General features: G+C 34.8%; 46 protein-coding genes (1 of these 46 running past the window's edge). 38 read left to right on the top strand and 8 right to left on the bottom strand.

Features of this window, described 5'->3' with window-relative positions:
* The 3 genes from F6K15_RS20785 to F6K15_RS20795 all read right to left on the bottom strand — a co-directional run.
* Window positions 1-1,085 (bottom strand): hypothetical protein (locus tag F6K15_RS20785; protein ID WP_293063805.1); only part of this gene is annotated, 1,085 nt, incomplete at its 3' end.
* Between the two features lie 305 nt (window positions 1,086-1,390).
* Window positions 1,391-1,798 (bottom strand): helix-turn-helix transcriptional regulator, encoded by a 408-nt coding sequence (locus tag F6K15_RS20790; protein ID WP_293063807.1) that lies wholly within the window; start codon window positions 1,796-1,798, stop codon window positions 1,391-1,393.
* A gap of 107 nt (window positions 1,799-1,905) precedes the next feature.
* The gene (locus tag F6K15_RS20795) at window positions 1,906-2,169 is read right to left on the bottom strand and encodes a hypothetical protein (protein ID WP_293063809.1); all 264 of its coding nucleotides are present in this window, start codon (window positions 2,167-2,169) and stop codon (window positions 1,906-1,908) included.
* A gap of 483 nt (window positions 2,170-2,652) precedes the next feature.
* Here F6K15_RS20795 and F6K15_RS20800 point away from each other — a divergent pair, with 483 nt between their 5' ends.
* The 5 genes from F6K15_RS20800 (at window position 2,653) to F6K15_RS20820 (ending at window position 8,663) form a co-directional block, all read left to right on the top strand.
* Window positions 2,653-3,003, top strand: a complete 351-nt coding sequence (locus F6K15_RS20800) for a hypothetical protein (RefSeq protein ID WP_293063811.1) — start codon at window positions 2,653-2,655, stop codon at window positions 3,001-3,003.
* Between the two features lie 65 nt (window positions 3,004-3,068).
* Window positions 3,069-3,422, top strand: coding sequence for a PAS domain-containing protein (locus F6K15_RS20805; protein ID WP_293063813.1), 354 nt, complete (start codon window positions 3,069-3,071; stop codon window positions 3,420-3,422).
* Window positions 3,423-3,690: 268 nt separating this feature from the next.
* The gene (locus F6K15_RS20810) at window positions 3,691-8,259 is read left to right on the top strand and encodes a caspase family protein (RefSeq protein ID WP_293063815.1); all 4,569 of its coding nucleotides are present in this window, start codon (window positions 3,691-3,693) and stop codon (window positions 8,257-8,259) included.
* 86 nt (window positions 8,260-8,345) lie between these two features.
* Complete coding sequence (locus F6K15_RS20815; RefSeq protein WP_293063818.1) at window positions 8,346-8,528, top strand: hypothetical protein; 183 nt, start codon at window positions 8,346-8,348, stop codon at window positions 8,526-8,528.
* Window positions 8,529-8,663 carry a hypothetical protein gene (locus tag F6K15_RS20820; RefSeq protein WP_293063820.1) on the top strand — a complete coding sequence of 45 codons (135 nt, stop codon included), beginning with the start codon at window positions 8,529-8,531 and terminating at the stop codon, window positions 8,661-8,663.
* A 16-nt stretch (window positions 8,664-8,679) separates the two neighbouring features.
* Here the strand turns inward: F6K15_RS20820 and F6K15_RS20825 are convergent, their stop codons facing one another.
* The 3 genes from F6K15_RS20825 to F6K15_RS20835 form a co-directional block, all read right to left on the bottom strand.
* Window positions 8,680-10,359, bottom strand: coding sequence for a hypothetical protein (locus F6K15_RS20825; protein WP_293063823.1), 1,680 nt, complete (start codon window positions 10,357-10,359; stop codon window positions 8,680-8,682).
* Between the two features lie 509 nt (window positions 10,360-10,868).
* Entirely contained in the window at window positions 10,869-13,094 is a 2,226-nt protein-coding gene (locus F6K15_RS20830; protein ID WP_293063826.1) for a CHAT domain-containing protein, read from the bottom strand.
* A gap of 71 nt (window positions 13,095-13,165) precedes the next feature.
* Window positions 13,166-13,375 carry a hypothetical protein gene (locus F6K15_RS20835; protein WP_293063828.1) on the bottom strand — a complete coding sequence of 70 codons (210 nt, stop codon included), beginning with the start codon at window positions 13,373-13,375 and terminating at the stop codon, window positions 13,166-13,168.
* Between the two features lie 261 nt (window positions 13,376-13,636).
* On the opposite strand from F6K15_RS20835, the gene F6K15_RS20840 reads away from it, so the two are divergent.
* From F6K15_RS20840 to F6K15_RS20850, 3 genes are all read left to right on the top strand, one after another.
* Entirely contained in the window at window positions 13,637-13,951 is a 315-nt protein-coding gene (locus F6K15_RS20840) for a hypothetical protein (RefSeq protein WP_293063829.1), read from the top strand.
* 124 nt (window positions 13,952-14,075) lie between these two features.
* The gene (locus F6K15_RS20845) at window positions 14,076-15,362 is read left to right on the top strand and encodes a transposase (protein WP_293063831.1); all 1,287 of its coding nucleotides are present in this window, start codon (window positions 14,076-14,078) and stop codon (window positions 15,360-15,362) included.
* A 95-nt stretch (window positions 15,363-15,457) separates the two neighbouring features.
* Window positions 15,458-15,751 carry a hypothetical protein gene (locus tag F6K15_RS20850; protein ID WP_293063833.1) on the top strand — a complete coding sequence of 98 codons (294 nt, stop codon included), beginning with the start codon at window positions 15,458-15,460 and terminating at the stop codon, window positions 15,749-15,751.
* Window positions 15,752-15,857: 106 nt separating this feature from the next.
* Here F6K15_RS20850 and F6K15_RS20855 read toward each other — a convergent pair whose 3' ends face one another.
* Both F6K15_RS20855 and F6K15_RS20860 read right to left on the bottom strand, forming a co-directional pair.
* The gene (locus F6K15_RS20855; protein ID WP_293063835.1) at window positions 15,858-16,118 is read right to left on the bottom strand and encodes a hypothetical protein; all 261 of its coding nucleotides are present in this window, start codon (window positions 16,116-16,118) and stop codon (window positions 15,858-15,860) included.
* A gap of 224 nt (window positions 16,119-16,342) precedes the next feature.
* Complete coding sequence (locus F6K15_RS20860; RefSeq protein ID WP_293063836.1) at window positions 16,343-16,591, bottom strand: hypothetical protein; 249 nt, start codon at window positions 16,589-16,591, stop codon at window positions 16,343-16,345.
* A 228-nt stretch (window positions 16,592-16,819) separates the two neighbouring features.
* On the opposite strand from F6K15_RS20860, the gene F6K15_RS20865 reads away from it, so the two are divergent.
* The 30 genes from F6K15_RS20865 to F6K15_RS21010 all read left to right on the top strand — a co-directional run.
* Complete coding sequence (locus tag F6K15_RS20865; protein WP_293063837.1) at window positions 16,820-17,182, top strand: hypothetical protein; 363 nt, start codon at window positions 16,820-16,822, stop codon at window positions 17,180-17,182.
* A complete protein-coding gene (locus F6K15_RS20870; RefSeq protein ID WP_293063839.1) occupies window positions 17,172-17,756 on the top strand; it encodes a hypothetical protein in 585 nt (194 codons plus the stop codon). Before F6K15_RS20865 ends, F6K15_RS20870 begins: the two co-directional genes overlap by 11 nt.
* A gap of 227 nt (window positions 17,757-17,983) precedes the next feature.
* The gene (locus F6K15_RS20875; protein WP_293063841.1) at window positions 17,984-19,363 is read left to right on the top strand and encodes an AAA-like domain-containing protein; all 1,380 of its coding nucleotides are present in this window, start codon (window positions 17,984-17,986) and stop codon (window positions 19,361-19,363) included.
* A 354-nt stretch (window positions 19,364-19,717) separates the two neighbouring features.
* Window positions 19,718-20,860, top strand: a complete 1,143-nt coding sequence (locus F6K15_RS20880; RefSeq protein WP_293063842.1) for a hypothetical protein — start codon at window positions 19,718-19,720, stop codon at window positions 20,858-20,860.
* A gap of 190 nt (window positions 20,861-21,050) precedes the next feature.
* Window positions 21,051-26,786, top strand: coding sequence for an AAA family ATPase (locus tag F6K15_RS20885; RefSeq protein ID WP_293063844.1), 5,736 nt, complete (start codon window positions 21,051-21,053; stop codon window positions 26,784-26,786).
* A gap of 317 nt (window positions 26,787-27,103) precedes the next feature.
* Window positions 27,104-27,901 carry a hypothetical protein gene (locus F6K15_RS20890; RefSeq protein ID WP_293063845.1) on the top strand — a complete coding sequence of 266 codons (798 nt, stop codon included), beginning with the start codon at window positions 27,104-27,106 and terminating at the stop codon, window positions 27,899-27,901.
* A 320-nt stretch (window positions 27,902-28,221) separates the two neighbouring features.
* Window positions 28,222-28,980: a hypothetical protein gene (locus F6K15_RS20895; protein ID WP_293063846.1), complete on the top strand. Its 759-nt coding sequence runs from the start codon at window positions 28,222-28,224 to the stop codon at window positions 28,978-28,980.
* A gap of 105 nt (window positions 28,981-29,085) precedes the next feature.
* A complete protein-coding gene (locus F6K15_RS20900) occupies window positions 29,086-29,679 on the top strand; it encodes a Pvc16 family protein (RefSeq protein ID WP_293063848.1) in 594 nt (197 codons plus the stop codon).
* 155 nt (window positions 29,680-29,834) lie between these two features.
* Window positions 29,835-31,148 (top strand): hypothetical protein, encoded by a 1,314-nt coding sequence (locus F6K15_RS20905; protein WP_293063850.1) that lies wholly within the window; start codon window positions 29,835-29,837, stop codon window positions 31,146-31,148.
* 41 nt (window positions 31,149-31,189) lie between these two features.
* On the top strand, window positions 31,190-33,283 hold the full coding sequence (locus F6K15_RS20910) for a phage tail sheath C-terminal domain-containing protein (RefSeq protein ID WP_293063852.1): 2,094 nt from the start codon (window positions 31,190-31,192) through the stop codon (window positions 33,281-33,283).
* A 503-nt stretch (window positions 33,284-33,786) separates the two neighbouring features.
* Window positions 33,787-35,775, top strand: coding sequence for a phage tail sheath C-terminal domain-containing protein (locus F6K15_RS20915; protein WP_293063853.1), 1,989 nt, complete (start codon window positions 33,787-33,789; stop codon window positions 35,773-35,775).
* A 189-nt stretch (window positions 35,776-35,964) separates the two neighbouring features.
* Entirely contained in the window at window positions 35,965-39,543 is a 3,579-nt protein-coding gene (locus tag F6K15_RS20920; protein WP_293063856.1) for a phage tail sheath C-terminal domain-containing protein, read from the top strand.
* 480 nt (window positions 39,544-40,023) lie between these two features.
* Complete coding sequence (locus F6K15_RS20925; protein WP_293063858.1) at window positions 40,024-40,485, top strand: phage tail protein; 462 nt, start codon at window positions 40,024-40,026, stop codon at window positions 40,483-40,485.
* Between the two features lie 301 nt (window positions 40,486-40,786).
* Entirely contained in the window at window positions 40,787-41,272 is a 486-nt protein-coding gene (locus F6K15_RS20930; RefSeq protein WP_293063860.1) for a phage tail protein, read from the top strand.
* Between the two features lie 2 nt (window positions 41,273-41,274).
* Complete coding sequence (locus F6K15_RS20935; RefSeq protein ID WP_293063862.1) at window positions 41,275-41,439, top strand: DUF5908 family protein; 165 nt, start codon at window positions 41,275-41,277, stop codon at window positions 41,437-41,439.
* Window positions 41,440-41,450: 11 nt separating this feature from the next.
* Complete coding sequence (locus tag F6K15_RS20940) at window positions 41,451-42,158, top strand: hypothetical protein (RefSeq protein ID WP_293063865.1); 708 nt, start codon at window positions 41,451-41,453, stop codon at window positions 42,156-42,158.
* On the top strand, window positions 42,158-43,807 hold the full coding sequence (gene vgrG, locus F6K15_RS20945; RefSeq protein WP_293063868.1) for a type VI secretion system tip protein VgrG: 1,650 nt from the start codon (window positions 42,158-42,160) through the stop codon (window positions 43,805-43,807). The genes F6K15_RS20940 and vgrG overlap by 1 nt, the downstream gene beginning before the upstream one ends.
* Before the next feature lie 296 nt (window positions 43,808-44,103).
* Window positions 44,104-44,505, top strand: coding sequence for a GPW/gp25 family protein (locus F6K15_RS20950; RefSeq protein ID WP_293063871.1), 402 nt, complete (start codon window positions 44,104-44,106; stop codon window positions 44,503-44,505).
* Window positions 44,506-44,604: 99 nt separating this feature from the next.
* Window positions 44,605-44,745, top strand: coding sequence for a hypothetical protein (locus tag F6K15_RS20955; protein WP_293063873.1), 141 nt, complete (start codon window positions 44,605-44,607; stop codon window positions 44,743-44,745).
* 8 nt (window positions 44,746-44,753) lie between these two features.
* Entirely contained in the window at window positions 44,754-45,065 is a 312-nt protein-coding gene (locus F6K15_RS20960; RefSeq protein WP_293063874.1) for a DUF433 domain-containing protein, read from the top strand.
* Between the two features lie 122 nt (window positions 45,066-45,187).
* Complete coding sequence (locus F6K15_RS20965) at window positions 45,188-45,313, top strand: hypothetical protein (protein WP_293063876.1); 126 nt, start codon at window positions 45,188-45,190, stop codon at window positions 45,311-45,313.
* Window positions 45,314-45,365: 52 nt separating this feature from the next.
* Complete coding sequence (locus F6K15_RS20970) at window positions 45,366-46,706, top strand: hypothetical protein (protein ID WP_293063877.1); 1,341 nt, start codon at window positions 45,366-45,368, stop codon at window positions 46,704-46,706.
* A gap of 83 nt (window positions 46,707-46,789) precedes the next feature.
* Window positions 46,790-48,088 (top strand): DUF4157 domain-containing protein, encoded by a 1,299-nt coding sequence (locus F6K15_RS20975; RefSeq protein WP_293063879.1) that lies wholly within the window; start codon window positions 46,790-46,792, stop codon window positions 48,086-48,088.
* A gap of 16 nt (window positions 48,089-48,104) precedes the next feature.
* Window positions 48,105-50,009 (top strand): DUF4157 domain-containing protein, encoded by a 1,905-nt coding sequence (locus F6K15_RS20980; protein WP_293063881.1) that lies wholly within the window; start codon window positions 48,105-48,107, stop codon window positions 50,007-50,009.
* 154 nt (window positions 50,010-50,163) lie between these two features.
* Window positions 50,164-50,601: a hypothetical protein gene (locus F6K15_RS20985; RefSeq protein WP_293063883.1), complete on the top strand. Its 438-nt coding sequence runs from the start codon at window positions 50,164-50,166 to the stop codon at window positions 50,599-50,601.
* Window positions 50,586-50,720: a hypothetical protein gene (locus tag F6K15_RS20990; RefSeq protein ID WP_293063886.1), complete on the top strand. Its 135-nt coding sequence runs from the start codon at window positions 50,586-50,588 to the stop codon at window positions 50,718-50,720. The genes F6K15_RS20985 and F6K15_RS20990 overlap by 16 nt, the downstream gene beginning before the upstream one ends.
* Window positions 50,721-50,917: 197 nt before the next feature.
* Complete coding sequence (locus F6K15_RS20995) at window positions 50,918-54,601, top strand: baseplate J/gp47 family protein (RefSeq protein WP_293063888.1); 3,684 nt, start codon at window positions 50,918-50,920, stop codon at window positions 54,599-54,601.
* A gap of 16 nt (window positions 54,602-54,617) precedes the next feature.
* The gene (locus F6K15_RS21000) at window positions 54,618-56,066 is read left to right on the top strand and encodes a hypothetical protein (RefSeq protein ID WP_293063891.1); all 1,449 of its coding nucleotides are present in this window, start codon (window positions 54,618-54,620) and stop codon (window positions 56,064-56,066) included.
* Window positions 56,067-56,120: 54 nt separating this feature from the next.
* A complete protein-coding gene (locus F6K15_RS21005; protein WP_293063893.1) occupies window positions 56,121-56,444 on the top strand; it encodes a hypothetical protein in 324 nt (107 codons plus the stop codon).
* A gap of 16 nt (window positions 56,445-56,460) precedes the next feature.
* Window positions 56,461-57,671, top strand: partial view of a hypothetical protein gene (locus F6K15_RS21010; protein ID WP_293063895.1) — the 5' portion only. Its footprint extends 1,192 nt past the window's final position; only the first 1,211 of its 2,403 coding nucleotides appear in the window; its start codon is at window positions 56,461-56,463; its stop codon lies off the right edge, out of view.

A 57,671-nucleotide genomic window follows, 5' to 3' on the forward strand; every position in this document is an offset into this window, starting at 1 on the left:
CTTATGGTTTTGTGGTATTTTGCTGGTATGTGTTTTCCGTCGTCGGAACAGGGGTCTAGGTCTATTTTTCCTAACACAAGTTCTACTAATTCAACAATCTCTGGTGGTGTGTACCAACAGTCGGAAGGCTTGGAGGAGTTGGGAGCTTTGTTCGCTTCAGCAGTTTCTATTTGGGTGATTGCTGCTGTCTTATGTTGAGGAGTTACGCGATCGCTTGATTTCTGTGACTCTAAAACTATATCTGTCTTTAAGCCTTTCAATATTTCAGTAAACGCATGAATATTTCCAGAACAGTAAACTTTGTTGCGACCAGGACGGATATACCAAAAGTTACCGTCGTTATGACCTACCTCGATATCTTCATTCTCGATCTGAAAAACGCCAAAAGTTTCATTTAGATGGAAAGTGCCGGAAGTACCTAAATTACATAAAGAAGCAGTAAACTTACCTCCTACTTCCTCTGCTGCTTCGTACAATTTCTGTCGAAAATTTTCAGCAGGTTTTCCTAGTTTGAATTCTTTCTCCACCCTATCTATTAAGGGTTGAGTAGTGGGATTGATATCTTTACTCCACCTCTTGGCGGATTCAGATTTTTTGAGACCTACTTGATGTTGATTTTGTTTGTTGTTCCAAAGTACCCGGAAATACCTTCGTTCGTTCCCTACACTTACTTCTCCACTGATGGAGTTGTACCAAGTTACATCAACATCTTTTGATGCGTTCTCTGTTGCAGGCAGTTCTGTCTGATTGTCTAGACTATTATCATCTAGACAATTACTACTTTCGGTATATTTTGAGGGTTTTGTGTCCGAGACTACATTTTTTTGTTCGTCTTTTCGATAATCGCCATCAACTATTTCAATTACTCGCAGTGTTGGTGACGGTAATGTTGGTAAGATTAATCCGAGTTGTTCGGCAACTTCGGATCGATATACGGGATATTTTGCGAGTATTGGAGCCAATTCTCCTGTTAATGCAGAAATTTTCGTATCCGCATTACTCATGTCTTCTAGACGTTCTTGTTCTTGCTGTAGCTGGACTTGAAGAATTCTCACCAGCTCTTGTTGGCTTTGTAGATGTATCATAATGAATTTTATTTATATCGTTTACAGAATTTCCTGGTTGCAGACAGTGGGAATTCCGTGTACATCAGAGAGTGGTGGGTTGCGGGGGTTAATTGAAAATCTTGTATATACGATTCGCGATCGGAAATAACACAACTGCAGCTATATAAAATATATTGAGTTTTTATGCTATCAATCGATCAGTAGTTCAAGATTTTTAACATGAATGCAATATCACTGTGATGCAACGGAGATACGGATGGAGTGATGCTCGGCTCAAGTGTAGTTGGTTGCACTTGGTTACACGGGGGAGCGATCGCTACATCCTATCCGCTTTCTATAACCCACTTTTTGTGCAATTGATGGGCCAATCGGCGTACTTTTCGAGATGGTTTGTTCTGGCCATTAATCCAGTGGCCAATGGCTCGGACTGAAACCCCTAGAGCTTCAGCTAATGTATCTCTGGAAATATTGAAATTTTTGAGCAGTTGTAGCGGGTCCAATTCTGCTGTTTCGATTTTCGGAGGGAACGGCAGTGGCCACTTATTCAAAATCTGTAAAAGTTCCCACGCTAGTCGTTGAATAGTCCGGCTTGGGTTTGTTGAGCCACACATCCATCTCGATACGGCAGATGGATTTACTCCCAGGGCTTTTGCTAGCTGCGTTTGCGATAGCCACTGGAATTGCAAAAGGAGGGAGACTGGATTTGTCTCCTCGAAAAGTGCTATACTCATAATTCAAGAATTTTAATATTTCGTGTGCTATCGGGAAGTTGAGATCTTCCTGGTAGCTTTATTTTTTGGAAAGGCACAAAACTGTGCTGTTAATTTCAATATACTACCTAATCAGTAGTATTCTTGTCAACTTCTTTCTCAGAATATTTTCTCAGAAAAACCGACAACTCGTTGTAGAAATCAGCGTAAAAAAGTAGTTTTTGGACATATAGTGCTTCGGTAGTCAAATCTTTCCAGTTCTTGAGAGTGTTTCGAGCTAAACCTGTCACTTGCTCTAATTCCTCAAGACACTTTGCTTTGTATCCCCACTGTTCGGGGGTTATCCCGTATTTTCTGGGGACCCATTTCGCACAGTAGTCTTTTGGCTGCATTCAATTCCACTAATAAGGTACAGATTTATTATCAGCATTAGAGACAACCACTACTGGATTTACTCGAATCGCTACTATGTACTTGTTCGGTATTGTTTCTGAGGAATTAGTACTAATTAAGTACATAATCTATTCTGGAGGAATCAAGCGATCGCCACAATAGGACTTTTTCAAAGCTCAACTCACTTACTAAAACCGCTTTTGAAAACTATTTTTAGAGCGAATTTGTTGAGCTTTAAGAATTTGCACAGTTGATGCTTGGGTCTTGATGCACTAAAGTGCTAAGGCTCTTTTGCTGATTAATCTAAGATTGTTCTATCAATAGATTTACACTACAATAAGATCCTAGCATCTACTATAATTAATGTCAATCAACTTTAGTCTAGCATACTGAGTTGATTGAATATTCAAATAATCAACTGTAGGGGAATAAAGTTGTAGGGTGGCTATTATGGTTAATGTAAATAGTAGATAATATATTGAATGACGGCAAAAGTTACCCCAACTTTGAGTGACGAGACCATGGCCTTTTATGACGAATGGGCAGAGGAGCAAGGCAGGGGCACCGCTAATATGTGTGGCTTTGTCTTGGAGCTTATTGCCAATTTGATTAGGGATGGCTACGAAATACCTGGACTACCACAGCCCATAAGAGCTAAAAATCCAGAAAATTTGTCTATCAATTTTTTGAATTTACTGAAGGGTGAAGGTCAAAAAATGACCCACGGACAATTTTTAATTTTGGCCAGAAAGCTCAACGTATCTGTAGATTCATTGATAAGAATGGTAAATGACAAACCCTTTGTTGAGAACGGCGATCGCAAAAAAATTTGAATAATGAAATTATTACCCAACCTATAACATCTTTAAATTATGATTTAATCAAAACTCTCAATAGAATGGTCGAATACGAGGTACCTTGCGGTTTAGTGACACCTGATGACAAGCAGATATGGGTCAATCGTCAATCCGAACAACTGTGTCACGCGAGTGGTCAGGAGCTTGTACAGGTAAAAACCTCGGATTTTTTGCATCCAGCGACTCTAGCTGATTTCTATCAAAAAATCCGTCAGACGAGTAAGAATACATCTTTTGAATATACTTACCGCGCCCGTATGGGGTTTAAGAAGAATGAAGATGATTCTGATATTTGGGTGCAGTTAACGAACGTTTATGAAATAATCGATGATTCCGGAAATAGACTTGCTAGAAACCTTGGCTCTAGAGAAATAGCATCACCCGTAGTTCAATAGCATGAGATTTTCCGATAGCAAATGCTATCGGAAAGACACAGTAACATAAAAATGTAACTATGGATTTGATCATTCCTGACACAATTTATTCAGCTAGTAGGGGAGAAAAACGTCTTTTAAACCCGCATTTCGTACTTGAAAATATAGTACAAAAATAGCACGAGAGAGCGACACTATTACTGTGAAAAAGTAGAGTTATAGCCAATTTTAACAAGTCAGGGTGAAGTTATATTATTACTTTAGTCTTTTGTGGGACTTGCACCAGTATATGAATAGAGATGCACTAATTATTGGAATAAATAAATATCCCTTTCTAAAAGTTAATGGAAAGGTTCAAAACCTCACTACTCCAGCTAGTGATGCGGAAAAAATTGCTCATATTTTAGAAACTAAAGGAGAATTTAAAGTAAGAAGATTGCCAGTAAAACTCTGTGAAGGTAATCATCAAATTGACTCAGACAGTACATTAAAAGCAGAAGAATTACAGGATGCTATTGGACAACTGTTTAATCCAGAAGGAGAAAATGTACCCCATACCGCTCTCTTATATTTTATTGGTCATGGACTCCGAAAAGTTAGTTATGGCGTAACGGAAGGATTTTTAGCCACTAGCGATGTTAACCCTAGTCGTAATCAATGGGGATTTTCCTTAAAATGGTTACGGGAATTATTACAAAAAAGCCCTGTTAAAGAACAAATTATCTGGTTAGACTGTTGTTATTCAGGAGAATTATTTAATTTTACTGAAGCAGATTTAGGTACAGGAGATCGGGAACAGACCCGCTTTTTTATCGCTGCATCACGGGAATATGAACTGGCAGAAGCTAATGTATTTTCTCGCACTCTTTGGGAAGGATTAAATCCGAATAATAATCCAGAGGGATTAGTTGATAATGACACTTTAATTTCCTATTTAAAAGAACATCTTTTAAATGCTCCTCAACAACCTATTTTTGCTAATCCGAGTCGGCAAATTCTGTTAACAGGAACTAAAGGAAAAACCATATTTAGCAATATTAATGGGGATTGTCCCTATAAAGGTTTACGTTTCTTTGATGTTGATGATGCTGAATATTTTTATGGTAGAGAAAGATTAACTCAAGAATTAATTGACAAAGTACAGGTAGGAAAAGCTAATTTTTTAGCCGTATTAGGAGTATCAGGCAGTGGTAAATCTTCCTTACTTCGGGCAGGTTTAATCTATCAGTTGCAGCATAAAGATAGATTGCCTCAAACTCAATCTTGGAAGATTAGTATATTTACTCCTGGAGAAAAACCTTTAGAAAGTTTAGCGATCGCTTTTCTGGAGAAAGAATGGACGGATGGACAACGGTATGAGGAATTACAAAGGGTAAAACAGGCAATAGACAAGGGTGCAAATGGTTTTGCTGACTATATTAATGTGTCTCAAGTACCCCGTACTCTATTGATAGTGGATCAGTTTGAGGAAGTGTTTACAGTATGTAAGAGTCCTAAAGATAGAACTAATTTTATTACTACTCTTTTAGGCGCATTGCCACAGACAGGGGATAAACTTTGTCTGATTTTTGCCATGCGGGATGATTTCTTTGGTAAATGTGCAGCATATCAGGAATTAGCAACTTTAATTCAGTCGAATTTATTGATGGTGACACCCATGAATGAGGGGGAATTACGAGATGCTATTGAAAAACCTGCAACAAAATTAGGCCGTAAGGTTGAGCATAATTTAATTGATGTTATACTTAAGGATTTGAGAGTAGAATCTTCGGGGCAGGAAACTCCAGAAGCGGAACCTGGATTATTACCTTTGTTGTCTTATACTTTAGAGCAGTTATGGTATAGGCAGACTTTGAATTGGTTAAGGTTAGAGAGTTATAATCAATTGGGTGGGGTACGCAAGACTCTGGAGAATTTGGCAGAGGAAGCTTATAATAAGCTTTCTGAGACAGAACAACGCATTGCTGACCAGATTTTTATTAAATCAACTAATTTAGGAGAAGGTACACCTGATACTCGTAAGCAGGTTTCTATGGATGTGTTGGTGAGTTCGGGGGAATCGGAGGAAGTAGTAACACGGGTGGTGCAGAAGTTGGCTGATGCTAGGTTAATTGTTACTCATAACCTATCTGTTACAGACTCTTCAAAATCTCAAGAGAAAAAAAATGTAATTGTGATTGATGTGGCGCATGAAGCGTTAATTCGTTATTGGGGGAGGTTGCAGGAGTTATTGGAGAATAATCGAGACGCGATTCGTACTGAAAGAAAAATTCAAACTGCTGCTGAGGAATGGGAAGACAAGGGAAAATCTAAGGATTATTTGTTGACGGGATTGAGGTTAGGGGAAGCTGAAGAGTTTTTACAGGATGGGAGTAAAATTGTACCTGTTTCGGTTTTAGGGAGAGAATTGATTGAGGAAAGTGTTACTCAAAGAAAGAGAAACAAAATATTTCAGTTTGGTAGTTTAGCTATTTTTATTGGAGGACTAACTTTAGCAGCGATTATTTCTTTAATTCAGCGTCAAATAGCTGTCAGACAAACTGAAATTGCTCATGCTCGTCAATTAGCTGCACAAGCTGAAGTAATAAAAGATCAACAGGTTAATCTTCTACCACGAAGTGTTTTGCTATCTCTAGAAGCTATGCGAAGATTTCTGTCCTTAGAAACAGATCAGGCTTTACGTTCTAGTTTAGCTCTCCTTCCTAGGAGTTCTAGAGTTAAGATGCAGCACAAAGGTTCTGTCACCCATGTTGCCTATAGTCCTGATGGCAAATATTTAGCTACAATTGATCAAAATAGAAAAACTGCTAGACTTTGGGATATTGATAGTAACAAAGAACTATTTAGTATTGAACATAAAGATTTTGTATTTGCTGTTATATTTAGCTCTAATGGAAAATATCTAGCTACAGCTAGTGACGATCAAACTGCACGAATTTGGGATGTAGCCAGTGGCAAAGAAGTTTTCCGCTTTGAGCATGAAGATAGGGTGAGAGCTATTGCTTTTCATCCAAGTGAAACATACTTAGCCACCCGAAGTTATGATGGAACTGTACGAAAATGGGATCTAAATAATGGTCAAGAATTTTTCCTTTTTAAATATGAGAGTGGAGTCAACGATATCAGTTTTAGCCCTGATGGAAAATATTTAGCTACAGGCAGTAACGACACTGCACGACTTTTGGATGTAGCTACTAGGCAAGAAATTTTTCGCCTTAAACATGAAGATGGAGTATCAGATATTGTATTTAGTCCAAACGGAAAATATTTGGCTACATCAAGTTGGGATAAAACAATAAAAATCTGGGAAGTTAATAGCGGGAAAGAAATCAAGAAGATCAAATATGCAGCTTGGGTACATGTTGTTGCATTCAGTCCCAATGGTCAATACTTGGTTGCATCTAGTGGAACACCAGGAGGAGCATTACAGACAGATGATTCCGTAACAAATATATTAGAGGTATCTAGTGGTAAAGAAATTGCCCGTCTAGATATAGAATTTGGTGGTGTGAGAAAATTTTCCTTCAGTCCGGATAGTAAATATGTGGCTACTGTTAGCACAGGAGGACAAGTATGGGAATTAGTTAGTGGCAAGGAAGTTATGCGTTTTAAACCGGAAGATATAGTATTAGATATTGCTTTTAGTCCAGATGGAAGGTATTTAGCCACAGGGAGTGGAGATAAAACTGCACGAATTTGGGAATTTACTGGTAGTAATATATTGGATGAAACTTATGGTATTTTGTTTAGCCAAAATGGAAAATATATCGCTAGGCTTGAAAAAGACTATACACTATCAGTTTGGGAAAAATCTAGTAATCAGAAAATATTTACACTAAAAGATATACAGGCAATTCGGATAAGCTCTAATGATGAATACTTAGCTACATTAGAAAAAAATAATACTGTCAAAGTATGGGATATCAGTACTGGCCAGGAAATTTTTCAAATGCAACATGAGGACAATGTTGGGGGCTTTTTATTCAGTCCTAATAATCAATATTTAGCTATTAGAGAATCTAGCATTTTGAAGATATGGGAACTAAAAACTAGGAAAAAACTTTTAGAACAACAAAGTCAAGGCTCATATTTTAATTTTGAATTTAGTCCAGATGGAAATTATTTAGCAACCATAAATTTAGGAACCATAAATAAAGAAATAAAAATATGGGAAATACCTGATGGCAAAGAAACTAGAAGTATAGATTATGATTATGAGTCATCATTTATAGATGGGGGATATAGTTCTACCTTTATCAAGTTTAGTTCAGATGGGGAAAAGTTATTGTCAGGAACTTCTCAAAGTGGAGAAGCAGTTATATGGTCAGTAAAAAATGGTAAAAAAGTTAATAATTTCAAACATAATGATTTAATAATGAGTGCTACTTTCATTCCAAATAGTAACTATGTAGCTACAACAGGAGCTGATAATACTGCAAGAATATGGAATATATCTACTGGGGCAGAAATTTTCCGTTTAAAACATGACCAACCAGAAGTATGGGATGTTAAAGCAAGTCCTGATGGTAAATATATAGCAACAGTAGGTCAAGATTACACAGCACGAGTATGGGAAGTTACTACTGGTAAAGAGATTATTCGTTTACAACACAGTAGTCCAGTAGAGTATGTTGATTTTAGTCCAGATGGTAAATACTTAACAACATTTGCCACAGATAATATAACAAGGGTATGGTTATTAGAGTCAGAAGACTTAATTACAGAAGCTTGTACTCGTTTAACTCGAAACCTATCACTAGAAGAATGGCAACAGTATTTACCTAATGAACCATATAGAAAAACTTGTCCCAATTTACCAATTTATCCTAGTGTTTTAGAAAAAAGTAATAATAATTAGACATCTCCAAAAATAAAAAATAAAATCAATTATCGTACAGAAATTATAAATTATTTTCCCCTAAAAAACAAAATCATACAGAAATTATGAATATTTCTACCAATATCAAAAATATTCTCAAATTGATTGAAACTTTATCACCAGAAGATAAAAATTTGTTAGTTCAACAACTACAAAATAAGAAAGAGAATATTTCATCAGATAATCCTTGGATTAAATATGCAGGAATGTTTAAATATGATTCTCAATTTGATGAAATTTTAGGATAAATGGAATTCTATCGTCAGGAATTAGATTCTGAAATAAAACACAACAATGAAACTTTTTCAAATGACAATAAAAATCGTGATTTTTTCCAAATTCCCAACTTAAATTTAGAAGATTGGACAATTTCGACCGATTGATTTTAGATGATAAATTTTAATTTGTTTCACCCTCCTCTTTTTTACCACCACTCTGCAACTTCCTCAACCCCAGATTAGCAATATCAGCACTCAAACCCCACAAAAATAATCCCAAATAATCATATAATCCATTAACCCCAAAAGTAGCACCTGCATTCACATACAAAGTTTGTAATCCTAACAATACTAAAACAATCAATAAAACCAACCACAAAATAGGACGAATTAACCAATAACGGACTTCAGTATTCAAAGTTTGAACACCTGACAATGCAGCTAAAAACTTAGCTAACCAATTCCAACGACGACTACCCGGAAGTTTAGGTTTTAAAGCTTGAATAGTATCAACTAATTTATCCCTACTTGCACGAAAGCCATCCAATAAAGGCTGAATAATATCATCAGCAATTCCCATTGAACCATCTGTTTGTGCTTCCCTTAAAATTTGTTCAACTTCTTTGCCTAACTGTTGTGCTTGTTCAATATTACCTGCTATTAATGAGTTGATAGCTCCCTTGATTTGAGGATTTAGTCTAGCTTTTAGTGCATCTAACTCTGATTCATTCAATTTGCTTTCTAATACTTCCAAATTAGTTAAAAAACTAACATTAATCTCCAGCCTATTTAACTCTTGTTCTAAAGCTTCTTCTGTTTCTTCTCCCTTATCAATTTTCTCCTTAACCGCTTTAAATTGCTGTTCTAAATAAGCAAAAGCACTCTCATTTTTAATATTTGCTGCATTACCACGCAATTGAACATAACGAGGATAAAGCTTAACCTGCTTTTGTGCTTTAGGATTTTCCATATCCTGTGCTAATCTTCCTACCAGAATCCCCACAAGAATCACAATTAAAGCAAAAATAGGTGCATCTCTTACTACTACAGTCGCATTAATTTTGACAGGTTCATCAGCATTTTCCAATTTAAATCGTAACGTTCCTTGATAACGATCTGGTGATAGTTGATTCCCATTAATTTTTAAATCAATAAATTCAACTTTTTGAGCTTTTAACTCTTGTTTAGGGACAGGAAAAAATATATCATTATTATTAACAGGATTGCCCGTTTTTTCCCCTTGCATTACTACCGTAGCATCAGTTAATTTAACAGGAATTAAAGTTTGATTATCCAGTTGTACCGTCCATTTATCCTGTACCACACCATCCGGTAATAACCAAGTTGCTAACCCACAACTGAGAAAATTTTGACAACGAACCACTTGGAGATTTAAGTTGTCAGAAACAGGAACAACATTAGGTTCAGCATCAATATTTAATTCTAAAGGAATTTCTAAAGGTTTACCTTCCGTTTGTCCTGAAAGCATAAAGTTAAGCTTACCCTTATACTCACCAGGATGAGTAATATTATTCACCTTCACTCTCACATCACGGGGTTGACCGTCACTTAAACTTATTCCAGTAGGAATTCTAATTTCACTACGGTCAATCACAACACTATCATCATCGGTATTATTGAGGTCAGAAGGAAGTAGTTGTAAGTCCTTAATTTCACCCCCTGTCACCGTCAACCGCACATTACCGCTAAAAGAAGTAGTGTCCTTATCCAACGTTCCCTTGATAACTAAAGGAGTATCCCCCTCATCAACAGTAAGACGAGGTAATTCCGCAGCTAAAACAACCCCTGATGAAGTAAATATCAGGAAAATGCAGCTAATAATGACAATGAAACGTAACAAAGACTTTTTCCTCCAATCTTCATCTGCTAATCTTTGAATTAATTTTCTCTAGCTACTCATAAAAACCGGAAAATTTGTGGAGCGAATAGGTATATTTTTCAATCTCTTTTTTGGGTAGATTTTGCCAATTTTTGAACTTTCTCTAGCGGTAAATCTAAATATTCAGCAATAATTTCTAAACTTAAACCTAAACGGATCATATTTTATATAGCTTTTTATTGAATTTTTTGCTCACCAATTTCTTCTCCCTCAGCAAAAGCTTATTGATAAACCTTAGTTTGTTTTAATTCACTTAAATCCAACATCGCTTCAATCTCCTTTCTAGTTTTTTGAGGTAACTTATAGATAATAATTGTTTCAATTCAAACGATTAAATTTTGTTGAATCTTTGGCTCAGTAATTTCCTCTTTAGCTTGAGAAATTAAAGATTTAGCCAAATTAATAGCTTTATTTTCTTCATATTACCAGTTTAACAACTCCTAATTTTGCAATTATAAATTTTCTAAAATTTACTCAATAACTTTTTGAGCTAATTTAACATCAGCAGAAGCAAATAAACTGTAAGTTAATCCTCTAGGATCTAAATGTTCTCGTAATAAACTTTGACGAGACTTAAATAAAGCTTCTCCTGCAGGATTTTGTTGTAAGAAAGATTGGAAAAAATTCAGGATAAAAGCATCAGCTAACTTCTCTTTTACTTCACATTGCGTACCAATTACACCAGCAGCACCTCTGTCACAGAAAAATTGTAGTAAATTCTCAAAATTATCAGGAGTATAATCCGCAGAATCACAAGCATTTAATACTACTAAAGATTGATGCTCCTTAAAGTTAACATTCCAAGCATCCAAATCAATTAATTCAATTTGTTCCCCATCTCCCACTTCTAAATAAGGAGTACCAAAATCATCACTACCTCCGTGAGTATAGAAATATAATATATCTGCTGGATTATTACTATCAGATAAAGCAGGCTGAAGTTTATCTAAACTATCAATCCGTAAGAATTTAAGTAAATCTTCAGATGCTAAAGTGTGTAACTTTTCCCAATGATTATTTAACTGTTTAAAATCATTAAAAACTATCGCTTTAAACTGTAAAGGTAACTGATTCCGAATCAATAAAGGTAAAGAATGTTGAGGTGCAGAAGTATGAGGAGTAATTTTACAAGGTAACTGTTCAATAATATAACGATAACCCCAAAAACTATGAGGACAAACTACCCTTGCTTCCTCCTCTGTGCCATAACTAGGACAATCTTCAGGTTTTGAACCATGTTCCTTCCATGTGGGACAAAGTGTAATTCTTCCCTCACGATACTTTTCAATTTTACGCTCGTAAAGTAACTCCCAAGGAACACCTAATTGACTCGATAAAGGTGCTACTTGAATAATGGTTTCCGGTTCTAAATCAACCTTTAATTTATCACTTCTGTCTACTCGATTTTCCTGTTTAGCTAACCCCGGTAATAAAGCTAAATAAAACTTTCTTCCGATAGCTGCCAATTGACCTAAATGTTTGGTTAAAACACCTTCTGTACTACCAATTGTTCCTGCATAAGCATTCATACTTTTAACTAATTGAGTTCTTAATGCAGCTAACATTTGAGTTAAACTATCATCAGTCAGTCTAGAATGTTGACAACCTAAATCTTTTCCTGTGGTATCGTAGAACCTTAAACCAATACGATTATAGTCAATATCTCTTTCAGTTACTATAGTTAACCTGCGAGGTTTTTCCTTGAAAATTTTCAATTCATCAGGATTGAGAATTGCGCTACGAGTCCAAGTAATATAAGCATCTTGCACCGGAAAAGCTGATTCAGGTGCAACATCTCCCGAATGTTGAACTACATAAACTTCAACTCTTTTTGATTGTAATAAATGTCCATGAAATAATAAGTCAATATCAATAGTTTGTCGTCCAGTACGAGTAAGGAATATTCGGAAATCAACAAAGTCACTATTACCCTTTTTTGGAAGTTGTAATTTCTGTTGAGGGGAATCAACTCTAACATCAAAAGAATTAACAACCACATCCATTTCTAAAGATTCTTCTTTTTCATAAAAAGGTATAAGTAATTGTTCTGGAATGCTTTTTTTCGGTGAACAAATACCCCAAAAATCACCAACATTTACTTTCAAAATATAAGATACAGAAGAGAAATTGTGGGCTCTATTACCTAATGGTCTATGTAAAGCTAAAGGTTGATTTGTTTCAATTAACTCTGTATTATCTAATGTATAGAAACCTGTATTAATATAACGAGGTTTAGTTGCAGAAAATTCATCTAGAGCAAATTGTAATCGTTTAAGAGAACTTAAATTAAGAACTAATTGAGTAGGATCGCCAGATTTTAAAATTGTACTTGCTGCAACTATAGTAGGTGTAATATCAGGATTATCATCAGGCTCTACACCAAAAGTAACAGGTTCAGAATCTCCATAAGTTAATTCTGTTTCTAGTTCTTCCCAAGTTGGTAAAAATTCTGTAGGTATTTCTTCAACTAACTCTAATTCTTTTTTAATTGTTTGAAAATGCCAATTTAATTCCTCATTTTCTTCTACAATTGTCATTAAAGTTTCTTCAATATCTTCCCAATATTCAGGGCTAGTTTCTAGAGCAAAGCCTTCGTTTCGTAAGGTGTCTAATTCATCCTCAGATAGAGGATTTTTCAACCTTCGTAAAGCCAACAAAATGATCATAAGTGTGTTGGTAATGCTTAAATTTGTCATTTGCTCTTGATCTAGCTACAAAGTATTTCAACAATTAACAATTGTAATGATATTATTGCAATTACCAACCACTATGGAGTATCGGATTTTGATGCTATTTCAGCCAGTGCAGCTTCAGTAATAACTTTTCGTATCCATTCACTACGGTTGGGAAGCGATCGCACATAAGCATCAATTTTTAATGGCAATCTAATACCCATACCAGGACCCAATCTTTCTTCATCATTTTCAGTTTCTGATATCCATTGTCCTTTCTCGTTTTGGTAGATTTTTCTGCTCATTTTTTTTCTCAAATAGCTCTAATTAGACCTAACTAGACTATAACCGAAGCGCACGCCTGATTTTAATTAAAGCAGATTATCAATATACACAATAATCATAAATAAATTCAATACTATAACAATGCAACCGAAGCGCACATCGGTTATAATTTAATTATAGAGGAAAAACAAATTCTCTACAAAAACCAAAAGGGACACCACCACGCACCGTCCAAAGCTTGTGTGATGTCCCGCCCCCTAATAAGACATAGGAGAAATCTAATGATAGCACAAATACAGAAAAAAAGGCCAGCCCCACCTCAACTGAAGCTAGTCGCACCACCCGTACAACCACCTCAAAGCAACGATAATTGGCTTTATGACGGGACTGATGATGCTTGGTTGTATACAGACTACTCTCAAGCTCCTTACAACATTTGTACAGAAGCAAGCACTACTGCCTATAAACTCCCACAGTATGAGGAAGACTTGGGATGCTATGACTGGTCAACTCCTGTGAAGACATCAGAACAAATCTGGCAGGAAGTAGACGATTTCATAGCATCAGGTTCTCCAGATGATTTCGACGAATTCTAGAGAGTGATCCATTACAGCCATAGAAGCTACTATTACTGCTTCTATGGTTTCAGTAAAGTTAGTTTAACCAAATAATTAACAATTGTTAATATATTGCTATTATATCTACAGGAGGTGATGATTAATGTACGGATGTCAGCAACACTTAGTAAAAAGTAGTCCAGAAGTAATGGCAACTATTGAGTACCTATGCACAGAAGCTAATAAGCTTACTAACTGCGGGATTTACTATTGTCGTCAAATGCTATTTAAAGCAGGACGCTTTCTGTCTAAAGCTGAACTAGATTTTGAGTTAAAAAGTAATCCGCATTTCAAAGCTATGAGGTCAGCTTGTGCCCAACAAACACTGCACTCTGTAATTGAGTCCTTCAACTCTTATGCTAGATTAGCCAAGATGTTTAAATCAGGTGAACTGACACAGAAACCAAAACCACCAAAATACCGTAAAAAAGATGGTTTAACTGTTGTTAGTTACCCGGCGCGTTGGGTGAAGTTGGTTGATGGTATGCTTAAGTTTCCTCTAGGTAAGCAAGTCAAGATATGGTTTGGTATTGACCATTTCTTATTACCAATGCCTAATAACTTAGATTTTAATCAAATTAAAGAGTATAGGTTCGTCCCTAGAAATAATTGTTTCTATCTAGAGTTTGTTTATGAGCAATCCAAACCAGAAACAGGCAATCCTATAGCAGAAAACGTTTTGGGTATTGACCCTGGCTTGAGCAATTGGTTAACCTGCGTGAGCAATGTAGGTAAGGCTTTTATAGTTGATGGCAAAAAGGTAAAATCTCAAAATCAATGGTACAACAAGCAACTAGCCCAAATCAAATCAGGTAAGTCTGCTGACTACTGGGACGATAACTTAGCAGCTATAACTGAAAAGCGTAACCGTCAGATGCGGGATAATGTGAACAAAGCAGCTAGGTTTGTTATCAACTGGTGCATTGAGCATCAAGTAGGCACAGTAGTTTTTGGGTGGAATCAACGCCAAAAAGATAGTATTAACATTGGCAAGAAAAATAACCAACAGTTTGTTCAAATACCAACAGCCAAGTTAAAAACCAGGATAGCTGAATTATCTGAGCAGTATGGGATTAAGTTTGTTGAAACTGAGGAAAGCTATACGAGTAAAGCTAGTTTTTTAGATGATGATTTTCTACCGACATTTGGTGAAAAACCCGAAAGGTGGAAAGCATCAGGAAAGCGTGTAAATCGTGGCTTGTATCATTCAGCAAAAGGTCAAGTTATCAATGCTGACTGTAATGGTGCAGCCAATATTATCAAAAAAGTAGCAACACAGCTAAGTATGGACTTAGCCAAGGTTGGTAGAGGAGTTTTGATGCTCCCACAACGATATAAGTTAGATTGTCTAACCAAAAAATATCGTAAGCAGTGCGTTGCGTGGCAATAGCGCCCGCAGCCATCACATCCGCTTAGAATCCAGGGTGTTTTAACCCCTGGAGACATCAAGTAGAAGTTGGTGATATAAGACATTTTTTGGAGATTTTGGCTGACGGTAATTCGTTAGCTCTCTACGGGAACCAATTACTTAAGGAAGCACTGTGTCAAAAATTTTTTGATATGACCATCGCAGAAATTATCAATAAATTGAATCCCGAAGCTTTGAGCGGACTTACAGGTATTGAGCTGGAACGCATGGCAGATATAGCGGTAGGCCAGTATCCACCCACCAATACAGAATTAGTTCTGCTTGCCAGGGAGCTAAAAATCATTGGTTTGGATGCTCAGAAGCTTAGACAGATAAGGGATAGAGAATTTCCCAATTATGTTGATGATTAGGCAATCGCAACCAAATTAGCATGAATTACTCTTGAGCTTATACTAATGATTTTTGAATTAGCCACGGAGCAGTTAGTTGTTATTTTTTCTGATTTAATATTACTGATTAAGTAGTACTCTTGTCAACCTTTTTCTCAGAATATTTTTTGAAAAAATCTGATAACTCGTTGTAGAAATCAGCATAGAAGAGTAGTTTTTGGACATATACTGCTTCGGTAGTCAAATCTTTCCAGTTCTTGAGAGTGTTTCGAGCTAAACCTGTTACTTGCTCTAATTCCTCAAGACATTTAGCTTTGTATCCCCACTGTTCGGGGGTTATCCCGTATTTTCTGGGGACCCATTTCGCACAGTAGTCTTTTGGCTGCATTCAATTCCACTAATAAGGTACAGATTCATTATCAGCACTCTTATCAACCACTACTGGATTTACTCGAATCACTATTATGTACTTTTTCAGTATTAAATCCTCGTAAATAATACTAATTAGGTACATATTTTATTCTGGAGGAATCAAGCGATCGCCACAATTAGGACTTTTTCAAAGCTCAACTCACTTGAAAAAAATAGCTTTTGAAAACTAAATTTTACAAGTTATTTTTGAACTTTGAGAGCTTTTAATTCTGCAACTAAACTTTGCAGAACATCTAAATGCTCCACCTTAAAGTTAATTACAAACCCGTTTCCGTCCCGGCTATACCCCGGACAATTTAAGGCTACTCCTTCCTCACCATCTTCACAAGTCGTTTTTGCTGAAAATAGCCAGTCGTCGGGAGTTAAGGCGTAGTGAGTGTCCGTCCACGTTTTATGGTTTGACTCGGAAATTTGAGTAGTTTTGTTCATCAAGTACCTCCGTAGAGGCCCATACGGGCAACTCTTAAATGAGTTTGTCTGTATCTGGTCAAGATACAGTTGTTACGCCGTGGCTTTTGTGAGTCACGGTTTTGTTTTTATTTACTGTACCTACTTTACCCGTGTATACTAAATATGTCAATTAACATATTTGTAAAGATTTAAAAAGTCAAAAGAGTAACTTGGGTCATAATACTTATGTAGGGCATATAGGAGATTATGGCCATAGGAGGAGAAAGAACAAAAGCTTTTAAGGTAGATCCACCTGAAAGTGTACACGCTGATTTTAAAAAATTGGTACTTGAATATAACACCAATATGCGAGCTAGAGCTTTAGAACTTTTGAAATTGGACATTCAAAATTGGCAGCATGGCACAGATACCTTAAAAGAAAGTATAGATAATCAACAGGCAAAACAGGACTGTGCCATCGCTCTGGGATGTTGGAAAATGCTTTTGGAGGGTCGGGTTCCACCAGAACCCGAATTAATCAAGCTCTGTGCAATTTTTGATGCAGATGCAGCAGAACTAAGGGAAATGTTGAGACAGGCAATAGGAGGAAGAAGGATAAATGGTGTTTAATAAGGTGATGACCCCTGTGGACTACTCACTTTTAGGGTTGCATTGGGTGAAATTATCAAACGATTTGGTGGCCGTCGTAGGCTGCGATGGTGAACCATTGCCAGTAGATAAAATTCACTATCTTATAGATAATGCTTGGGATAAAATAGCTGACGCTTGTGCTGCTAAAGGTTATTCCAAAGCGTTATTGTATGCTTCAGATAATAGACAATATAAAATATTAGCTAGTTTAAGTGGGAGTAGTAGTGAATCACTACCACCACAAGAACCATCAGAAAGTTCAGAATTGCTTATCAATGTTCCTGAACCATTAATTACCTTACAATTACTGGAAGATTCTGATTTACCTACATATATTAATGCGATCGCTACTCAGAAAAAACTATATGCTAATCATACTGCTCTAAATGCACAAGGACAGCCACCTGAAATGTTTCTTCAGGGCAATGCTTATGACTTGAACGATGTAGAAGAGTTGGATTATCGCACCGCTAGAGTGGCGAGAAGTTGGTGGAATATGAATATCAAGCTTGGCGATGGTTTTTTGACATCGAAGCTGGTAGATTCAGATTGAAGCGTATGCAGTTTCACTCTAATTTCAAGCAGATTCAATTTTGTGGTCAACCTTGGTTGGGTCAAGTTTTGGAAGCTGTTGAAACAGGTGTTACAAGACTGTAAGGTAGTGAGCGATCGCTAAATTAACCAAGCGATCGCTTCAATTTAAAATATTCTCTGATGGAAGAATTATCACTGCATGTAGTGTCTTTGCCTAAGTCCTGATATTATGAATATATATTACAGATGGATACAAAACGAACTGCGGACTCTATCAAGCTAGATTTTATTTTAGAAACTATCAACTGCAAGTTACTAGAAACCAAAAATCCTCCTTTAAATACTGCAGAAATTATGCTTCTCCAAGGTATCTGGGATAATAAGACCTATAATATTGTGGCTGAAGAGGCAGGTTACAGCTATGGTTATCTAAGTAGTGTCGTTGCTCCTGAGTTATTTAGACGAATTTCTGATATTATTGGTCAAAGGGTGACAAAGAAAAACTGTCGGATGCAACTGCAAATATGTCTCATCCCACAAGCTACCTCAAAAAAAAATGTCCGACCTCAACATTCCGAAAAACTTTCTATCAGTATAACACAACTAATGTCACCAAATTTTCCGAGTGGATGTATTTCTCTAAATTCCCCATTTTACATACAACGATCTGATATTGAGAAGCAAGTGTATGCAGAAATTGAGAAACCAGGAGCATTGGTGAGAATCAAAGCACCGCAGGAGATGGGCAAAACTTCCCTTATGTTGAGGGTTATAAGCTATGCAGAAAGATTGGACTATTGCACCGTTAACTTAGACTTACAACAGGTAGACAAAAAAATTTTGAGTGATGATATCAACAAGTTTTTACGTTGGTTTTGTGCTAATATTGCTTATCAACTAAACCTAGAGCCAAACTTAGATGACTATTGGGATGAAGCTCTTGGGAGCAAAATTAGTTGTCGTCTATACTTCCGCAACTATTTATTACAGTCAATTAATTCTCCCCTACTTCTAGCTTTAGATGAAGTCAATCATATTTTTGAGTATCCAGAAATAGCAGAAGACTTTTTTCCTCTATTGCGATCGTGGTATGAGGAAGCAAAAAGACAACCTGTGTGGCAAAAACTGCGTTTAGTGGTAGTTCACTCCACTGAAATTTATGTACCTCTGCAACTGAAACAGTCACCTTTTAATGTGGGGTTACCAATTCAGTTAGGTAGTTTTAGCTTAGAAGCAGTTTTGGAATTAGCCCAATTTTACGGGATCAACTGGAGTGATGGAGAAGAAGCACATCTTTTGATGGCAACCACTGGAGGACATCCAGCACTGGTGCATCTGGCTATTTATCATCTGAGTCGAGAAGATGTAACAATGAGACAATTATTAGAAACTGCTGCAACATCTACCGGAATTTATGCCTATCATTTGCGACGTCATCAAGTAAAGTTGGAAGAGGAGCCAGAATTAGCGATCGCTGTGCAAAATCTTGTCAATACTAATGAACCTATATTATTAGAGCCTATTATTGCTTATAAGTTAAGTAGTATGGGGTTAATTAAGTCCGATGGAAATAAGGCCACATTAGCTTGTGATTTGTATCGACAGTATTTTGGAAGTCAACAATAACCTTTTAATAATTAATAATTAACAATTAATAATGGCTTTTTCTTACAAAAAAAGGGCGAGGCTTTAAACCCAATTTTTCAGTAAAATTACTCCCATCAGAATATTGTTGCCTTCTTATGTTACACTACGGTCGAATCTTAATTCTGCCATGGCCAATTTTCAACTTATTTATTGGTTTATGTCGATTAAATGGTTAATCTAGCCCACTTTAGTACAAATTTTTGCCTAACCATATTTTTGAAGTCAGTTAATTGACCTCAAAAACGTCTTATTTCTGTACGAAGTCTTATTTCTGTAAGAAATAGAGACAATTACTCACTTTAAGCACATTTTTCCTAAGAGGTAGTAATAAGTATGTTTAACAATGTAGCTAATGGGAATAATATATCATTACCAGGGATGCGTTTAAAAGATGCTCCCCTAGGAAATGGTTCAACAGACGATCGGAAGTATCAGATCCTGATAGTTACAGAAAAAAAGGATTCTGACGATATTAACCTAGGATTAACAAGAACACTATATATAGGTACAAAAACTGAGTTAAAAACTGCGTTAAAAACTGCGTTAGAAACTGCGTTAGAAACTGCGTTAGAAACTGCGTTAGAAGAAAATATTCGTCTGCTTGATGATATGCCTTCTAAAGGAATAGACATGACAGGCGTATTTTCTAATTTTCAAAGTTTGTCTGTAACAGACGAGATAGTAGGTCAATATAATTTGGTGCGAAGACTTTATCAATCTAGAAAACTATCTCAATTGATTGCCAAGTCATGGCTCCCAGAGAATGATATTCAGGAGCGGCTAGAAGGGCAAAGTCAGGGATATAAAAATGATGGATATTATACACATGATGATAATGTTAAAAGATTGAGGGTTATCAGGAAACTTTTTCTTACTGGCGACCAACCACTTGATATTAATACAGAAGTAAAACTTCTTCCTGAAGATGCTTCTGATACTGATGAAGATGCTTCTGATACTGATGAAGATGCTTCTGATACTGATCAGAAATGGGCACAACTAAAAGGAGAGCCTTATGTTATAGCGCCAGATCAAAGAAATTGGGATGGTATTTCTTTGAATCTACTGTTTTGTGGACAAGCTTATTTACTGGATGAAGACCAAGGAAAATATATACCCCTATGGGTTCCTATTCTTTCCACTTATGAAGCGTGTTCTTTCTACAGTTTATCGATAAATCCGGATAGCTTTACAGGCACGATAGAAGAGATCAAACAGAAAGGTATAGCCAATCCTCGGCCTCCTTACTACACAGCATCAATTCCTTATCCTCCACGCCCTAATTTTGGTACAGATAGTGAAGCTCAGAATTATCACAATTCTATGGTAGAAAAATGGGCAAATGCAAAGGACATCTCAGATAAGACGGAAGATTTACCATTTTGTCAAAGACCTTGGGATGATCAAGCTGGAATCCAAGTCAAATTTGTTACTTCTCCTTATCCTTATGTACCAATGAGTTGTTCTTGTTGTTAATTAGTTGAGATTTGTGAGTACAACCTGTTTGTGTGAAAAGTCTTAGGGTTGCAGCGAGTCGCTGCAACCCTACATAAAAGGATAATGTCGTTCCGAGCTCTTGCCAGGGAAGTTGGCCAATGTCCACAGAGAATTCAGTTAGAGATTATCATAGGTTATAAAGTATAACCAACAGTTACTAACTCTAACTATGAACGTCAAAATTGATTACGAAATTATTAGTAAAATCTATGAAAGTGCAAACTCATTAATTTATCGAGCTATTAAGACCGATAAAAGTCCTATTATTTTAAAAATTCTCAAGGAAAACTACCCGACAAAATCAGAGCTAATTAGATATCAACAGGAATATGAAATTACTAAGTCTTTGAATTCAAATCGCATCATTAAGGCTTATAATATACAGCGACATGAGAATAGTCTAGCAATACTTATAGAAGACTTTGGTGGTAGTTCTTTAAATCATCTAATGTTGGAAAATAAATTCAACTTAGAAGAATTTTTAGTTATTGCAATTCAAATCACTGAGAGTCTAGCTTCTATCCATGAAGCAAACATTATTCACAAAGATATTAATCCTGCTAATATTGTTTATAACCGCCAAACTAAAGAACTCAAAATTATTGATTTCGGTATCTCTACTCGTTTAGCTTGGGAAAATTCTACGATTGACAACCCCAATCTCCTAGAGGGAACTTTAGCCTATATATCACCGGAGCAAACAGGTAGGATGAATCGGGGAGTAGATTACCGTACTGACTTTTATGCTTTGGGTGTCACCTTTTATGAATTACTAACTCATCAACTACCATTTACTACAACCGATCCAATGGAGTTAGTACATTGTCATATTGCTCAACAACCAATACCTCCTTCTGAGAAAAATTCTGAGATTCCCCAGTCAATTTCTCAAATTGTGATGAGATTGTTAGCTAAAATTCCAGAAGCTCGATATCAGAGTGCTTGGGGATTAAAAGCAGATTTGTTAGCTTGTTTACATGAGTTGCGAACTAAGGGTGAGATTGCAGATTTATCCCTAAACTATCACGATATTACCGATAAGTTTCAAATTCCCCACAAACTCTATGGTCGCGAAGCAGAAGTACAACAATTATTAGCCACCTTTGAACGAGTGAGTCAAGGTGCAACTGAGTTAATGCTTGTTTCTGGTTATTCAGGAATAGGTAAATCAGGTTTAGTCAATGAAATTTCTTACCCAATAGTACAAAAAAAAGGATATTTTATCTCTGGTAAATTCGATCAATATAAGCGAAATATCCCCTATGATTCTCTAATTCAATCATTTCAAGATTTAGTTAAGCAGATACTAACAGAAACTGAAATCCAAATCCAAACTTGGAAGAAAAAAATTTTAGATAAGCTTGGTAGTAATAGTCAAGTTATTATTGATGTAATTCCCGAATTAGAACTAATTATTGGCAAACAGCCACCTGTACCTCAACTTAGTTCAAGTGAGTCAAAAAATCGTTTCAACTTAGTTTTTCAAAAATTAACTGGTGTTTTCAGTCAACAAAAACATCCCCTCGTTCTTTTCTTAGATGATTTGCAATGGACAGATTCAGCCTCTCTAGAACTAATTGAAAAACTAATCACTAATCCAGACAGTCAATACTTATTAATAATAGGAACATATCGAGATAATGAGGTAGATGCAACCCATCCTTTAATGGTTGCTTTCGAGCGGATGAAAAATCTCAAAGTCAAGATTAATAATATTATTCTTCATCCATTAGGAATTGATCATATAAACCAATTAGTTGCCGATACCCTGAATTGTTCACTAGAAAGGTCAAAACCTTTAGCTAAATTGCTGCTGAATAAAACTCATGGCAATCCATTTTTTTTAATTCAGTTATTCCAATCCTTATCTCAAGAAAAACTGGTCGTTTTTAATCCTTCTGAGTCTAAAAATAAAGAGGAATTCTGGGAGTGGGATATTGAAAGAATTGAAACAGTGGAGATAACAGATAATGTAGTTCAATTAATGCTCAATAAAATTAATAAACTTGATGATTTAGCAATAAAAATCATCAAATTAGCTAGCTGTATTGGTAATCAGTTTACTTTCGATATTCTCTGTTTTATTAATAGCAAACCTTCATCAGAAACAGCAATTGAACTGTGGCCAGCTCTCCAAGAGGGTTTGATTTTACCTTTAAACAACGCCTACAAAATTCCTCTAGTTCACAGGGAAATTAAGTCTATTGAAGAGCTAAATTATATTCGTTATCAATTTTTACATGACCGAGTTCAGGAAGCCTCTTATGCTCTAATTTCAGATGACAAGAAAAAAGAAATTCACAAAAAAATTGGCGAATGGCTTCTAGAAAGAACTAAAGGAAAAGATTGGGAAGAAAATATTTTTGAGATTGTCAACCACTTAAATATTAGCAGAGAACTCAGCGAAACTCAATCAGAGAGAAATAAGTTGGCTGAATTAAATTTGAGAGCTGCTAAAAAAGCTAAAGCAGCGAGCGCTTATAAATCAGCTCTCCAATATGTAGAAATAAGTCTTGAACTCTTACCATCAAATAGCTGGACTGAACAATATAATTTAACTTTAAATATTTATGTAGAAGCTGTAGAACTATATTTTTTAAATACTGATTTTCCAGAAGCAGAAAAACAAGCTGATTATGTTTTAAAAAAAGCCAAAACTAACATTGAGAGAGTCAATGTTTATGAATTTAAAATTCATTCGTATCTATGTAGGATTAAGTTTAATGATGCCATAGAAACTGCAAAAGAAGTTTTAGAGGAGCTAGGATTTCCTCTTCCTGAAAAACATATTAAATCTCAGACGTTACTAGCAAAGTTTAAAAGAAAATTGTCATTAGAAGGAAAGCAAGTTGAGGATTTAGTAAATTTACCAACGATGACCGATCCCTACAAACTTGCAGCTCTGAGAATTATGCTTTCTATTAATGCTATTACCCATATTGCAGCTCCCTCCTTGCATGGTCCTATTTTACTCACGATAATCAATTTCTGTATTGAATATGGTAATTCATCATTTGCAGCAGCAGCTTATGTTTCTACTAGTTCTCGTCTAATTGAAATGAAAGAAATTGATTTAGCGTATCAGCTTTCTAAATTATCTTTAAAGCTTTTAGATAAATTCAATGCTAATCAATTCAAAGCTAGAATTTGTTTGGCATTTAATTCTTGTGCTAGGTACTATAAAGAGCATATTCGAGGAACAATAGAACCATTGCTTGATGGAATTAATAGCGGTATTGAAACTGGAGATTTTGAATTTGCTAGTTATTGTGCAATTAATTATTGTTTCCACTCATTTTTGGTAGGAGAAAATCTTGAAGTAGTGAGAAAGAAGTATGATGATTATATTAATTTAATAGTCAAGCTAGGACAGAGTTATGCAGTTACATATACTAAAGTATGCCTGCAAATCGCTTTAAATTTTTTAGGACAATCAGAAAATAAATTAAATTTATTTCCTGAAGATTTTGATGAATTGAAATTGCAACAAAATTTAGAAGAAATAGGAGATGGTTCTACGTTAAATGTTTTATACTTTGCTAGATTGTTACTGCTTTATTTTTTCAAAGACTTTAATAATTCTGTTGAAGTAGCAACAGTAGGAGAAAAATACGAAGAATATGCTGGTGGTCTTATTACATTTTCTCAAAATAATTTTTACTATTCTTTAGCACTCCTCGCTGTTTGTATTGATCGGGATAAAACTAAGCAGGATATATATTTAAAAAAAGTTTCAATCAATCAAAACTCTATGAAGTTTTGGGCTGAAAATGCTCCAATGAATTTCCAGCACAAATACGATTTAGTAGAAGCAGAAAAGGCAAGAGTGCTAGGAAACTATTGGCAAGCAGAAGAATTTTATGAAAGAGCAATTCAAGGAGCAAAAAAATATGAATTTATCCACGAAGAAGCCCTAGCTTACGAACGAGCATCCGAGTTTTATTTAGCAGTAGGAAGAGAAGAAATTGGGAAAATTTATCTCAGAAATGCTCATCATTGTTACATCCGTTGGGGTGCTAAAGCTAAAGTCAAACAATTAGAATCAGAATATCCCCAGTATTTATTAGAAATAGCAAATAAAACTAAATCAAAAATTATTGATACAAGTAATTCTACCTCTGAAACTGATGGAGAAATTCTCGACTTAGCTACAGTTATTAAAGTATATAACGCAATTTCTGGTGAAATAAAACTGGAAAATCTTCTGCACAATTTAATGAAAATTGTCATTGAAAATGCTGGAGCGCAAACAGGCTTTTTAATTCTCAACCACAAAGATAGTTGGGTTATTGAAGCTCAAGGAAAAATAGATAGCGATGAAGTTACAATCTTACAATCAATTCCTATCGAATTTGTAGACCCAGAAACATCAATTCCGATTTTACCAACCACGATTATCAATTATGTAGCCCGCAGTCAAGAAAATATCGTTCTCAAAGATGCAGCTCACGAAGGATTATTTATTAATGACCCTTATATTATTGCCACACAAACTAAATCAATTCTCTGTATTCCATTAATTAATCAAAGTCAATTAAGAGGAATTGTTTATTTAGAAAATAATTTAACTACAGACACATTCACAACAAAAAGAGTCGAACTATTAAAAATATTATCCGCTCAAGCTGCAATTTCCATCGACAATTCCAGACTGTATCAAACTCTAGAACAAAGAGTCGAAGAACGCACAAAAGAACTGTCTCAAACCTTAGAAATTCTTAAAGAAACTCAAGCAGAACTTATCTTTGAAAATGAGCTACTAAAAACTGCCGAATCTAGCTCTAATTTTGATTATCAAGTAGGAGGAAGTTTGCCGATGGATGCTCCTACTTATGTAGTCCGACAAACAGACCGCACTCTCTATCAAGCCTTAAAAAAAGGTCAGTTTTGTTATGTTTTGAATCCCCGACAAATGGGTAAATCTAGTCTTATGGTGAGGATGATACACCATCTCAACCATGAAGGATATCATTGTGCTGCTATAGATTTAACCAGCATCGGTGGTAAAAATATGACCATAGAACAATGGTATAAAGGATTAGCCGTCGATCTATGGTGCAGTTTTGATTTAGTAACCACAGTTAATTTAAAAGCTTGGTGGAATGACCGATTAGATATTTCTCCCTTACAAAGATTCGATAGATTTCTACAAGATATTTTATTAGTTGAACTGAATAATAACGAAAGTCAACCTCCAAAAAAAGTCTTCATTTTTATTGATGAAATTGATAGTATTTTAGGCTTAAAAATTCCGGTGGATAACTTTTTTGCCATGATTCGGTCTTGTTACAATAAACGAATGATTAATCCCAAATCTAGATATCAGCATCTCACCTTTGCCTTTTTTGGGGTAGCAACTCCTTCCGAATTAATGACTGATATTAGGAGAACTCCTTTTAATATCGGTAAAGCAATTGAATTAGAAAGCTTTAAACCACATGAAGCACAACCTTTATTATTGGGAATAGCTGAAAAAGTTAGTAATCCTCAAACTATTCTTCAAGAAATATTAAACTGGACTGGAGGACAGCCTTTTTTAACTCAAAAACTATGTCGGTTTATTCGTGATTCAAAAATATCTATTCCTGTTAATGGTGAAGCAGAATGGATAGAGAATTTAGTACAAGAAAAAATTCTGACAAATTGGGAAGCTCAAGATGAACCGGAGCATTTAAAAACGATTCGCGATCGCATTCTTCATAGTACACAGCAAAGGAATAAACTACTGCAATTGTATAGACAAATATTAGTAGAAGGGTCGGTAATGGCAATTAATAGTCCAGAAGAAAAAGAGTTGTTGTTGTCGGGGTTAGTGGTAAAGGAAGGGAGAGTTATCAAGGTTTATAACCGTATTTATGAATGGGTATTTGACAGTAATTGGGTAGAGATGGCCGAGCTTGCTTAGGGGATAAAATTCTACAATGTGGCCGCATTAATGAGGCTTTCAGTAAATTTCCGGGGACGATATAAAGTTTATATAAAGTTGTCTAAAAAATCATATAAAGTTTATATAAAGTTTATGGATTGTGTTTTTACTTTTGGTGCAAGTATATTGGTAACAGCTCAGAGAACAACACTCAAAACAAGTTTTTTCTTTGTGCGATCGCGAAATTCTCTCAGTCTAATTAATTAGTAATTCTGAAGTATTCAGAGTATAAAGTCTGAGAAGAAATTGAAATTGAAAATGGAGATCAACCAGTGAAATTTATGTCAATAAAAAGAATGAAAAGCCTACAGGCTAAAATATTATCCCTAGCTTTGTGTCTAGCTATGCTATTAGGATTGCCCGCGAATTCTTGGGCAGATGCAGATGTTGTAAGAGAAGTTTGGGATGAAGCGAGGCCGTCTAGTATTTATGATGTGAAAGTAGAAGGAAGAAACTTAAGTTTTAGCTATACAGTACCCAAAAATGATGTTCCTGGTAAAGTATATATTTGGGAAATAACAGGATTAGATTCAAATAATGGTCTTTTCACGTCAAAGCTCCCAAATTCTTTTGGATATGACTTAGGCGATCAAAATCCTGCTAATCCTGAATTATTGAATAGGATCACTGGAACCTTTAATCAGACAATTAATGAAGTTAATTTACGAGACGGAAAGTATTTAGTGGTAATTACCTCTAATAATGATAGAGACTATGCTACTAAAAATTTAGCTGCAGCACAACTTTTGATTGACGGAAAGCCTGTTCAGTCATTTGATAGCACAATAGTATTGGCAGATCAAGACGACGATGATTTGTATTTTTATACAAGCGTCTTGAGTCCTAGTGTGCTAAATCAATCTAATTATTCCTATTCGCCAGGAAGATACACAGTTACAGTGAGTAAAGATGGAGAATATAAAGATGGTAAATTGTATACTATCTCTTCTGAGGACAATGATTTCATAAATTATAATTTTGTTAAGTTTAAAACCAGTAGGTTAGACAAAGGTGAGAATTACGCCGCAGAACTATATTCCGTTGATAACGATAGGGATGGGACTCCCGTGGCAGAGTTTTCGTTCATTTACTAGGTTTGTTTATTGGGATTAGTTAAAACGAGTTCTTGTTGCTTTTTCCATAAGCTTAGACATTTAATTTTAAGCTCATAAACTAAAGCGTGATTTGTGTTAGTGCCTGACCTTGTTAATTTTTTAAAATCTAAGTTGACTTTTAAAATTTAAAAAGGTTGGGTTCTTTTCTTTAAAGTGCTGGCTTTTGTTCAAAATTAAAAAAATAAATGAGGATTTTTATGCTGAAAAAAGTAAAAAGTTTATATATGACAATATTGTGTTTGACTTTGTGTCTCACTGTTTTGTTAGGAGTGACGTTGGTATCGGAGGCAAGCTCTAGTTTGTTTGATTGCGAAAAAGAAGTTTCCTTTTCAACGATAAAAAATTTAGAAGTGCATCCAGATTCTATAGAATTTGATTATATACTATCTGATGATCAGAATCAAGGAAGATTATATATTTGGGAAATAACTGGAGAACATATTTCAGATTCAGAAAAAAAGTTTGAAGAAGGATACCCTTTTGAAGGTGATTTCCAGAAAAGGGTAAATGGAAGGATGGAATATAAGTTTGTCTTGAGTGGGGAAAAGTGGGAGGAAATGAAAGAAAAATTCGATTTAGATAGATTGAATTTAGTAGATGGAAAATATATAATAGGAATTACCACACAGACATCTGAAAATACGACATCTGAAAATACTTTGTCGGCAGCGCAACTTTTGATTGAGGGAACACCTGTTGAGTCGTTTGATAGTTGGCTAGTAGTAACAGATTCAGATGTAGTAGCAAATTCAAATAAGCAATATACAAATGTATATTATAGTGTTTTAGATCCTAGTGTATTAGAAAAAAAGTCAGAGGCTGTTGAACAGAATTCTCAAGAAGAAAAAAGTCGGACTTTTTTAATTTCAATAGATAGCGATTTTGTACCAGTGGGTGAAAAAGAAGTACCTTTTTATGCAAGTGGCGATTTAATGCAGCGTGGATTTGTTGTTTTGGAAACTGATAGCTTTAAGAAATATCAAACATACGAGGTAAAATTGCATCCAGATTCAAATTCTTTTGAATATTCTGCAAAATATACCTTAAATTACTTATAAATTTGTTTTAATTAACTAAAGTAATATTTAATCAATATTGCTTTAGTTAATTAAATAAAAAATAAGATAACTTTTCTGGCTTTTAAATCCAATGATTTGTTATTTATGATTGACCATGTTGTGTCCTTTCTCCAGGAAAAACTAGACACCTACATCAAAATAAAAATAGGAGACCAGCTCACTTTTGCTGAGAATGAAGGGAATCGAGTTGTCACCTTGCTTGAGAATAAAAATGCCAAAGAGATACAGTTAAAAGAAGGGATTATTACTACCTTATTAATCAACCTAGAAGAAGAGTATACTTTTCGTTCTGGTGCAGCTTATGAAAGGATGCCGAATGGAGGTCGTGTAGATCAAAAAAACCCTAATCTTTATCTCAACTTATATCTTCTTTTTGTTCCATATTTTAATAATTACAGTTATTCTTTGAAGTTCTTATCTTTAATTATCAAATATTTTCAAAGTCATAGGTTGTTTGACCACCATAATTCTCCAGAACTTCATCCAGAGATTGAAAAGTTGACTATGGAATTGGTAAATTTGCCTTTTACTGAACAAAGGGAGGTGTGGGCAGGTTTAGGGTTACCTTATTTACCTTCTGTGATTTATAAAGTAAGAATGGTTGTTTTTACAGATACGGATACTGTAGAATCTGTTTCTAATATAACTGAAAAGAAAGTTGTTCCTACAAATGTTTAATTTTCGGTCTAAATAGGTAGGTGCGAATAAATGTCACTATGTAACGAAATGTTAAAGTAGTTGAAACCCTTGAAATTGCTTCCTTCCGCTCCGCTCCAGTCGCAATGACGTACTTGTAAATTTTTTCACCTATCTACTTAAATGAAGTCTAGATTATGAATTATAAAAAGCTATTTGAGTTGAGTATTTTGCACGAGTATTATGCTAATAAGTTGTGTTCAGACTTCATTTTAGAGCCAACAATTGAATGCAGGAAAATATTAAGTGGTCATCGTTTGATTATTAAAAATAAAGTTAATGGAATAGTAATTATTACTCCTGTAAATCCAGATGATGAAAATAAACCCCAGATTGAGCTTGCTGAGGATTTGCAATTCACTTTTGTCTTAAAACTTAAGAATCCTAAACTTCTTAATTTTACAGAAGGAAATTTAAAAGGTAGTATTTTTTTCAATCTTCAAGAGGAGCAGGGAGAGAATGATTTGAAATGTCTTTCTTTTAGTAATAAAAGTCAACTAGGAGTTGTACTATTAAAAGAAGGATTTTTACTCATATCATTTATAGAATTAAGCATTCCACAGGAACTAGAAGAAGCTTTATCATTATTGTTAGAAGTATATGTAGTTTTATCCTTAGCTGAAAAATTACTAGAAAAAACAATCGAATTACCCGAACAATACTTACCAGAAGGACTGAAGGAGAAAGTCATATTATATGAAGACTTACCAAAAGAAAAACAAAAAGTCTTATCCCTGGCTCAAACATTACTAGAAAAACCAACCGAATTAACCCAACAATACTTACCAGAAGGACTGCAGGAGAAAGTCATATTATATGAAGACTTACCAGACGAACTGAAAAATAAAGTCATATTATATGAAGGTTTACCACATGAAAAATATGAAGTTTTATGCCTTGCTAAAGAATTACTAGGAAAAGAAAAAATCAAATTATCTTATGAAGATTTGCCAGGAGGAGAGATTGTTTGGGGTCTCGTGATTATTGATAATAACTCTTCTATGTCTACTAATTTGGGTGAAAACAGTGATTATCAAATTACTTTTAAGCCAAAAAAACAAAAGTGGCGTTATTACTTAATAACTAATTTGCCCAGGGATAAATTATTATTGATAAAAGGTAGACGAGAAGAGATAAGTTTTTCTAGTTTCCAGGAGCTTCAATCTGGAGACCCAATGTTAAATATTTTTGAGCAGCAATTTTCAGATAAGCAAACTGTGAAACGTTTTTCTGAATCGACTTCAGAAATTCCCTGTCAGGAAATGGGGATAAAAAACATTGCGCTTTTAATATCTACAATCGAAAAGGGTGCATCTCAAGAAAAAAAAACATTGGAAGAATTAGAAGTTTTGATAGAACATTTACCTAATCCACCGAATGGTAATATAATTCAAGTACACAATGAAGAGACGGTTCGGTATCAAGTAATTAATCTACTCAAAAACTTCTAAAATTTTCAACAAATACAAAAAGCAAAGTACAGGACAAAATTATGGTTACTTCTTATAAAACTCCTAATGTTTATGTTCAGGAAATTTCTACATTGCCTCCTTCAGTTGTGGGTGTCTCGACAGGAATTCCTGCTTTTATTGGCTACACTGAAAAAGCTCAAGATGGAAAAAATGATTTGACAAACAAACCTACTTTTATTACTTCTTTGCTTAATTATGAAACTTTTTTTGGAAAAGCAAAACCGATTGATTTTGAGTTACATACTAATGCTGAAGATGAATTAACTGATTTGACTATTACAGAACCCACGTTTTTAATGCATTATGCTTTGCAGATGTTTTTTAACAACGGTGGGAGTGGTTGTTATATTGTTTCCGTTGGTGTATATAGTGATGGTGATGATGCTAAGAAAAAAATTGATTTTGAGAATGGTTTGGCAGCTTTAATGAAAGAAGATGAACCTACTTTAATATTGTTAACTGATGCTGTTAATTTGTCTGAAACTGATTATTACGACCTTTGTAAAACAGCTTTGGCACAATGTAATAAATTACAGGATAGGTTTGCTATCCTTGATGTTCAGAAAGAAGAAGAAGAATCAGAGAAAAAGACAGGAGAAGAATCAGAGGAAAATACAGGAGAAGAATCAGAGGAAAATATAGGAGATGTTGGTAAATTTCGAGATGGAATTGGTCAAGAGTATCTAAATTATGGTGCTGCTTACTACCCTTATTTGCAAACTTCACTGAATTATTATTGTACAGATGATTCTCCTGTTATTTATTCTTCTGTTGAAAATGGCGAGTTTGAAAGCACAACCGGGCAAGGACTAACAGTTAATTATAAGGGAAAAAATTCAGATAAACCGAAAGTATATATTTCTATTGAGAGTTCTATAAGTAAGTCTGTAATTTTTTATATTTCGGGAACTAATAAAGAAATTTTAGTAATAATAGTTCAAAACAATCCAACAACAGTGTCAACCATTGTTGAGGAGTGGGGCAGTTTCAGTGATCAAAATCAAAATAATTTTCAACTTATTGATAGTATTGATAGTTCCGAAGAGACCTCTAGTTCTTTTACTGAAGACAAGCAAATAGTATTAGAACCTGTGGTAATGAAATATTACACAACACCTGATGGTCTTATAGTTAGTCATAAAAGTATTATAGTTAGTGGAGAAGAAAAAGAAGACAATCCAACAGTAACTATTAAAGTTGTTGCTAGTGGGGATATATCTATTGTTCCTAGTGATGCTAGTTTACCTGATGGCACACTACCAAACATTATAATAACAGTATTGAGTACGTCAACGGTACAACAAGTTATTGAAGAATGGAACAAGAAAAAAGAAGGAGCATCACCTTCTTTTGACGATTGTGGTTTTAATTTAGATGTAGAAGCAGGGAAGGAAGACAAGACTTTAACACCAGTTGAATCAGAGGAACTTTTAGAAAAATCAAAAGAAGTAACTGTCTCATATACTTTATCAAATTTCAAAACCAACACAGGTTTGTACAACAAAATTAAATCAGAAATATCTAAAGAGCGAGTCATCTTACCTCCTAGTGCTGCCATGGCAGGAGTTTATGCCAGGGTAGACCGAGATCGAGGAGTTTGGAAAGCACCTGCAAATGTGAGTTTATCCTCAGTCACAGCTCCCACAATCAAAATTACTAACGAAGAACAAGAAAATCTCAATGTCGATGCTAATGGAGGTAAATCTATCAATGCTATTCGTTATTTTACAGGCAAAGGAGTTTTAGTTTGGGGAGCTAGAACATTAGCAGGTAACGATAACGAATGGCGTTATGTACCAGTGCGCCGACTATTCATTTATGTTGAAGAGTCGGTGAAAAAAGCTACAGAATTTGCAGTTTTTGAACCGAACGTCAGTACAACATGGCTGAAAGTCAAATCTATGATAGAAAATTTTCTAGAGGGGTTATGGAGGCAAGGAGCGTTAGCGGGTAGCACTGCTCAACAAGCATTTTTTGTGAATGTGGGACTGAATACAACCATGTCATTACAGGACATCTTAGAAGGACGGATGATTGTAGAAATAGGTCTGGCAGCAGTGCGTCCTGCGGAGTTTGTTATTCTGAAGTTTTCCCATAAATTACAGGAAGCTTAGTTGATTTCAATTAAGACGCGATGTTCAACTTTCTATGAAGTAATAAGCGTTTCTGCTTTTTTGGCGGAAAGTCTGGCTCTTAAAACTCCCGGAACCTCACTGGTTGGAAAAAGTTGCACACGGCGTAATTAGGATCTGGTGAAAAAATTGGTTGGTGGGAGTAGGACACGGAGACGCGGAGATGGGGGAGAATTTTTCTGCCTTATGCAGCCTAAAATCCTAACTTTATGCAGCTCTTTAGACCGAAAACCTTGCACTTTTTTCGCTGCTTAAAAGCTAAAGCATTTACATATAAAGGCTTTTAAATTTATTCAGCAAGCGCTAATTCAAAGTAGACAGGACTTACGCACCAAGCGCCATATCTAATTTGCCCCTACAGATGGTGTATAATTCCGTGTTTTGTGTAAGTCCTGAGTAGATTTCGACTTTTCCTTATTTAAAATTTATTTCTAGAGTAGGTGAAAACACATTGTATTTTAAATATAAAAACTTAGGAATTAATCATGGAAAATTATCAAACTCCTAATGTTTATACTAAAGAAAGTTCTACTCTTGCTGCTTCGGCTATGGGTATTTCCACAGCAGTCCCCGCTTTTATTGGTTATACTGAAAAAGTTGTTCAAAGTGACGGTGAAGATTTAACAAATATACCTACTCGAATTACGTCACTTTTTGAGTATGAACTTTTTTTTGGAAAAGCCGAACCTACCAAGTTTAAAATTCGGCATACTCCTGATGCAATTTCAATTACTAATATGGCTGAAGTTGCTCAGATTAAATATTTGATGCATTATGCTTTGCAAATGTTTTTTAATAATGGTGGTGGTGTTTGCTATATTGTCTCTATCGGGACTTATAGCGACGAAGACAAAAAAAAGTATGATTTTTTGGAAGGTCTGGGTGTTTTAAGCAAAGAAGATGAACCTACTTTGATTCTGTTGACTGATGCTGTCAATCTACCGAATATAGCAGATTATTATTTTCTTTGTACAGAGGCTTTGAAACAGTGTGGTCTATTAAAAAACAGGTTCTTGATCTTTGATGTCTGTCAAGGCAAAGAAGACCCCTTGTTTGAAAAGATAGAAAGTGTCGATAAATTTCGAGAAGAAATAGGTGGTGAAAATTTAAGTTATGGTGCTATTTATTATCCTTATTTACAAACCTCATTGAGTTATTATTATACCGATGATTCTGTAGTATTTGAGTCTTTTTATTATCAAAAATTTGAACGTGAAATTGATGTTAATGCTTTTGTAGTTACTTATGTCGGTATAAATTTAGACAAACCAAAAATACAGATACTCGTCGATGATAATTATGGGAACAGAATCGATTTTGATTTTGATATTTCTGTCAATAATTCGCGAGTTTTGATAATCAAGCTTCAAAAATTGGTAATTGCTTCGGAAATTGTCGCAGAATGGAAAAAAGTTATCAATAAAAATAATTTTGACATTTTGCAGAGGGGTAATGGTAATTACACAATGTCCGATGGTATTGGTTATGTAGGTGAAGGACCCGTTTCATTATCACTTATAGTGATGAGGTCTTATGTGACATCCCCTAATGGTCTTTTGGTTATTCATGAGGGCGTAGAAGAAAAAATACCACAAATAACTATCCAGTCTGCTAAGAATTTGACTGTTGATTCTTCATCTTGGAAGATGTTTATAAAAGGGAATTGTGAGGACATGACTGTACAAGGCATTCTTGACAAGTGGGAAGAGGAGCCTCAGTCTAAAAAAGAATATTTTCAATTAGAGAAAAGTGGTGACGGTAGTGATTCTTTAAATTATTTAGATGATGAGCCTATTGATGAAAAGTGGTCTTTGTCTGTCCCATTTTTGTTGTCTGACTATAAGAATCAAACATTTTTTTATAACAAAGTCAAATCAGAAATGTCTAAAAGGCGTGTCATTTTGCCTCCCAGTCCTTCAGTGGCAGGAGTTTATGCTAAAGTAGACAGAAATAGAGGAGTCTGGAAGACTCCTGCTAATGTGGGCTTGGTATCAGTCGTTGTCCCTACAATCAAGATCGGCGATCGAGAGCAAGAGCTTCTTAATCTAGCAAGTGCGGACAAGTCTGTTAATGTGATTCGCTATTTTGCTAATCGAGAAATTTTGGTTTGGGGAGGTAAAACACTAGCAGGTGTCAGTAGTGAGTGGTGTCATGTCTCAGTTCGACGACTGTCTATCTATGTTGAAAAATCATTGAAAAGGCTCACAGAGTTTGCAGTCTTTGAACCGAATCTCAGTAGAACTTGGTTAAAAGTCAAGTCTATAGCAGAAAGTTTTTTAGAGGGACTATGGAGGCAAGGTGCGTTGTCGGGTGTTACTTGGCGAAAATCTTTTTTTGTAAATGTAGGACTAGGTACTACTATGACAAAAGAGGATGTTTTAGAAGGTCGGATAAATGTAGAAATAGGTATTGCGGTGATTCGTCCACTAGAGTTTATTATTCTTAAGTTTTCTCATAAACTACAGCAAATGTAATTTTAGTTATTGGTTACGATTCCCCTAAATCCCCCTTGCAAAGGGGGACTTTGAAGAATCTTCCCTTAAAAAGGGGACTTTTTGTTGGCTTTTTAAGGGGGGTGGGGGGGATCGTAAATCTACCTTATTAAACAGAAAAATACTACATTAGAAAAATCTGAAAAAATTAGTTAAGTAAAACATTAAACTATGGCTAAAGTTTATAAAACTCCTAACGTTTATATTGAGGAAATTTCTACATCGCCTCCCTCAGTGTCAACTGTATCTACAGCAATACCTGCTTTTATTGGTTATACTGAAAAAGCTCAAGATGGAAAGAAAAATTTAACGAATAAACCTACTCTAATTACTTCTTTATTGGACTATGAAACTTTCTTTGGAAAGGCTGGAACGGCTGGTTTTGTTGTTAAGGCTATCGAAGATGAAATTTCCGTTGAATCAACTCCTCAATATTTAATGTATTATGCCTTACAAATATTTTTTGATAATGGTGGTGGTAATTGTTATATAGTTTCAGTTGGTTCATGTACGGGAACAAAGGATAAAAAAGATTTTGAGAATGGTTTTGCTGCTTTAGAACAGGAAGATGAACCTACTTTAATTTTGCTTACAGATGCAACTAATTTATTAGAAGAAGATTATTATGACCTTTGTCAAAAGGCTTTGGCACAATGTAATAAATTACAGGATAGATTTAGTATTTTTGATGTTTTAAATGGTATTTCTTATCAAGAAAATAGACAGAAAATTATTGATTTTCGTGTCAGTATAGGTCAAAATAATTTAAAATGCGGTGCGGCTTATTATCCTTATTTAGAGACTTCGTTGAAATATTTTTATACCGACGATTCTGTAACTGTTAGGGTTGAAAAGTCTTATTTTGAATTAAAATTCCAAGGTTTGATGGTTGATTATATTGGTAATAATATAGACGAATCTAAGGTAGAAATCGTAGTAAATGACTCGTCTGCTCCAAACAATTTAGACTTCGATATTACCGATAATAACCTTTTGTCTATAAGAATTAAACCTGACTCTAAAGATATTACTGTAGAAAACATAATTGACGCTTGGAATAAGTGGAAAAGTGATTTTGACTCCACAGGTTCACAAGACTCACAAGAGCAGAAAAAAAATTTTGGTATTAAATCTAGTGTCAATACTGTAAGGCTTCATTCAATGCCTTTTACTGCAGAGTTTCAGTTGCTAATTCAAGGTCTCGTAATTGGTTATAGTAAAAATGATCTAAATGAACCCTACCCCAGAGTAGAAATTTCTGAAGTCGAAAACGGTGATTTTTTACATGGCGTTGAAGTTAAGGTCAATGAAGTCGATAATAATATTTTAGAAATAAAAGTTAATTCACAGACTAAGATAACTTTTGGAAATATTATTGATGCTTGGAGTAATGTAGATGTAGAATATCGTGGTAGTTTTAGTATTGATATTCTTGAAGGTTATGAAAGAGAATTAGAATTCAAGGTAGTGGTAGAGAAAGATCTTTTAAAAAACACAGACAACAATCCTGAAAAATATTTTGTGATAGTCCAAAATATGTTGTTTACTGCTCTTTCTTATAGGAAAACTGTTTTTATCAAGAAAAAAAATGATCTCCAAGATAAAGATGATGTATCTCTTATTGTCGTCACAGAAAAGAAAGATAGAATGTATCCAGGTGATTTATGTATAAGTTATAAAGATGGAGTGACGGTGCAAGATGTAATTGATAAAGTAAACGACGAGGGTGTAAACATTGGTGAGTATACCATTGCTTTAGATCCAAGTTTAGATTTTCAGTCAGAAAAAGATTCTGCTTTGAGTCATCCTCTCACACCAACAGAAGAAGGAGGGGAAGGATTAACAGATATTCCAGTCTATGAATTAATAATTGAAGGATTATTGATTACTTACGACGAATATGAAGAACTTGGAAATGGAAACAAACCTAAAGTAAAGATATCTAGGAATGATTATGGGGAGGAAGAAGAAGACACTATAGACTTTTCTGTTAATGATCTTACTTTAGTAATAACTATCAAGTCTAGAAGCAATACAACCCCAGGTGAAGTGTTTACAGAATGGGAGCTTTGGAAAAAGGATGCAGCAAATAATCCTGAGAATTTCAATATCACGCTTCCACCGGAGCAGGAAACGGGGTCAGATACTTTTATTTCACTAGATTCAACACGGTTTTTAGATTTCAAAAGGATTACTTCTGAGTTTACAGTCGAAGGTCTAAAAATCATTTATACTGGAGCTGATGATTCTAAACTTCAGCCTAAGCTACAAATTATTGTAAACAAAGATAATGATATAGGTTTTGAGCCGAATCAAGACGATGAAAAAGACCTTTTGGTGTTGGTGATAAAAATTAAAAGAGAAGGCGATACAAGCGTACAAGAAATTATTGAAGCGTGGACTATATGGAAGAATGAGGAGAATAATCAGGGTTCTCCTTTTGACATTAAAGCAGGTAATATTCAAGCCTTAGCAACTACTCCCTTAAAATCGTACTTTCAATCAACGGTTGAAGGTCTGAAAATCAGTTATAGTGGGTTCTCATCAGATGAACCTCAAGTACAAATTGTCAAAAATGATATTGTCGAAGATGATGATACCGATGATGGTACTGATGATATAATTTTTGAGCCTATAGCTCAGATTCTAACAATAAGAATTAAATCAGAAAGCACAACTGTAGAAGAAATTGTTACAAAATGGGGTGAAACCCCACTGAAGGATAGTGCTGAAAATTTTGACATCAGGTCAAGTGGTAATAATGATAAGATTGTTGGAGAAAAAGAAGAAACACTTGCTCTTTTAAAATCATTATTGAAGTTCTATAGAACAGCCCCTAATGGTCTTATAGTTACTTATGAAGGGAGAGAGGATAGGAAGCCTAAAGTAACTATTACCAAAAGTGATAAGAATTACATATCTTTTGACATTACAGATTTAACCCTAGAAATAATAATCAAAAAAGATGAGAAAACGACTGTAGAAGAGATTGTTGAAAAATGGGAAGAGCAAACCAATAAAAAGAATTTTGAGATTAAGCAAGATGGTGATGGTAGCGCTGATGTAGTTCCATTATCTATCCAAGAATTAACTGATTGTCCTTTATATTATTATAAATTTGAGGATACAGATTTTTATAATAAAGTTAAAACAGAAATAGGCAAAGAGCGAGTTATATTACCTCCTAGTGCTGCTGTAGCAGGGGTATATGCTAAAGTAGACAGGGATAGGGGTGTTTGGAAATCACCCGCTAATGTCAGTTTAGTGTCAGTAATAGAGCCTACAATTAAAATTAACAGTGAATTACAAGAGAATCTCAATGTTCACCCTACAGGTAAGTCTGTGAATGCGATTCGCAGTTTTATAGGTAGAGGTACTTTGGTTTGGGGTGCGAGAACATTAGCAGGTAATGACAATGAATGGCGTTATATATCCGTTCGCCGACTGTTTAATTATATTGAAGAGTCGCTGAAAAAATCCACAGAATTTGCTGTTTTTGAATCTAATAACACCATTACTTGGCTCAAAGTAAAGTCTATGAGTGATAATTTTTTGGAGAGGTTGTGGCGACAAGGAGCGATCGCTGGTGGCACTCCCGAACAAGCTTTTTTTGTCAATGTAGGATTAGGTACAAGCATGACACAACAGGATATTTTAGAAGGACGGATGATTGTGGAAATAGGTATTGCAGCAGTTCGTCCTGCGGAATTTATTATTCTTAGGTTTTCTCATAAATTACAGGAGGCGTAATTTCAGTTATCAGTTATCAGTTATCAGTTATCAGTTATCAGTGGCTTTGTTCCATGAAGGTGCTAGAAGCATTATGAAATACAGGACTTACGCACAAACACCATATATGGTAGGGGCGAATGCCATTCGCCCTCTACAGATAGTGTATTATCTAGGAGTTTGCGTAAGTCCTGAAATAAATATTTACCAATAAATATCATTAATGCCAAAGTATTGTACTGCAATAATTCCAGGATATTCTTGCAACAAAGCCGTTATCAGTTATCAGTATATCCAGAGATTAGTTGGTGACTTAGAATGCAGAATATGGTTTTTTTATATTCTCTAGAAGAGAGGGCGAATGGCAGTAGAAGAGAGGGCGAATGGCATTCGCCCCTACTAATAAAATTAACTAAAAAGGAAATTTTTTTCTTTAGTTTTTTGGTAAAATTAATCGTAAGATTCGGTAAGACAAATATTCAAATCAAGGAAAAATAAATCATGGCAACTACACCAGATCAAATCAAAGCTAGTTATCCTATTCCAGTGTTTTACTATCGAGTCACCATAGGAGATGATGATTCCCACGCATTTTCAGAAGTGTCGGGACTAAGCATTGAATACGAAACTATTACCTATAGGGATGGCTTAAGTTATAAAGAAGGGGCAAAGTATATGCCGGGATTAGATACACCTGTTAATTTAACTCTCCAAAAAGGTATTGTTAGAAAAGATAGCTATTTGTTGAACTGGATTAATACAATTAACTTAAATACTGTAGAAAAGCGCGATATTAAGGTTGATTTATTAGATGAAGCTGGTGAAGCAGTTGTTTCTTGGACTGTGCTAAATGCTTTCCCCAAGAAGTTAGATGCACCATCATTTAATGCTACTAGCAATGAAGTTGCTATTGAGAGTTTAGAATTAATGGCTAGTAGTCTCAGAGTTAACTATCCAGGATGATTTTAAAATTATCCTAATAATATCAGGAATTACGCAAAACTTAGGTTATTAAAGTTATTACAAGAATAGGAAACAATCTTACAGCGGATTCCACTTTGGTGAGGTACATCTACGCGAGCAAGATGCCCGCACTTGCATTCATTTAATTGTTAATATCTGTACTTCATATACTTGGAATCTGCTGTAAATCTTGGTGTTTTCTTTAAATGCGCAAGTCGTGGATACGAAGTAATTGCCTGAAAATTTTGTTAATGGAAGTTTTAGGCAAAATATCTAACTTTTAACTTTTTTTCTTAATATTATGGTTGGTAGTTTTATCGTTCCTCCAGAGACTACTTTGACAGAAAATCCACCTCTAGGGTTTCATTTTATGGTTAATTTTTTAGTAGGTGGAGTTGTTCCTAATCTTTTAGATATTCGCTTTCAAAAAGTATCTGGAATTTCTGCGGAAATAGAAACAACAGATATTCGAGAAGGAGGGGAGAATATATTCAGACATCGTTTGCCAAATTACGTTACCTATAATAATCTAATTTTAGAAAGAGGAATGGTAATTGGTTCTCCTCTAAATGTGGAATTTAATGTTGCTATGAGTACGATGGAATTTGCTCCTAGCAATGTGTTAGTTATACTTCTGAATGCAGATAGTATTCCTGTTGCTGGTTGGTTATTTCAGAGAGCTTACCCAGTTAAATGGAGTATATCAGATTTAGATGCTAATAATAATGCTATTGTAATTGATACAATGGAATTAGCTTATGCCAGATTTCAAAGTTTAAGGATTTAGTTATGCCTGTAGAAATTAAAGAATTAATTATTCGTGCCAATATTGTCAATAATAATGATGAAAATTCAGAATCTCAAAGTGAAGAAACTACCGGACAGAAACAAGAAATTATTGCTGCTTGTGTGGCAGAAGTTCTAAAAATATTGGAACGTAAACGAGAGAGGTAAAAAAATAGATAATGATTAAAAATCCTTTTAAATTAGAAAAACTCAAGATTAATGTTTATGACAAAGCAGCTCGAAGTGGTGCCCCAAAAGACACCTTTGAAGTAATGTTTAATCCCGAATCATATTCCTTAAGATATGAAAATGTTTTTCAAGGTTATCAGGGGATTAATACTAGCGGACGTATGGCTAGATATTCTCTCTCTAAACCCCAAGAATTGTCTCTGAAGTTGATTTTAGATAATACAGGAGTAACAAGTATGGGAATAACAAATTTATTATCTTCGGGAGAGAATGATGTTTATAAACGAGTCCAGAATTTTCTGAAATTAACTACTGAGATGGATGGAAACATCCATGAGCCTAAATATTTGAAAATTGAATGGGGAGACTTAAATTTTAGTTGTCGCCTCCAATCACTTGAGGTTAATTATACTCTTTTTAATCGCAGCGGACAACCTACTAGAGCAGAACTAAATACTGTTTTTGTTGCAGATATAGAAGATTGCAAACGGGTTAAAAAAGAAAATAAAAATTCTCCCGATGTATATCATTCTAGGATGGTTAAAAGTGGAGATAAATTGCCTTTGATGACACAAAAAATTTATGGCGATCCTGCCTATTATATTCAGATTGCTAAAGTTAATAATCTCAATAATTTTAGAAAATTAAAAACAGGTATGAATCTGAAATTTCCTCCAGTTAAAAGAACCCAAAAATAATGGAAAAACATGAAAATGAAAGTGTCGTTACAGCAACAGTTTTGAGTGAAGGATCGACCATAGATCCAGAATACAGTATTATGTCAATTGATATTATCAAAGAGGTGAATAAAATTCCCACGGCTCAAATAATTCTCTTAGATGGTGATGCTGCAAAACAGGAATTTGCTATTAGTAACACGGATTTTTTTAAGCCTGCTAAAAAAATTGAAATTCAGCTTCGTTATGAAGGTGAAGTTGCAGAGGAAGAAATAGTTTTTCAGGGAATTGTAGTTAAGCACTCCGTGCAAGCAGATCGATTTGGTTCTTTACTTACTATTGATTTAAAAGATGCAGCGATTAAACTTAGTACGGAAAGAAAAAGTATTGTTTTTAGAGATATGAAAGACAATGAAATTATCGACAAAATTATTAAAAAAGCAGGGTTACAAGTTAAATCTAAAGCAACTAAAGCAAAGCACAAAGAAATGGTGCAATATTACTGCACCGATTGGGATTTTGTTTTATCTCGTGCTGATGTTAATGGTAACTGGGTTATAGTTGATGATGGTAAAATTACTGTAGAAGAGCCAGATTTAAGTGGTTCGCCAAAACATACATTTGAATATGGTAAGAATGAGATTTATGAATTAGAAATGGAAGCTGATATTCGTCATCAATATGGGGAGGTAAAAAGTCACGCATGGGATATTAAAAATCAGAAAGTCTTAAAATCAGTAGGTAAAAAATTTAATCTTAAGCAAGGTAATTTAAAAGGAGATTTATTATTATCAAAAGCTGTTGGTGGAGACAAACTTAATCTGACAAGCATAACTCAAATAGAGGAACAAGAAATACAAGCTTGGGCAGATGCAAAATTATTAAAAAGTAGTTTGTCGATGTTAAAAGGTCGTCTAAAAGTACCTGGTTTTGCCAAGATAAAACCAGGAGATATGATGGAAGTTGCTGGTGTTAGTGAACGCTTCAATGGGAGTACATTAGTAACAGGAATTCGCCATCAAGTTGATGTAAAGGGTTGGCAAACTGATGTACAATTTGGCTTATCTGCTGACTTTTTTGCTCGACCAAATAACGATATTCTTGATACTCCAGCAGCAGGATTAATTCCAGCAATTAATGGTTTGCAAATGGGGATTATTGATAAGTATGAAGCAGACCCAGATAAACAGTTTAGGGTAAAAGTAAAAATTCCATCAATTGAAACGGATGGTATTGTTTGGGCAAGATTAGCTTCTGTGGAATCTGGTAATAAAAGAGGTATTTTCTTTAGACCAGAACCTGGTGATGAAGTGATTGTTGGTTTTATTAATGATGACCCTAGACAAGCTATAATTTTAGGAGCTGTACATAGTCAAAAAAATGCTTTACCTCCTGGTTTTGAAGTAACTGAAAAAAATTATAAGAAAGGCATTGTGACTAAAGAATCATTACAAATAGTTTTTGATGATGAAAATAAGTTAATTGAAATTAGTACCCCAAAAGGTAATAAGATTGAATTATCAGAAAAGGGTAAAGGAATTAATTTAAAAGATGAAAATGGTAATATGATTACTATGGATAATAAAGGAATTCAGATTAAATCAAGTAAAAATATTACAATTGAAGGTAAAAAAATTGAGATTAAAGGGTCAAAAGTCAATGTTATTTGATGCAATAAGGAATAGCTAAAATGTTATATCGTGACTGGGAACTAAAGAAAAGGGCTAATAGCCATTCGCCCCTACCCACTGTATTTGGCATAGCAATTATCGAATTGATGAGACATACCTACGATCCCCCTAAATCCCCGTTAAAAAGGGGGACTTTGAAGTTACCCCCTTAAGAAAAGCAGTAGGGTGAATCTAATATTTGTACCTCACAGATTGAAAAATTTCTATATTATTCGGTTGAATATTACTACCTATATTTATTGATTGAAAATATACAAAAAAAGGATGAGTAAACTATGGAAAAAAAACCTTTATTTTTAGGAACAGGATGGAGTTTTCCACCTAGATTTTATCAAGAGAAAGGAACAGTAGAAATGGTATCAGATGAGGAAGATATTCAAGAGAGTTTAGAGATTATTCTCTCAACTGGTTCCTCAGAAAGAGTCATGCAATTAGACTTTGGTTGTGAATTAAGTCAGTTTATGTTTGAGGAAATTACTCAAAGTTTAATTACTAGAATTAGAGGTACAATTTCCGATGCTATTTTGGACAATGAAACTCGCATAGAAGTGAATGATATTAGTATTGAAGAAGGAGAAGAACAGGGACTATTATTAATTGGTGTGAGTTATACTGTGCGGGCAACTAATACTAGGTCTAATATGGTTTATCCTTTTTATCTGAATGAGGCTCAATAGCTGAAATATGATAAAATAGAAAGAATATTCAATCAAAATTACTGAGGAATTATGATCGAGACTTCAGTCTTTTAACAAGCAATTGAAACAGTTGAAAAATTGTCTTTAGAAGAGCAAGAAATATTAATCGATACTCTTCAAAAGCGATTGTATCAACAACGAAGAAGTATTATATCCCAAGAATTTCAAGAAATTCGCCAAGAATTAGCATTAGGAAACATTCTGAAAACTGATAACTGATAACTGAAATGACAACCCTTACCGATATTGGCAAACTAATCACAATAGACTCCCATAGTAATCGTCCTGTTATTACAGGAACAAGAACATCTGTTCGGAGAATTGCTGGTTTATATAATCAAGGTAACAATGCTGAAGAAATAGCTAGAAGATTAAATCAGCTAATAATTACGCAAATTTATGCAGCTTTAACCTACTATCATGCTAATCGTCTGGAAATAGACCAAGATATAGCTGCTGAACAAACTGCTTATGAAGAACTTGCTAAACAACATTATAGCGGTTTTCACACTGGTGAGGTACATCAACGATCCCCCTAAATCCCCCTTTTTAAGGGGGACTTCCGGTTCCCCCCTTTGTCAAGGGGGGTTAGGGGGGATCTCCTGCACCGTGTACCTCACGCTTACTGAAAAATGCTATATCAACAAACCCAACCTTAAGAATGACTCAAATTCGTCTATATTTGGATGAAGATACAAGTGATAATCACAATTGCCATTATAATAGAAAGCGATCGCTCTACAAAGTTAGCGATCGCTCTAATGGGTGGCAAAGGATGGTAAACTAAGCTACTATTGACAGCAAAATATTTTAAAAATACAAAAAAGAGGGATAAAATTATGGGAAATCTCGGTAAGCAACAAGTTAGATCTAGGCAAGTACCAAATATTGGTCACAGAAAGAGCATTTTTCAGGAAAGTAAATTTCCCCCGGTTGTTCAGAATGTTGCAGATACCTCAGCAACAACTGACTTATCAGAATACCGCAAACCTAAAACTGGGGAAATGATAGCGAATGTAATGGGAAATCTTTCTCAGTCAAATTCTTCACCGCCTCCAAGTTATATGGAGGGTAAGCAGTTACAAGTACCGAGGCGTCAGCAAGGGGAAGCTCATATTGCACCTGTACATCAGCTCAAAGCACCACCTCGGTCTGGTGTTTCTACGGTAGATATGGTTCAAAGAAAAACAAATGAGTTCACCCATTTGGCGCAGGAAGACAGTAAATATGAAAATTACAGTACAGGGACAATTACTAATCCAATAGTACAAAGAGTAATAAAAGGTAACGATCCTTTGGAAAACAGAATTTTAGAACCGGGAAATGAAAATGATTTACTATATGGCCTTACAGAATATAGAGGAACAACAATAAAACGGATAAAAGAGAGCGCTCGACAGGATAACAAACCTGAAATAGAAAATAGGAAAATGACAATAGATGATTACAATAAAGCAGTGGGCATCACTGAAGCTATAAGCTTATATCCACTTATGGGGATATATACGGTCAGAAAGGCTCTAGAAGATCCTAAAAAATGGAAACAATATTTGTCGAATTCACAACATGATTACCCAAAGGAAGAAGAGGGAGTACATATCTCTAATGAACAAAAATGGATGAAATTTCTTGTAGACGAACGCGAGAAAATAGGTCTATTTGATTTAGGTAATCGTACACCTCAAGGTAGAAAGTTTTTAATATTGCCAGGAGAAGCAACAGGTCTAAAGCTCATCAAGTCTAAAAAAAGGTTTGAAAAGAACATAGACGAGAATTTTAATAAAGAATTAACAGAAAAGCTAGTGCATAAATTATTAAGTTATGGAACAGATTATGAGACCGCGCTCAAGAAGTTTTCTGAATTAAACAAGAGAAATAATCAATTAGCGCAAGATGTGAATACATGGGTACAGAATGCTTTTTGGCGACGGACAAGCAAATTGGGAATTGACTTTGCAACAACCGAATCAGGATTAGATGCTAGGGTACATTTCAACCTTACATCAGGTAGGCGGAATGATAGAGGATGGAGTCCTGTTCCAGGGGGAATAATTAAAGATGTTGAAGAGGATCGAGGTAAGAGAAAGATAACCGAAAGTGAGTGGCGATATGCACAGAAGTTAATAAGAAATGACCCAAGTTTGAAAGAACGCATATTAGAATATAGTGAATATGAATAAAAATTGCGATCTTTGTGGTCTTAATATTAAAGCTAAAACATTATAATACTGTCCAAAAAATTATAGAAAAGAGGCAAAAAATTATGGGAAATCTCGGTAAGCAACAAGTTAGATCTAGGCAAGTACCAAATATTGGTCAGAGAAAGAGCATTTTTCAGGAAAGTAAATTTCCCCCGGTTGTTCAGAATGTTGCAGCAACCTCAGCAACTACTAACTTATCTGGATACCGCAAACCTAAGACTGGGGAAATGATTGCCAATGTAATGGGAAATCTTTCTCAGTCAAATTATTCACCGCCACCAAGTTATATGAACGGTAAGCAGTTACAAGTACCGAAACCTCAGCAAAGGGAAGCTCATATTGCACCTGTACACCAGCTCAAAGGACCTCCTCAGTCTAGTTTTCCTACAGCACAAGTGCCTCCGAATAAAACCGGATTACCAGATCGCCTCAAAGCAGGGGTAGAAAATTTATCAGGATATTCTCTTGATAATGTTAGGGTTCATTATAATTCGTCTAAACCTGCTCAGTTACAGGCGTTAGCTTACACTCAAGGGACGGATATTCATGTAGCACCAGGACAGGAGAAACATTTGCCCCATGAAACGTGGCACGTTGTTCAGCAGATGCAGGGAAGGGTGAAACCGACGATGCAGATGAAGGGAGTGCAAGTTAATGATGATGTTGGATTAGAGAAAGAGGCAGATATGATGGGACCAGCAGCAATTTTAAAACAGAATAATGTAGAGGGAACTACAAGAAGTATTTCGTTTCATTCCAGTGTGGTTCAAAGAATAGAGTTAAATAATAATGTAATTGTAAGTTCGTTTGATAGGTCAAAATTTGTAAATGAAGAAAATGCTATAATTACTACTTCTGCTACGCAGGAATCGTTTACTGGTGGGCATGCAATGATGTTTTTAGAAATATTAGATGAAGATAATTTAGCGAATACTTTTTTGATTCATTTAACTACTCCTGGTGATGGTACAATAAATGTTGATATAAAGCAACTTCAAATAGAGTATAATCCTTCTTCTGTTTCTTCTCTCTTTTTCAGTCGGCGTATTGAAGGTGAGTTAAGAATTCCAGCAAAAACTCAATCGTATGTAGTAGATCGTCAGAAAGGCTTTATTGCAATGGCTTTGGCTAGGCAAATTGGTGACGATCCTAATAATAGGTATATATTAAGTGGAAGTAAATTTTTGAATCTTAATCCGTTCTCAAGTGTTACGTATATGAATTGTTCTGATTTTGTTGAGAAAATTCTTAATGAAGTTGGTGTTTCTATTAGTGGAGGGATATTGAGCCGACCTTCTGTTGTATCTGAAAAAGATACTAGAACAAATGAACAGATTTATCGAGAAGCTACAAAGTTGTGATTTTAAGTAAAAAGGATTGATAAAAAAAATTATGGGAAGTTTTTGTCGGCAGAAAGTTAGATCCAGCCAAGTACCAAATATTGGTCAGAGACAGAGCATTTTTCAGGAAAGTAAATTTCCCCCGGTTGTTCAGAATATTACAGCAACCTCAGCAACAACTGATTTATCAGAATACCGCAAACCTCAGACTGGGGAAATGATAGCGAATGTAATGGGAAATCTTTCTCAGTCAAATTCTTCACCGCCTCCAAGTAATATGAATGGTAAGCAGTTACAAGTACCGAGACCTGAGCAAAGGGAAGGTCATATTGCACCTGTACACCAGCTCAAAGCACCACCTCGGTCTGGTTTTCCTACAGCACAAGTGCCTCCGAATAAAACTGGGTTGCCAGATCGCCTCAAAGCAGGGGTAGAAAATTTATCAGGATATTCTCTTGATAATGTTAGGGTTCATTATAATTCGTCTAAACCTGCTCAGTTACAGGCGTTAGCTTACACTCAAGGGACGGATATTCATGTGGCACCAGGACAGGAGAAACATTTACCCCATGAAGCATGGCACGTTGTTCAGCAGATGCAGGGAAGGGTGAAACCAACGATGCAGATGAAGGGAAATCTGAATGTGAATGATGATGCTGTGTTGGAAAAAGAGGCTGATGTAATGGGAGGAAAAATCAAGGAATTAAGTAGTTATAGTGGCTACACGGTGCCAGATAGTTTAGTTAAAAATAATTTTGGTGTTGTTGGGCAACAAACTATTCTGAATATTAAAAATAGCTCTGAAATTCAGCGTAAAATAGTTGACAGTGGTGTTGGTGGCTCGCTGGAAGAAAATATGGTTGAAAATAAACTAAAAGAAAAAAATATAGATATAGAAGTGATTGGTGTTAAAAATTATTTGAGAAACAGAATTAAAAGCAGGTTAGATTTTACTCTAGACCAAATAATTGATCGAATAGTGAAAATTTCAGTTGATAATCATAAACAGATAAATCTTGATGAGAACTGTCACCAGTTTGAAACTGTGAATGAATATGTTGAAAGAACAGGTGTACGTACATTATACAGAAGTATCAGAAGTAAAGATGTTGATAAGGATAAATTTGAATTGAATCAAAAAGTATCCGTACCTGCGGAAATAAAGTTGCCAACATCTCCGGGAGAGCGGTTCAAGGAACTAAAAAATCTTCATAGGCATCCAATGGAATCGCACGAGTCCCCTAAAAGAACAAAAATAACTAATGAAATAGAATTGATACCTGGAGATTCTATGGCACAGTTGCTTCCTGCCGATCAGGTGAGTGGTTCATTTGCAACACAGTTTATTAGTACGTCAAGTAATCCTTTGGGTGCTATTGTTAATACTGTTAAGAATTGGGATTCAGGATCTAATCGGACTCGTATGAGACCTCTTAGATTTTGGGACCCAGTAGTCAAGATAGATTTAACTTATTTACTTAATCATCAGGACATTAGAATATATGATATGAAAGCAGACTATATTGAATGGCCGAACTTAAATACCACTGGGGTAGGAGTGAAGGCTAATGCTGAAGTTGATAATGAAATTTTAATCAGTGGTAAATTGCCGCCACAAGCGGTAGAAATTTATCGTGCGGAGCCGGGTAGAATTGCGCTTGATGTTCTTGAGAAAACTGCGCAGCCTCCATCTAGTTTACTTCAACTTAGTGAAATAAGTAGTCTTTTATGGTATGCTAGAGATTCTGAAGTAGATTATGTTGTTGATATTCTTAATTCATTGGTTGAAAACAATATTCTCAAGTGTAATCAAATAGTTAGTGAATTGAAGGGGGAAGATAAAAAAGATGATCCCTCTAATGCATTTATTTCTGCTTTAAAGAAGGTTTTAGGCAAGGAACGTGCACAGGAACAATTGCTTGAGAATGAAATTTATACTTAAATTTGATTTATATAGTACAGAATAAATTAAGAATAATTGAGCCATCGAAGGGATATTACAATCTAAATTTCATCTAGATTAAAAGGAAATTATTCCCTAATTCTTAAACTTCAGATAACTACCATTCCTAGTCAAATCAAAAAATCAAAATTAAATGTCTAGATTTATTCTTATAGATGGCGACAAAGCCAATTTTATTCCCGTCTTTGGGAAAGCAATAGTTACAGTAAGACCAGGTAGATTAAAAGCTAGTGGTAGATCCACATTAAAAGGTAAAAAAATCTGTGTGGATGGGGATGAAAAAAAGTTATCTGTTTGCGGATGTATGTACATTTCTCCTCCTTATGTAATTCCTGGAACTGGTACATTAAAAATAGCATCTTTAGGAATAGATCAAAAGGCTAGAAAAACTTATAGTGGTCGAAAAAAAGTCCTATTGAAAGGAAGCATATTTATAGCTAAATTTAAAGTTCAAAGTCCTGCTATAAAACCTCCTACTGCTCCTGGAGAACCTCCTACACCAGACCCCATGCGTCAATATTCAGGAATGGGAACTTTTTCCACAATTAATACAAAATGGCAAGCAACTTAATCAAATTAATTTTAGTCGATCGCGACTTACGCAGTAACATTTTATCTAGTGTGGGCGAATGCCATTCGCCTCTACGGGTGGTGTATTATTTAGTATTTTGCGTAAGTCCTGTTAATTAAATTTAGATTAAAATTTATATATTTATTTAAAACAAACTTGAAAATAAGTTTATAAATACGCAATTATTATTCATAATTTATCTTGAATTTAGTCAGGTTGTTATGGTTTAAAATTACTGGGAAATAGATAATAGTTAAAAGCCCAAAAAATTGCAGAAGATTGAGGAAAACTAATAAGTTGAAATGGGTATTAGCTGATGAGTGAAAATCAACAAAAAACTTTTCGGGATGGGGTGAGTCAGAGCGATCGCCTCCTGAAACAACTGAAACCAGATTATGTGGCAGTGGAGGAGCGCAGTCTGTCAGATTTCCTTAAGTTTGTACAAGAGTATGCTAAGAATGTCAATTATTATGATGAATCTAATAGAAAAAAGGGTGATTGGTCTAATTTCTTTCCTAGCAAAGATACCAAAGAAAAAAATGATAAAGATGTTCAGGATATGGTGGATTACATTGAGAATCCCCAAAAATTTCAGTCAGACCAAGAGACATTAAGGCAATTATATCAGGCTCATATTGAGAATCCTCAAAAGTTTCAGGAATATCAAGATAAATTAAGGCAATTAAGGCAATTATATCAGCCTCATTTAGTTTTATTATTCACATTTTTAAAATTATTAGAACATCCTCAGCAGCAGTTTAAAGACCTGACTGGAAGATATCTTGATTTTTATTATAAAGATGTACTGAAGTTAACCAAAAAAAAAGAAGTACCTGACAAGGTAAATGTAATTTTTGAGCTAGTTCCAGGTGTAGAAGAACATCTAATTAAAAAGGAAACATTGCTAAATGCGGGTGTAGATAGTCAAGGTATTGACCGTTATTATAAGATTGATAGAGAGATAAATGTTAATCAAGCTCAAGTAGCTAGTATTAAAACTTTATTTGTTCAGAAAAACGAATCAGATGAAATTGAAAATATTTATGCAAATTCTGTAGCTGATGCAGAAGAGGGAGAGGAAAGTGAATTACAATTAGAAAAAAGTTTTCAAACTTTAGGAAGTGATGATAAGGAAAAAAATAATACGCCAATAATTATCGGTTTTGCTGTTAGTTCTCCGGTATTATTTTTGCCAGAAGGTAAACGGACTATTCTTCTGAATTTGGAAGCAAAAGAAGAAATTTTGAATCCAGAGAGTATCCAAGAATTAATAAATACTAAGGTTGAACCTTTTGATATTTACTTGAGTAGTGGATTGGAATGGATACAACTTCAATCTTTTAGTTGGGGAACAGGCGATTTTATATTTATAGGACAAAAACCACTAAAATGCTATGATTCTCAAGAAATATCTCTGTCTGAAGAGGATAAGACTGTTTCTTTAAGTAATGGAAATGGAGAATTTGACGAGGAAAATGTAGGGCAAATTCTGATATCGAATGACGGTCAAATATTCAAGATTACCTCATTAAAAACAGACGATAAAAAAACTGCTAATCTAGAAATAATTTTAGAGAATAAAACTATTAAAGAGAATTTTGAGAATAAACAAATAAATTTATATGGGAATTTAGCAATTATCGATCATAATAATAATACTAACAATTCATTACTGCTTGAGTTAACCCTTGATTCGACTTTACCTGCCATTTTACCACTCAATTTAGATGAATCAAATGAGGAGTTAGATTTTGTGGTTCCAACTCCCTACCCAATTATCAAATTTCTGTTGAAAGAAGTAAAAAATACCGAGCCAAACAAATATAAAATATATTATGAAGAATTTAAGTCTATAGAATTAACAAAAGTCTATATACAGGTCAAAGCTGAAAATATTCAAGATATAAAACTACGAAATGATAACTCAGTCCTTGATAGTAAAGCAGCTTTTGAGCTGTTTGGTGATGCTCCAAAAGTAGGTTCGGGTTTTTATTTTGCTAATCAAGAAATAAGCCAGAAAAAATTAGATAGTCTGACTTTAAAAATGGAATGGATGGGACTTCCTGATGACTTTGAAAAGCACTATAAAGCTTATTCGGAGAATGTTGAAAATACTGCGATTAAAAATGACAGCTTTAAAGCTAATTTAAAGTTTCTTAACAATAAAAATTGGGTTGGTATTGAAAGCTCCAAATCTATTTTTGCTGAAGTTGATGGTACTTTGAGTAATGAAATTAGCCTTAATTATCAAAAATTCAATGATATTAAAGACTATTCTCCAGACACTTCTACCCTAGAAATTGATACAGACGATCCTTTTGAATACAGCAGGTACTTTAAATTAGAATTAGAAAAACCAGACTTTGGGCATGATTTATATCCTATAGTATTAAATCAAATTGCTTTGTCTAACTCCACATCAAATTCAGGAGATATAATAACTCCTGGAGGTACAACAACTCTAGAAGGTATAATAACTCCAGGGGATACAATAACTCCAGAGGATACAATAACTCTAGAAGGTACAATAGCTCCAGGAGGTACAATAACTCTAGAGGGTACAATAACTCCAGAGGATACAATAACTCCAGAAGATACAATAACTCTAGAAGGTACAATAACTCCATATCCTACTAAAATTGTATATCCTCCTTACACCCCGGAGGTAAAAGCGATTTCCCTTGACTACACTACTTCAGTCGAAATTAACTTGCCAGATTCTCCAAAAGGACAAGACTCTGACAAAATATTTCAAATTCATCCTTTTGGGTATTATGTGGAGATCCAAGATTCATTTGGCTATGGAGATCAAAATGAAGAAAAGAAAAAATACCTCCTACCTCAATACGAAAATGAGGGAAGGTTATACATTGGTCTTCACAATCTAAAGCCTCCTCAAAATATCTCTATTCTCTTTCAAATAATACCAGGAAGTGGTGAGAAAGAATTAGAAACACCTCTGGTTGACTGGCATTACTTAGATGGTAATTCTTGGAAAAAGTTTAAAGATAAAGAGATAGTGTATGATAGTACAGGTAAGTTATTAAATACGGGGATTATCCAGTTGGCAGTGCCAACATTAGATCCTGAACAGCATATATTACCTAGTGGTTTACATTGGTTACGAGCTAGTGTAGCAGAAAATGCTTTGGCTATTCCTGGCACTCTGGGTATCAAAACTCAAGCAGTCAGTGCTACTTTCTTAAATCAGGGGAATGCTGCCGATCACTTTGCCAAACCTTTACCAGCTAATTCTATTCAAGGGTTTGTTATTCCTGAATCAGCTATTAAAATAGTCAAACAACCTACTACATCATTTGGTGGCAAACCTGAAGAAAATGATGATAAATTTATTACACGGGTTAGTGAAAGACTACGCCATAAACAGAGGGCAATAACAGCTTGGGATTATGAACGTCTGGTATTAGAAGAGTTCCCAGAAATATATAAGGTAAAATGTATTACTGCAACTGAGAACAAAAATCCTGCTGATGCCAAGGTGACAGTGGTTGTCATACCTGATATTTCTAATACTACCCCTTTGCCAGAGGAACCGAAAGCACCTTTGTATTTGCTGAAGAAAATAAGAGATTTCCTGAAAAAACATACTTCAGAATTTGTAGAAATAGAGGTGAAAAATCCTGAGTATCAACCTCTGACGTGTATAATCAAAGTCGTGTTTTCTGGTGAACCTAATCAAGAAGGTGAATATATCAATAAACTCAATGAAGAGCTGAAACAATTTTTTGCTCCTTGGGCTTATGATCGGACAGTGGATATTCCTTTGGGCCGTTATATTGAAGAATCTTTGGTTATCAATTTTATTGCTCAAAGAGAATATGTCTATTATGTTGCCGATTTTCAATTTGAAGAAAATATTGATATGAAACCGGATTCGATTTTTGTTTCTGCTGAGAACCATGATATAACACCATTTGTAGAACCAGATAGTTACGGCATTGGTTACATGGCGATCGGCGATAGTTTTATTGTTAATTAATTAAGGATTAAAAATTATGACTGCACAAGATCCAAAAAGCAGAGATGAGTTAAAAAAGAAATTTCAACAGGGTGCAATCCCTTCTGGAACAGATTTTGCAAATTTGATTGATTCTAATCTGAATCTTGCAGAAGATAAAGAAACACTAAGTGGTAGTCTAGAGGTTAGTGGAGATTTGAAGGTAGGGAATGATTACTTAGTAGTAAACAGCAGTGGTGTCAGTATCAGTACATTAGCTATAGACAAACTAGACTTAGGCAAAGGTTTGACGGTAAATGAAAATAGCTTAGTGGTAAACGAGACAAGTGTGAGTATAGGGAGTTCAACTGAACTACAGGTACATGAAAACCGCTTAGTAGTAGATGGCAGTGGTGTGAGTATAGGATCAACTTCAACTTCACCAGTCAACCTAAATGTAAGTGGAGATTTGACAGTAGGGAGCGATCGCTTAGTAGTAAATAGCACTGGTGTGACTATTAGTAGTACATTAGCCATGGAAAAACTAGACTTAAACGAAGGTTTAACGGTAGGGAGCGATCGCTTAGTAGTAAATAGCACTGGTGTGAGTATTGGGAGTTCAACTGAACTACAGGTACATGAAAACCGCTTAGTAGTAAATGGCAGTGGTGTGAGTATTGGAAGTTCAAATTCAACAGGAGTTCTCAAGGTACATGAGGATCGTTTAGTAGTAAATGGCAGTGATGTGAGTATAGGATCAACTTCAACTTCACCAGTCAACCTAAATGTAAGTGGAGATTTGACGGTAGGGGGCGATCGCTTAGTAGTAAACAGCACTGGTGTGACTATTAGTAGTACATTAGCCATGGAAAAACTAGACTTAAACGAAGGTTTAACGGTAGGGAGCGATCGCTTAGTAGTAAATAGCACTGGTGTGAGTATTGGGAGTTCAACTGAACTACAGGTACATGAAAACCGCTTAGTAGTAAATGGCAGTGGTGTGAGTATTGGAAGTTCAAATTCAACAGGAGTTCTCAAGGTACATGAGGATCGTTTAGTAGTAAATGGCAGTGATGTGAGTATAGGATCAACTTCAACTTCACCAGTCAACCTAAATGTAAGTGGAGATTTGACAGTAGGAAGCGATCGCTTAGTAGTAAGTAATAGTAATAGTAGTGTAAGTATAGGGAATTTTTCAACTTCGACGTCGCCAGTCAACCTAAATGTAGGTGGAGATTTGATGGTAAAGAACAAACTTATTAAAGTGAAAAAGTATACAGTAACAATAGGGAATGAAGATACTTGCAAAACTGATTATCCAGTATCAGAATATGTTTGTGTAATTGCTGGTTTAAATTGTGAATCAGAAAAATTAGATAAACTTTCCGTTTATACCAAAAAAGATAATCAAAATTGGAATATTCAAGTAAATTCCGCTCCTTTTAATGGAAATATTGACGTATGGGTAATGGCAATTAGTACAAAAATTGCTGAAATTATAGAATAAGATGAGTAAATATAAGTATCAAAATAGCTCCAAATATTTATAGATAGAAACAAGATGAAAGAACAACTCGAACAACGTCTGCAAAAACTCAGAAATGAATTAGCATCAGGACAAAAAATGGTAGCCGAATTAAAAGCTAAACAAAAAAATCTTAATCAAACCTTACTGCGTATTGAAGGTGCAATTCAAGTATTAGAAGAAGAGATTGCTAAAATAGAAGAAGATGATTTTGCTGAAACATTAGACTTCTCAAAAAATAAGGTTAAGAGTCTAAAAAATCTAGTTCAACCTATCCATCAGACAATTGCTCAAGAACAATCTTCAACTAATCAATTAACTTCAGATAAATTAACTTCAGAAAATAGTTCCCAGGGATAAATTAATAATAACTAACATGAATGAAGACCTTACCATTTCTAATACTCCTCCAGAACATCCAGGTATGGATTTTGCCGGGTTGCGGGAAGAGGGTATTCAGCACATTGAAAAGCTAGGAAGTCAAATTTGGACAGACTATAATACCCACGATCCAGGTATTACTATTTTAGAGCAATTCTGCTATGTCATAACGGATTTAAGCTATCGACTTAACTTCGAGATGAAGGACTTACTTGCACCTCGTCCTGAAGATGCTGAAGAAAATATAAAACAGTTTTATACAGCTGGAGAAATTCTTACTGTTAATCCTCTGACTATTAATGATTATCGCAAACTATTAATTGATATTGAAGGTGTAAAAAATGCTGAATTAAAACGAATTCAGCATACAAAACCTTCTATGTATTATGATAAAAACAATCATACTTTAACTATTAATTATAATAATTCTAATGATGAACAAAGTGAAAGAGTCTACTTAAAAGGACTTTATGAAGTAATTATTGAACTAGATGATGTAGAAACAACAGAAGAAGATAAAGCTATTATTAAAGCAAAAGTAGTATCTAAACTTAATCAGCATCGGAATTTGTGTGAATATTTTTTCGGTGATATTAAAATCTTAGATACTGAAAAAATTGCTGTAGAGGCACATATTGATATAGAAGATGACTCTGATGAAAGTGAATTAATGGAAAAGGTATATGATGAGCTATATAATTATATTTCTCCTAACCTAGAATTTCATACTTTAAAAGAACTACAAGATGAAGGTAAAAATACTGAAGAGATTTTTGAAGGATATCCTCTCGAACATGGTTTGATTAAGGACGAAGAATTTGATGTTCTGATTAAGAAAACAGCATTGTATACCTCTGAAATAATTGAGAAGCTTTTAAAGATTGAAGGGATAAAAACAATTAGAGAAATCAAGCTTTTAGGTAATTCGTCATCAGCTCAAGAACAAGGATGGGTGTTACCATTAGCTCCCGATAAAACACCACGACTTAAAAAACCTAATGATGATGATGATTATCATCATCATCATACTAAGATTATTTTTTATAAAGGAAACCGTTCTTATCCTCTTGATCTTGAGATTTATGACAATAGTTCGGAACCATCAGAAGAATCATTATCAGCGAAACAAATACAAGATATTCCTATCCCAGTAGGAGAATACAGAGAATTATATGACTATGAATCAATTCAAAATGAGTTTCCAGC

The organism is Okeania sp. SIO2B3, assembly GCF_010672525.1.
In the GTDB taxonomy this organism is placed as follows: Bacteria; Cyanobacteriota; Cyanobacteriia; order Cyanobacteriales; family Microcoleaceae; genus Okeania.

Excerpts from the sequence above, each read along its gene's own strand:
- F6K15_RS20800 (WP_293063811.1), top strand. The coding sequence starts at position 2,653 with ATGACGGCAAAAGTTACCCCAACTTTGAGTGACGAGACCATGGCCTTT.
- F6K15_RS21000 (WP_293063891.1), top strand. The coding sequence starts at position 54,618 with ATGACTGCACAAGATCCAAAAAGCAGAGATGAGTTAAAAAAGAAATTT.
- F6K15_RS20830 (WP_293063826.1), bottom strand. The coding sequence starts at position 13,094 with ATGACAAATTTAAGCATTACCAACACACTTATGATCATTTTGTTGGCT.
- F6K15_RS20855 (WP_293063835.1), bottom strand. The coding sequence starts at position 16,118 with ATGCAGCCAAAAGACTACTGTGCGAAATGGGTCCCCAGAAAATACGGG.
- F6K15_RS20820 (WP_293063820.1), top strand. The coding sequence starts at position 8,529 with ATGGAATTCTATCGTCAGGAATTAGATTCTGAAATAAAACACAACAAT.
- F6K15_RS20975 (WP_293063879.1), top strand. The coding sequence starts at position 46,790 with ATGGGAAATCTCGGTAAGCAACAAGTTAGATCTAGGCAAGTACCAAAT.
- F6K15_RS20835 (WP_293063828.1), bottom strand. The coding sequence starts at position 13,375 with ATGAGCAGAAAAATCTACCAAAACGAGAAAGGACAATGGATATCAGAA.
- F6K15_RS20865 (WP_293063837.1), top strand. The coding sequence starts at position 16,820 with ATGGCCATAGGAGGAGAAAGAACAAAAGCTTTTAAGGTAGATCCACCT.
- F6K15_RS20805 (WP_293063813.1), top strand. The coding sequence starts at position 3,069 with ATGGTCGAATACGAGGTACCTTGCGGTTTAGTGACACCTGATGACAAG.
- F6K15_RS20890 (WP_293063845.1), top strand. The coding sequence starts at position 27,104 with ATGAAAAGCCTACAGGCTAAAATATTATCCCTAGCTTTGTGTCTAGCT.
- F6K15_RS20870 (WP_293063839.1), top strand. The coding sequence starts at position 17,172 with ATGGTGTTTAATAAGGTGATGACCCCTGTGGACTACTCACTTTTAGGG.
- F6K15_RS20795 (WP_293063809.1), bottom strand. The coding sequence starts at position 2,169 with ATGCAGCCAAAAGACTACTGTGCGAAATGGGTCCCCAGAAAATACGGG.
- vgrG (WP_293063868.1), top strand. The coding sequence starts at position 42,158 with ATGGAAAAACATGAAAATGAAAGTGTCGTTACAGCAACAGTTTTGAGT.
- F6K15_RS20965 (WP_293063876.1), top strand. The coding sequence starts at position 45,188 with ATGACTCAAATTCGTCTATATTTGGATGAAGATACAAGTGATAATCAC.
- F6K15_RS20905 (WP_293063850.1), top strand. The coding sequence starts at position 29,835 with ATGAATTATAAAAAGCTATTTGAGTTGAGTATTTTGCACGAGTATTAT.
- F6K15_RS20990 (WP_293063886.1), top strand. The coding sequence starts at position 50,586 with ATGGCAAGCAACTTAATCAAATTAATTTTAGTCGATCGCGACTTACGC.
- F6K15_RS20970 (WP_293063877.1), top strand. The coding sequence starts at position 45,366 with ATGGGAAATCTCGGTAAGCAACAAGTTAGATCTAGGCAAGTACCAAAT.
- F6K15_RS20985 (WP_293063883.1), top strand. The coding sequence starts at position 50,164 with ATGTCTAGATTTATTCTTATAGATGGCGACAAAGCCAATTTTATTCCC.
- F6K15_RS20940 (WP_293063865.1), top strand. The coding sequence starts at position 41,451 with ATGATTAAAAATCCTTTTAAATTAGAAAAACTCAAGATTAATGTTTAT.
- F6K15_RS20880 (WP_293063842.1), top strand. The coding sequence starts at position 19,718 with ATGTTTAACAATGTAGCTAATGGGAATAATATATCATTACCAGGGATG.
- F6K15_RS20900 (WP_293063848.1), top strand. The coding sequence starts at position 29,086 with ATGATTGACCATGTTGTGTCCTTTCTCCAGGAAAAACTAGACACCTAC.
- F6K15_RS20815 (WP_293063818.1), top strand. The coding sequence starts at position 8,346 with ATGAATATTTCTACCAATATCAAAAATATTCTCAAATTGATTGAAACT.
- F6K15_RS20885 (WP_293063844.1), top strand. The coding sequence starts at position 21,051 with ATGAACGTCAAAATTGATTACGAAATTATTAGTAAAATCTATGAAAGT.
- F6K15_RS20860 (WP_293063836.1), bottom strand. The coding sequence starts at position 16,591 with ATGAACAAAACTACTCAAATTTCCGAGTCAAACCATAAAACGTGGACG.
- F6K15_RS20950 (WP_293063871.1), top strand. The coding sequence starts at position 44,104 with ATGGAAAAAAAACCTTTATTTTTAGGAACAGGATGGAGTTTTCCACCT.
- F6K15_RS20930 (WP_293063860.1), top strand. The coding sequence starts at position 40,787 with ATGGTTGGTAGTTTTATCGTTCCTCCAGAGACTACTTTGACAGAAAAT.
- F6K15_RS20960 (WP_293063874.1), top strand. The coding sequence starts at position 44,754 with ATGACAACCCTTACCGATATTGGCAAACTAATCACAATAGACTCCCAT.
- F6K15_RS20810 (WP_293063815.1), top strand. The coding sequence starts at position 3,691 with ATGAATAGAGATGCACTAATTATTGGAATAAATAAATATCCCTTTCTA.
- F6K15_RS20790 (WP_293063807.1), bottom strand. The coding sequence starts at position 1,798 with ATGAGTATAGCACTTTTCGAGGAGACAAATCCAGTCTCCCTCCTTTTG.
- F6K15_RS20875 (WP_293063841.1), top strand. The coding sequence starts at position 17,984 with ATGGATACAAAACGAACTGCGGACTCTATCAAGCTAGATTTTATTTTA.
- F6K15_RS20995 (WP_293063888.1), top strand. The coding sequence starts at position 50,918 with ATGAGTGAAAATCAACAAAAAACTTTTCGGGATGGGGTGAGTCAGAGC.
- F6K15_RS20845 (WP_293063831.1), top strand. The coding sequence starts at position 14,076 with ATGTACGGATGTCAGCAACACTTAGTAAAAAGTAGTCCAGAAGTAATG.
- F6K15_RS20910 (WP_293063852.1), top strand. The coding sequence starts at position 31,190 with ATGGTTACTTCTTATAAAACTCCTAATGTTTATGTTCAGGAAATTTCT.
- F6K15_RS20920 (WP_293063856.1), top strand. The coding sequence starts at position 35,965 with ATGGCTAAAGTTTATAAAACTCCTAACGTTTATATTGAGGAAATTTCT.
- F6K15_RS20935 (WP_293063862.1), top strand. The coding sequence starts at position 41,275 with ATGCCTGTAGAAATTAAAGAATTAATTATTCGTGCCAATATTGTCAAT.
- F6K15_RS21005 (WP_293063893.1), top strand. The coding sequence starts at position 56,121 with ATGAAAGAACAACTCGAACAACGTCTGCAAAAACTCAGAAATGAATTA.
- F6K15_RS20925 (WP_293063858.1), top strand. The coding sequence starts at position 40,024 with ATGGCAACTACACCAGATCAAATCAAAGCTAGTTATCCTATTCCAGTG.
- F6K15_RS20915 (WP_293063853.1), top strand. The coding sequence starts at position 33,787 with ATGGAAAATTATCAAACTCCTAATGTTTATACTAAAGAAAGTTCTACT.
- F6K15_RS20840 (WP_293063829.1), top strand. The coding sequence starts at position 13,637 with ATGATAGCACAAATACAGAAAAAAAGGCCAGCCCCACCTCAACTGAAG.